Genomic DNA, 56,293 nt, shown 5'->3' on the forward strand with positions numbered 1-56,293 from the left:
CAGGATGATCGTGCGCGCCACGGCTGTCGATTCTATCGGGATTGCAGATCGGACGTCGGCCCGGCTACCCTTGACGACAACGTTGATCATGATGCGATCAGCGTGCCTTACCACGCAGCGTGCTTTACCACGATCCGCCGCCTCCACCGCCGAACCCGCTGTCACTGGAACTCGATGAGAATCCAGAGCTGGAGCTGGAAGTACTGCTGGGTGACGCCGACATGGAATTGCTCATCTCGTTGATGGTGGAGGCGAGGTCGTGAGTGAAACCGCCCGCCATGAGGGGAATCCACGTTGGCCCGGGATCCCAGTTGCCGGCTGTCTCGAGGCGTGCAGATGTCGAGGTCCACTTCTCAGTAATTCCGAATGCTGCAGCCCAGGGTAGATAGGCCGAAAAGATGTCGAAACCCTCTTCGATCCTGAGCTGGTCGACCTCAATAGTCGAGGCATTGACGGGAACGTCCAGATTGTCGAAAATACGCCAGTTGATCTCGTCAAGGTGGGATGTGGCATTGTTGCGTGTGATAAGCCCGTGGGCCGTATAGGTGATCCGGTACTTCTGCTCTCCGGTAAAGGTGTGTTCGTCCGATCCAATTCGAAGGCTGGCCACCCCGCCGCCGGCAAAGTTCATAGTGGGGTCAGCCCCTGACGGGCTTGACACATGAAAGTCCGTGTAATCGACGTGACGAATATGATCGGGATCGTCAGTGAGTCTTTGCGCAGACACAAAGGTCAGATATGGACCGTGTTTGGGCTGGGTGCCGAAGTCGTATGTGAGGTCGAGAACGACTCCAGCCTTGCCGTCAACCCGTTGTGCGGCCAATCCGAAAAGGTTGACGGTGAGTGGTACCGCAGGCTCAGATTCCGAGGACCTGTGACATCTCCTGACGAAGCGTCGTCATCTGCGCATCGAGGCGTGCTTTGGTGGCTGCCAGGTCAGTCTGGGACTCCTCCGGCGTAGCTCGTGCCTCGAGGTAGCACTTGAGCTTGGGCTCGGTGCCGGAGGGACGGGTTACGACGTGGACGCGAGGCCCATTCAGCTCTATGGCATTCTGCTGGGGAAGCCCGGAACCATTCCTGGGGTCGTTGAGGTCGCACACCTCAACGGCATCGCCGAGCAGGGTGGCTGGCGGCTGGCTGCGAAGACGGTCCATGGCGTCGGAAATGATCGACATGTCCGTGACGCGCACGGCCAGCTGGCTGGTGCGGTGCAGTCCGTGGGCGGCCCAGATCTCGTCGAGTCGCTCGGAGATCGTGGTGCCAGAGGCCTTGAGCTCACCCGCCAGACGCATGATCGTTGCGAGGGCGGTGATGCCGTCCTTGTCCGGCACATGGGAGGGGTCGCAGCAGTAGCCGATGGCCTCCTCGTAGCCGAAGACGAGGCCGGGTACGCGGCCAATCCACTTGAAACCAGTCAGGGTCATGCGGTGCTCGCGTCCTGCTGCCGTGGCCATCCGTCCCAGACAGGTCGACGAGACCACCGAATTGGCGTAGACCCCGTCCAGACCACGTCGCAAGGCGTCGTCACCCAGCAGGGTTCCGAGCTCGTCACCGGTGAGCATCCGCCAGTCACCGTCGATGACGGCGGCAACGGCGCAACGGTCGGCGTCAGGGTCGGAGGCGATGACGACGTCAGCGTCATGCGTGCGAGCTTGGGCGATGGCCAGGTCGATGGCGCCTGGCTCCTCGGGGTTCGGGAAGGCCACCGTGGGGAAGTCCGGGTCTGGGTCGAGCTGCTCGGCGACTCCGATGAACTCCGGCAGGCCGGCCTTCTCCACGAGGCGACGCACGACACGGGTCCCGACACCGTGCATGGCGGTGTAGACCCAGGTGACGTCCGGATTGGCCTTGGTCAGCTCGGCAGCACGGGCGACGTAGGCGTTGATGAGCTCGTCGCCGATGAGTTCGATGTCGTCACCACGTGGGATCGCCGCGACGGGATCGGTCGATACGACCTTGATCTCGTGGGCGATCTCGGTGTCGATGGGAGGCACGATCTGGGAGCCGTCACCCAGGTAGACCTTGTAGCCGTTGTCGGCCGGCGGGTTGTGGGAGGCAGTTACCATGACGCCGGCGACCGCGCCGTAATGCTTGATGGCGAAGGCGGTCACCGGGGTCGGGATGGGGGAGTCGGCCAGCAGAGCGTGGAATCCGGCCCCCGCCATGATCTCGGCGGTGTCGCGGGCGAAGACGTCGGAGTTGTGCCGGGCATCGAAACCGATGACCACCGACCCCTCCTTCTCGCCGTGGGCACGCAGCCAGGCCGCGAATCCAGCAGCGGCCCGCTGGACGACGACGCGATTCATCCGGGATGGGCCGGGGCCGAGAGCGGCACGCAGGCCAGCGGTACCGAAGGTCAACGGGCCGGAGAAGGCCGACTCAAGGGCCTTGACGGCTTCGCAATCACCGGACTGGGCGCGGGTGAGCAGGTCGGACAGTTCGGCGCGGGTGACCTCGTCAGGGTCCTGGTCGAGCCAGGACTGGACCTCGGCGACGAGTTCGGGGGACAGGCCCTCGGGTTGTGTGGTGATCATGGTTCCTCGACAGTGTGGGGTGGATCAGATGGCAGCCGTGATGTCAGCGAGCAGGTTTGCCAGACGGGGAGCGGCCTCCTTGCCGGCGGCAATGACCTCGGCGTGGTCGAGAGGAGCGTCGGTGACACCAGCGGCGTGGTTGGTGACCAGGGACAGACCCAGCAGGTCGATTCCTGCTTCCCGGGCGGCAATGGCCTCCAGGGCGGTCGACATGCCGACGAGGTCGGCACCGATGGTGCGAGCCATGTGGACCTCGGCGGGGGTCTCGTACTGGGGGCCGCGGAACTGCGCGTAAACGCCGGTTGGGGTGCCCGGAGCCACCTTTTCGACGACCTCGAGCAGGGTCGGGGTCCATGCCGTCGACATGTCGATGAAGGTGGCGCCACGCAGCGGGGTGGCACCGGTGAGGTTGATGTGGTCACGAATGGCGACGACGGTTCCAGGACCCCAGGCCGGGTCAAGGCCTCCGCAGCCATTGGTGAGGATCATCGTGCTGGCGCCCAGGGCCGCGACAGTGCGCACTCCATGGACAACCGGCTCGACTCCACGTCCCTCGTAGAAGTGGGTGCGTCCGGTCAGAACGACGGCGGTCTTTCCGGTGGGCAGTGTGACAGCAACGAGGTCGCCGCCGTGTCCGGCAACGACCGGTGCCGAGAATCCAGGCAGCTCGCCGAGAGGGATCCGTCCACGGGTCTCGCCGAGGTGATCAACTCCGGCAGACCAGCCCGAGCCGAGCACCAGGCCCATGTCGACGCTGGTGAGCGAGAGGCGGGAACAGATGGCATCGGCAGCATCGCGGGCGATGGCCTGGGGGTCGGTGAAATCCGGTGTCGTCATGGGGTCAACCCTAGAGGTTTTCACCGACTCGGGCGCGAATCCCCGGCCCATTGTCAGCTGGTGTCCGAGTCCGGAGGGGTGGCGTCGATACGTGTGCTGAATCAGTCGCGTGGTCGAGGTGAGCAGTTTCTCTCATGTCAGCAGAAAGTCCGCCACGGCTGAATGAATGCGGCCATGACCTCCATGATGGCCACATGGAAAGGGCCTGGGGATCAACCGCAGGATCAGAAGTCGTCGAAGAGGGCGGAGAACAGTCCCAGACCCACCAGGCCGAGACCACCGACGGCCAACCCGCTGATGACCGGGTCGGACTCGTAACGGCGGTAGTAGCCCTGGACCCACGGCGCATAATCCGGGCCAGCCTGCCAGTAGGGCAGCTGGGCGCCGTTGACGTCGACGGTACGGATCCACGGGGAGCGTCCCTGTTGGATGCGCTGGGCGTCGGCTGCGCAGGCCGGAACCTTGCGCGCAACTCCGCCGTCAGGGGAGTACATGACGTCAGTGGTCGACGGGCCGTGAGCCGGGTCGAAGAAGCACGGTGGACGCACCTCGGGAATTGGCTCTCCATTGGCGCGGGCCTGCACGCAGGCGATGGCGTGACGACCCTCCTCGAGGGTCTCGGTGACGAGCGGGATCGAGCGGGTGCCCTTGTCCTGGGCCATGAGCGTCTTGGCGCGGTCGTAGCAGTCCAAGGCCATGCTCCAGTCCTTGCGGCCCTCGACCGACACCTCCTTGCCGATCATCTCCATGTCAAGATCGCGCAGGGCCTCACCGAAGGTGGTGACGTCCTCCTCGGTCTCCTGACGCATCTGCGAGACCTTGGCCTCGATGGCCTTGGCACGCCGGGCCTCCACCTCGCGGGACTGACGCTGGGCGCGCATCAGGGACGCCATCGTTGCCACAAATCCCACGAAGAACAGCAGGAAGAGCAGGAGGTCACCGGACATGGTCACCAGAATGCCCTGTGAAACGGACACTCACAAGAAGAATCACGCTGCACATTTCACTCATCGACGATCTCACAGATGACCTCGCCCGAGGCGACCGTCGAGCCAACCGCGGCGTTGAGGTTACGGATGACGCCAGAGCGATGGGCAGCCAGGGGCTGTTCCATCTTCATGGCCTCCATGACGACGATCTGGTCGCCCTCGTTGACCTGCTCTCCCTCGACGACATTGACCTTGACGATGGTTCCCTGCATCGGGGAGGCCACCGAGTTGCCGGTTGCCGAGGTGTGGCGTCCGGCGCGGTTGCGACGGGTGGGGCGACGAGACTTCGTACTCGGTGCCTGACGGGCGCCGTGCAGGGAGGCCGGGATGCGTACCTCGACGCGCTTTCCGTTGACCTCCACGACGACCTCGCGAGGGGGCTCGGTGTCCGCGGACTCTCCCAAGGACCCGGTGTAGGGCTCGATCGTGTTGTCGAACTCGGTCTCGATCCAGTCGGTGAAGACGCCGAAGTGGCCGTCGACCGCGGTGAAGGCAGGATCCTTGACGACCGCGCGGTGGAAGGGGATGACCGTCGGCATGCCGTCGATGACGATCTCGTCGAGGGCTCGGGCAGCGCGGGCCAGGGCCTGCCCGCGGGAGTCTCCCGTGACGATGAGTTTTCCGATGAGGGAGTCGAAGGCTCCCGGAACAGTCATGCCGGAGTGGTAGCCCTCGTCAACCCGGACACCGGGGCCATACGGTGCCTGCCACGACGTCAGGGTGCCAGGCGCAGGCATGAACCCCATGCCGGGATCCTCGGCGTTGATGCGGAACTCGAAGGAGTGGCCGCGCAGTGTCGGATTCTCGGGCTCGAGGTGGCCACCCTGGGCCACGTGGAACATCATCTGCACCAGGTCGACCCCGGCGACTTCCTCAGAGACAGGATGCTCCACCTGTAGACGGGTGTTGACCTCGAGGAAGCTGATGGTCCCGTCCAGACCGACGAGGAACTCGCAGGTTCCGGCTCCGACGTACCCGGCCTCCTTGAGAATGGCTCGGGAGGACTCGTAGAGACGGCTCAGCTGCTCGTCACTGAGGAATGGCGCCGGGGCCTCCTCGACGAGCTTTTGGTGACGACGTTGCAGGGAGCAGTCACGGGTCGAGATGATCTGCACGGTGCCGTACTGGTCGGCGATGCACTGAGTCTCGACGTGACGCGGCTTGTCGAGGTAGCGCTCCACGAAGCACTCGCCGCGTCCGAAAGCAGTGACGGCCTCGCGTACGGCCGACTCGTAGAGGTAGGTGACCTCATCCATGGAACGGGCGACCTTGAGGCCGCGGCCACCACCACCGAAGGCGGCCTTGATGGCGATCGGCAGGCCGTGTTCCTTGGCGAACTCGACAACCTCCTCCGGGCCGTCGACCGGGTCGGCGGTGCCGGGAACGAGGGGAGCACCGACCTTCTGGGCGATGTGACGGGCCTGAACCTTGTCGCCGAGGACCCGAATGGCCTCCGGGGGAGGGCCGATCCAGATGAACCCGGCGTCGATGACGGCTTGGGCGAAGTCGGCGTTCTCGGAGAGGAATCCGTACCCGGGGTGGATCGCGTCGACCTCGGCGCGACGAGCGACGTCAAGGATCTTGTCGACGTCGAGGTAGGTCTGGGCAGGGGTCACGCCGTTGAGGGCGAAGGCCTCGTCGGCAAGCTTGACGAACAATCCCTCGGAGTCAGAGTCCGCATAGACAGCCACGCTCGTGATACCGGCGTCCTTGGCGGCACGGACGACGCGCACCGCGATCTCGCCACGGTTTGCGACGAGTACCCGCTTGATGGTCCTGTCCACGGTTCCTCCGATCGGCTCTCGGGGCGGGGTGCCCTCACGGCGAGTCTAAAGGGTCAGAGTTCGTCCTCTCGTCACTGTCCATGTGTTCTCGCCCTTGACAATGCTGCGTCGACCTCGCGTGGTACATCCGGAAGATCCGATGGCACCAACCCGATCTGGTGGCAACTCCTGCCCGCAGAACCGGGATCGCCATCACAAATGCGGCGCGAGCTCGTCGTGGATCCGTGAGGATGGCGCACCTGACCGCTACCCTGACAATCATGGCGACACCGCAGTTCATCGTGGACCTCAGACGGCACATCGGACATGACCCGTTGTGGCTGTCAGGCAGTAGCGCGGTGGTCGTGCGCCAAGGACCGCGCGGACCCCAGGTGCTGCTCGTCAAACGTGCTGACACCGGGGCATGGACCCCGGTCTGCGGAATCATCGAACCGGGGGAGAGGCCTGATGAGGCCATCCTTCGCGAGGTTCGGGAGGAGACCGGCGTGGAGGCGGAAGTCGTCCGGCTGGTACGGGTCAATGTCGCCTCCCCGATTACCTACCCCAATGGCGACCGCTGCCAGTTCCTCGATCATGACTTCCTGTGCCGGTGGGTCAGTGGCGAACCTCGAGTGGGTGACGACGAATCCAGCTGTACGGGTTTCTTCGGCGTCAATGACCTGCCCGAGATGTCCCCGCATCATCGTCGACGTATCGAGGCCGCACTACACCCCTCTGACGACGTGGTCTTCAGCTCGGATGCAGACATCGACGGCGCCGACCGTGACGAGACCCCATGAGCCTGCCCCAACTCTCCTCCCGCGTGTGGCGGCACGGGAAGGTCGTTGCCGAATCGGTGCCCCTGGACACTCTGAGTGACGAGCTCGCCAGTGACCAGACGCTGATCTGGTACGACCTCACCGCTCCCGATCGCGAGGACATCGACATCCTTGCCGACGAACTCGATCTGGAGTTCCACACCGTCGAGGATGCCGAGGCTCCCGGCGAGCGTCCGAAGGTCACCCGCTATCCCGATCATCTCTTCCTGACGACTTACGCCGCGACCATCGGCGAGACGAATGACCCCAACAGTCGCATCATCATCTCCCGGGTATCTGTGTGGGTGTTCGAACATGGCGTCGTCAGTGTCCATCGCGACGACCTGCCCGAGATCGAGGAGGTGCTCAATCGCCTTGACGCCAACCGCGATCTGGTCTCGAACGGGCCGATGGGTATCGTCCATGCCATTCTTGACGTCCTCGTCGACGGTCATTTCGACACCGTCCAGCACCTGGACGACGTCGTCGAACTCGTTGAGGATCAACTCTTCGACGACTCGATCGACACCCAGCGGGTGCAGTTGCGGGTCTACCGGCTGCGCAAGGAGCTGGTGCAGTTTCGTCGAGTCGTGCTCCCGATGCGCGAGATCGTCTCGACGATCAGCCGTCCGAGCAGGGAAGCCGTGGCTGTTCCCCGGGTCCTCGAACCGTACTTCAACGATCTGTACGACCACTCCATGCGCGTCTCGGAATGGTCCGATTCCCTGCGGGACCTCGTCGCGACGATCTTCGAGACGAATCTGTCCATCCAGGACGCCAAACTCAACACCGTCATGAAGAAGTTGGCCGGGTGGGCTGCCATCATCGCCGTCCCGACCCTCATCACGGGGTGGTTCGGACAGAACGTTCCCTTCCTGGGCGACGGCCGACCACTGGGGTTGTGGATCTCGGTCGGGCTCATCACCGTGTCGAGCCTCGTGCTGTACCTGGTTTTCCGTAAGGAAGACTGGATCTGAGGAGACCAATAGGCGTCTGACAGTGCAGAACTCTTGTCCTCAGATTGCATCAATTGGGTAAGGCCGCTTATCGTATCGGCACATGTGAGACGCCCCGCGGCCGGACAGATCGTGCTGGCCGCCGACGACAAGCTCGCGGCCTACGCGCAGAGTGCGGTGAACGACATCCTCGACGGCTTGATTCCCAGTCGGCTCGGTTCTGCCGCCCATGCCTGGCCAGCGGCCAGCGGGGGCTGCATGTGCCCTCCTGCAGGGTTTTCGACTTTGCCCGGTCGACACGTCGGCGTGGTCGACCGGGGCCCTCGCGCACCCGTGGTTGGCCGGGTCTCGGAGAATGAAGGGCTAATAGTGAGTATTCCCTCACCCGGTGTGCACTCAAAAGGGAGCCTGACCCGGTTCTCCGGACACTGATTCTGAGGTGATGGTGGCCTCAGGGAAGGAGCTCGTGATGCCTGTTGCGAAGTCGCCGGAGTTCCGGCGTCGTGCCTCGGAACTGGCCGACCAGGGCGAGCCGGTGCGAAGAACCTGGCCGGATCGGGTCCTGTAAGAAATTCTCTAACTAGCCGAGAAGCGCGCTTTCGCTGGGGCTGGTCTCAGGCGGCGATATGGATCGTAGCTCCTGCCACGCGGAAGGCTTCTAGGGCCGCGTCAGGTGCGTCTGGGGTGGTGACGAGATCGTCGATGTCGTCGATCTGCCCGAATCGGAAACTGGAAGTTCTGGACAGTTTGTCGCCTGTGACGGCCAGGATAGTGCGGCTCGTGGAATGAAGGATGGCTCGTTTCACTTGGGCGTCCTGGTGGGTGGTGACGGTGAGGCCATTGCCGGGTGCCGCGGAGCACGCGCCCACGACGGCGATGTCGGCGCGGAATCCGTCCAGGGCCTGCAGGCATGAGGCGGCTTCGTAACGGAGGCTCTCCGCCATGACTGTGCCACCTGGTGTGGCGACCGTAGCTGTCCCGGCAGCGGCGAGGGGCAGGGCTGCACGCAACGAGAGACACAGTGCCGTCACGGGTTGGCCTCGTAGGGCCTCGGCCACGGCCGCCATGGTCGAACCGTTGTCGATCACCACCGCCATATCGTCATCAACCAGATCTGCGACGGCACGGGCGATGGAAGCCTTGCCCCCGGCGTTCTCGGCAGCCCGCAGCGAGTACGGCATCGGTGCGCCCCGCAATGCCACCGCCACGGCCCCACCGTGGACCTTGCGGAGCTGCCCGTGGCCTTCCAGGTCGGTGAGGTCGCGCCGGATCGTCGCCGGGGACGCCCCTGTGAGCTCGACGAGTGAGTCCACGGAGATTGGGGACGGGCCCAGCGCCCTGATGATCATTCTCTGACGAAATACTCGTTGCACATGATTATTTCATCACAGATGCTGGAGTCATGACACATCTGTGGAACCGAATCTGGGCCGTACTCACCACACGTGGGATGACTGTCACGGCGAGCGTGTGCCGCCAGTTGAACGGCCAGGCAGGGGATGACCATGGCGCGTGACGCGCTGCTCATCGGGATCCGGGCGGTTCTACTCGTCATGGACGGAACGTTGGTGGATTCCACCGAAGCCGTGGAGTCCATCTGGACCGCATGGGCACGTCGCAACGGCATCGTTCCCGCTGATGTGTTGGCCTACTGCCATGGCAGGGACGTGGCCTCAACGGTCGCGCACTTCCTGCCCCAGCTGTGCCAGGAAGAGGTCCGGGCGATGGCCGCCGACCAGCTCGATGCCGAATGCACACAGCTGGGCACCGTGAGACCCGTCACCGGAGGCCACGAGCTTGTCGGTTGGCTCGAAGGCCGCTCGATGACATGGGGCGTCGTCCCCAACGCTCCCTGTCGGCTCGCCCTCGCCCGGTTCGGCGCAGCGGGCTTTGCTCCGTCCCTGTTGGTCACGTTCGAAGACGTCGAGCACGGTAAACCGGCCCCCGTCGGGTACATCCAGGGCAGCCAGCGTTGTGGGGGCCGTTCTTGCCCATACTCTGGCCGTCGAGGACTCCGAGCCGGGCCTTGCAGCAGCACGCGCTGCCGGGATGGTCGTCGCGGCCGTGGGAGGACGCACCGACGCCGACCTGGTGTGCCACGACCTCCACGACCTGCGCAACCGATTCGTTGGAGCCATCCAGTGACAGCACTGAGATTCCCCCGGCCGTGAACGTCCGCGTCTTGCAAGCTCTCGGCGAGGAGGCAGTGCTGAACAGGCACCACACCAGCGAGCCTTCGCCGCGGCAAGGGGCAGAACGATGGCCGCTGAGCATCGTGCTGATGCCACCACCTGAAGCCACTCAGGCACTGGACTCCCTGACCCAGACAGCGGTGGATCTAGCCGGCCCCACACACCTCCGCAGCGGCGCCCAAGGTTGCGCACACATCACAATCAGAGCCTTGGAAAACCGACGACCCGTACCACCTGGAGATCCCCTCGCTATGAGGTGCGCACGCGCGTTGGACCGAGCCTGTGCCCAGCACCCTCCCCTCACCATGAGACTCGAACAACTCGTGCTGACACCCGGTGGCGTCCTCGCCGTCCTTGATCCGACCGGCGGGGATGCAGACCAGTTCCGAACGCATACCCTCGGCCGCGAACTCGGCCCCGACGCCCACAGAGAAGGACCCATCAGTCAGCGAGACCTCTGGTACGCGTCACTGCTCCATTTCCGCGGACCAATTCTCCAACCCCACGAGCTGGTCACCTGGGTCCGATCGCATCCAACTTCCACCGCATGGACCTTCCCAAAGGCGACCCTGTGCACCTACCGAACTACCACAACCGCCATGCTCCCCAACACCATCCACACGGCAGCCTTCCGACAAGTTTTATGACCGCGCTGGTCGAGTTGGCGGCACAGCCGCCTTGGTGCGGTTATCAAGTGCCCCAACCCGTAGGTTTCAGAGTGTCCTACAAACGGTGTAAGTGGCTCCGGGCCTTGACCTCGGGTTGTGGGAATGTGGAATCCAGCATGGGCTGGAGGAAACGAGATGATCAGGACCATGGCCAGGAAGAATTACTCGATGAAGTTTTCGTCAGCCGGCCGTTGACTTGTAAGAGACCACCCCGGACGCGACGTTGAAGCAGGTCGCCGCTGACCTGCGTCGTCCGGGGAACGCTCGCGTTGTGGGTCGAGGACGTGGGCAACAGGGTGCGGACGAACAACGCGACGGCGCAGCCCCCGAGGCTAGGGTGGACCACAAGCGCGTCGCGCAGGTGATGCGTGCCCAGGGGATCCGGCGTCGCCGGGTTCGCACCACGGTCCCCCTCGCCCGAGAGGTGCCACTTCCTGACGAGAGTGAGGATGATGTCTTGACACGGTGGATGGTCGCCGAAGTCATAGAAGCCAGGGGGCGTCTCGAATTCATGGTGCTGGCTATGCGCGAACCGGAAGTAGCCTAACTTGTGAAGGTCTGGCAAGACCGATACGTAGCGCACTTCGAGGCGAGGGGGTACCGGCACTCCGGGGCGCAGGCCGCTATGCGACTCCTCACGGGGGCATCCCTTGAGGACCTTATGACACGTGTAGCCCCCAAGTAACTCAAAGGACCGTGGACGAACCGGAAGGGACCTACTGACGAGGTCATGTCGACGGTCAGGTCACTGTCGATCGAGCATCTGGCCGCTCCCCGCGACATGCGCATCCCGGTCAGCCAGATCGGACACGCTGATTGCCGCATACTACTTCATCCCACCTGAGGTGACGGGTCAATGACGAGTCCTGACGCCGCCATGGGCGGTTCCGTCAATTTCAAACGGTGTCGTGGTCACTCCCCGGCGGGCCTGGACGGGTAAAATAACCTCGGGGGCTTCGCCAACCTAACGGACGACTTGGAGTCCAAAATCTTCGCGGCCTTCCCCACTGTTACCGTAGTCTGGCCCAGCCACGGTGGCGCCACTACACGCGGGGCCGAGCGGCCCCGCCATGCCGAGTGGTCGGGCACGCAGCTGGTAACCATATCGTTACCCTCCAGCACCACCTCTGCGTAGAGTGGCGACTATGAGCGATTGGATAACCATCCTTGGGGGCGCAGTTGCGGGCGGGGCCACGTCCCTGGGCGTAGCGAGCTGGCAGCGGTTCTCCGGGCGACGCGACAGGCTCGCCGATCTGCGGCTCGATTTGGTGCGGCGACTCGCTCGCGACAAGGGAGGTCCGGAGCTGGCGTCCGCCCTGAATGAGGTACCCGTTGTCTTTGGCCACGACGAGCGTGCTCTACGACTCTATCGAGCTTCCGTGCCTGGCAAGGATGGACGAGCAGACACAGATCGGGTGGAGGATCTGATTGTCTACTTGGCCCAGGCCGTGGGGCTGGGCAAGGTCGATGCCGCTGACCTTCGCAGCGGGTTTGCCTCGCCCCGTAGGCCCGTTTGACAACCTGTCTGAGCGTCTGGATTTACTCTGGGCATGCAGCCCCGCTGAGCTTGCGTGGCAGCGGGAGCCAGTTGCTGTTGTGGTGCCTGCCGGGAGCTGGCCGGTCGGCCTAGGTGTCTTCACCCCGAAAGTTCGGCGTTGACTGGCCGATCGCGCCGGGCGGAACAGGTGTTCCGCGTTGATGCAATGAACAACGCGACCAGCCAGCAGGCGATCCGGTTGCGATCAGGTCCGACCAAGTCCCAGCAGGTGGATCAGGCGGTGAGCGTGACTTACTGACCTTGCTCGGGCGGGTGATGCCGTTGTCTTGATATTCCGCCACCACTTCCTACCCGTTGTGCTCGGCGTCCTTGAGCCCGACCTTCAACTGTTGCTGGACGTTCAGCGCTTGGCCGCTTAGGTATTGGGAGATACGAGTGTAAAGGGCAGCTCGGACAGCCATGCGCCCAATGTACTCTTTAAGCTCTTCCGATGTTCCCAACATGACCGGGCAAGACTCCTAGACTGGCCGACGTGACGAAGATTGCACTAGCCATTGCCGGGTCCGAGGCCTCCGGTGGCGCCGGAGCCCAGACCGACCTCAAGACCTTCCACCAGCTCGGGGTGTTCGGATGCACGTCCCTGACCTGCATCGTCTCCTTCGATCCCGACAACGACTGGGGACACCGATTCGTGCCGGTCGATCCGCAGGTCATTCATGATCAGATCGAGGCCGCCGTCGCCGTCCACGGCCAGATCGACGCCGTCAAGATCGGCATGCTCGGTACCCCGACGACCATCGGCGTCGTCGCCGAGGCCTTGGAGGCCTACAAGTTCCCCAAGGTTATCCTCGACCCCGTCCTCATCTGCAAGGGCCAGGAGACGGGTGCCGCCCTCGACACCGACAACGCCCTGCGCGAGCAGATCCTGCCGCATGCCGACGTCATCACGCCGAACCTCTTCGAGACGCAGACCCTCGCCGACGTGGACGAGATCACCTCGGTCGAGGCCCTCAAGGACGCTGCCAAGAAGATCGGTGACCAGGGAGTTCCGGTCGTCATCGCCAAGGCCGGCACCCTGTTGAACACCGGCACCGCCCTGGACGTCTACTACGACGGCCACGACTGCGAGGTCCTCGAGGTTCCCGCCGTCGGTCAGGAGCGTGTCTCCGGTGCTGGCTGCACGCTGGCTGCCGCGATCACCGCGGAGATCGCCAAGGGAGCCAGTCCGCTGGACGCCGCTCGCACCGCCAAGCAGGTCGTCGTCTCGGCCATCGAGAATCGGATGCACGGCAACGCCCCGTTCGACTGCGTCTACCAAGGTAATTACCGAGCCTGATCATTCATGACTTGACCCCGGCGGATATCCGCCGGGGTCAAGTCATGTCTCGATCCGTCATGATCACAGAAGTTGGGGGTCAGCGTCGGAAGACCGGACGCACTGACAGCTCCTCGATCATGGCCTCGGGGCTGGCCTCCAGGGCCGCGCGGACGGTGACGGCGACGGACTGTGGCCGCAGGTGCTCGGCGGCGTCGTAGGGACGTCCGGCTTGGGCCTGCAGTTCCACCTGCATGTCGGTGTCGACACGACCGGGGTGGATTGACGTCACCCGTACGACACCACGCTCCTCCTCACGCAGGGCATGTGTGAGGGCACGCAAGGCGTACTTCGAGGCCGCGTAGACGCCGCCGCCAGCCGGGGTCCGCAAGAAACCAGATCCTGAATTGATCATGACGATGTCGCCATGGCTGGCCCTCAGCAGGGGCAGCACGAGGTGAGTGAGGTCGGCGACGGCGACGACATTGATCTCCAGCACTCGACGCCACTCCTCACGGCTCTGAGCTGCGATCTCACCGGGAGACGCGGCACTCACCCCGGCGCTGTTGACGAGAACATCGAGACTGTCCAGCTGAGACACGGCCGCCGCAGTGGCCTCCTCGTCAGCCAGATCGACGACGAAGGGGGAGGCGTCAGGCAGTTCAGAGACCACCTTCTCGACGGCCTCGCGGTGGCGTCCTCCCACGATGATGTGGTGGTCTCGCCCTAGTTCCTCGGCGATCGCCCGTCCGATCCCGCGCGTCGCCCCGGTCACGAGGACTTTCTTGGTGTGCTGGTCGTTGTGTGAAGTTTCCGACGTCGTGGGGGGTTCCATGACGCAACCGTACTCGTCTTGCCAGCGAGCAATCCCGGGTTGTGGTTGGCTACCGTCATGGCAGAAGGCACGTGCGATGTCAGATCCGAAGTCGGGCGGTTGCGGACCGTCATCCTGCATCGCCCCGGCGACGAATTGCGCAGACTGACGCCGCGCAACAACGACAAGCTCCTGTTCGATGCGATGCCCTGGGTCGATCAGGCCCAGCGTGACCACGACGTTTTTGCGTCGATCCTCACAGACCGCGGCGTTGAGGTTCTCCTGCTCGGAGATCTGCTGCGCGAAACCCTCGACGACGACGTTGCCCGTCACCAGGCTGTTGACGATCTACTCGCTGATCTGCGGTACGGCGACGGGTTGCGAAGCTACCTGTGTCAACGCCTGTCGGAGCTGTCCAGTGACATGTTGGCGAAGGTGCTCATGGCCGGCCTGTCCAATGGTGAACTGGCCACCGTCGAATCCGTCGCGCCCCGCAGCCTGGTGACGAGCCTGCTGGCTCCCGAGGACTTCATCATCGACCCGCTCCCGAACCTGCTCTTCACCCGCGATTCCAGTGTCTGGGTGGGTAACCATCCGGCCGTGACATCCCTGACGATGCCGGCACGGCGCCGCGAAACCCAGCTGACCGACCTCATCTACCGTCACCATCCAAGATTCCTGGGACACAGCGACTGCTATGGCTGGCGGCTGGAGAACCTGGAAGGTGGGGATGTCATGCATCTGGGGGAGCAGGTCATGGCGATTGGTGTGGGGGAGCGAACCACCCCGTCGGGGGCTGAGCGTCTTGCCCGCACCGCCTTCGAGCTGGGAGTGGCTCACACCGTCCTGGCCGTGCCGATTCATCAGCAGCGCGCCACCATGCACCTGGACACGGTGTGCACCATGGTTGACGTCGACGCCGTCGTCATGTACCCCCAGATTGCTGACAGCTTGACGGCTGTTCCGCTCACTCCTGACGGAGACGACATTCGTATCGGCGAGCCTGCCCCGTTCCTGACGGCTGCTGCCGAGGCCATGGGGATCGACCGGATGCGTGTCATCGACACCGGCCTCGACCCCGTGACTGCCGAGCGCGAGCAGTGGGATGACGGTAACAACACCCTGGCGTTGGCACCGCGCGTGGTGGTGGCCTACGAACGTAACACGAACACCAACGCCCGTCTGGAGGCCGCCGGCATCGAGGTGCTGACGATTCCGAGTTCAGAGTTGGGATCGGGCCGCGGTGGTCCGCGCTGCATGTCGTGCCCAGTGCTGCGCGACAAGCTGTGAGGCGGGATCGCGATAGCATCACCGAAATGAGATCCGCAGCAGCGCTTGCAGTGACGGCACTGCTCGTCGTGACAGGGTGCGCTCCCTCACACGAGGGAGCCGTACCAAGCCCAGTTTCTGCATCCGCCACCCCGGTTCCTGCCGATGCGGACACCCTCGCGGACCTGGGGTGTGACCATGGTCCCCGAAACTTCCGGCTGCCCAAGGGCCTGGCTGTCACCTTGCGAGTTGATCACGTCAACAACGTCACCCTGCTCACGAAGCCAGATACGTCGGGCAGAGTCCACGACTTTCTGGCCGACAACCTGTCGGCGTCAGGGTTCACGGTGACGGGAAATGCCAACGGGTCCCTCACCTTCGTCTCAAATCGCGCTGATACGAAGGGATGGAGTGGAGCGTTCACCAGCTCCGACGAGGCCGCCGGGTTGACCCTGCGACACGGCTGAGCGTCACTCCCGCGCGCCAGTGACGCTCAGGTCGGCACGAGCTCAGGCCAGGTGGCCACCCTCCGGACCATTCCACAGCGACGACCATTCGACGTCGAGGTCCATGAGCATCTGGCGCAGCAAGGGTAGGGAGAGTCCGGTGACATTGTGCGGGTCACCGTTGATCCGGGTGATGAAGGCACCGCCCAAACCGTCGATCGTGAACGCCCCGGCCACCTTGGCGGGTTCGCCACTATCCACGTAGGCGTCGATCTCGGCGTCAGTGAGATCTGCGAAGGTGACGACGGTTTGGCCGACGCGGGTCTGATCGCGGATCTGACCGTTCTCGATGACGGTGACATGGTGTCCGCTGACGAGGACGCCCTGGTGACCTCTCATCCGGCGCCACCACTGCCGGGCGCGCTCGGCAGTGTGTGGTTTGCCGAGAATGCGGCCGTCAAGGTTGAGAACGGAATCGCAGGCCACCACGATCATTCGGTCCGCGGAGTACTCCTCAAGGATTCCGGACTCGATGACGGAGTGGGCCTTGAGGCGGCACAGCCTCGCCGTCATCGTGACGGCGTCCTCCCCGCGAAGACGGCTCTCATCAGCCCCCGACGCAATGACGACGGGTTCGATACCCGCGGAACGCAGTATCTGCAGCCGGGCTGGGGATTTCGACGCAAGAACGAAACACGTGGCCATGTCAGTAGCGTCGCAGGGACCCTCGCCAGGCCGCTTGCCCGGGCATGAATGGCTCGCGGATGGTGCGCCAATAGGACTTCCAACCGAAAGCGATCGGTCGGTCGTCGGGCACATAGGCGTTCGGGCCCGGACGGGTGAGCTCGGTCAGCACTGCGACGAGGGCGCCGAGCTCCTCGTCGGTGAGATGCCCTTTCGTGACTTTGATCGGATCATCGTCCATGGCGTGCCCACTCACAGCGGGATGTTCCCGTGCTTCTTGGGAGGTAGCGCCTCGCGCTTCGTGCGCAGCAGACGCAGGGTGCGGATGACCGAGGCGCGGGTCTCGTGCGGGTGGATGACCTGGTCGATCCAGCCTCGCTCAGCCGCCTGGTACGGGTTCGACAGGGTCGTCTCGTACTCGTCGACGAGCTCCTTGCGCTTGGCCTCCGGATCGGGATCGGTGGCCAGGGTGCGGCGGTGCAGGATGCTGACGGCTCCCTCGGCACCCATGACAGCGATCTGGGCCGTGGGCCAGGCGAGGTTGACGTCGGCACCGAGGGTCTTTGACCCCATGACGATGTAGGCGCCGCCGTAGGCCTTGCGGGTGACGACGGTCAACAGCGGCACCGTGGCCTCAGCGTAGGCGTAGATGAGTTTCGCGCCGCGTCGAATAATGCCGTCATGCTCTTGCTCCACGCCGGGCAGGAATCCGGGGGTGTCGACGAAGGTGAGCACCGGGATGTTGAAGGAGTCGCAGGTCCGGACGAACCGGGCAGCCTTCTCGGAGGCGTCGATGTCGAGAGTGCCGGCGTTGACCATGGGCTGGTTGGCGACGATGCCGATGACGCGGCCCTCGATGCGTCCGAATCCACAGATGACGTTCGGGGCGAAGAGCTCGTGGATCTCCAGGAAGGTGTCCTCGTCGAGCACGGTCGTGATGATCTCGTGCATGTCGTAGGGATGGTTCGCGGAATCCGGGATGAGGACGTCCAGCTTGCGGTCATGATCGGTGATCGTCAGGTCAGCCTCGCCGTCATCGTAGAACGGCGGATCCTCCAGGTTGTTCTGCGGCAAGTAGCTGACGAGGTCGCGGACGAACTCGAGGGCGTCGTCCTCGTCATTGGCCAGATAATGGGAGTTGCCCGACTTCGTGGAATGGGTACGGGCCCCTCCCAATTCCTCGAGGGAGACGTCCTCGCCGGTGACCTGCTTGACGACAGCTGGGCCGGTGATGAACATCTGGGAGGTCTGATCGACCATGACGATGAAGTCGGTCAGGGCGGGGGAGTAGACGTGACCGCCAGCTGCGGCGCCCATGATGATGGAGATCTGGGGAATGACGCCCGAGGCCCTGGTGTTGCGACGGAAGATGTCGCCGAACCGGGCCAGCGAGGCCACGCCCTCCTGAATACGAGCACCGCCGCCCTCATTGATGCCGATGAGGGGACAGCCCGTCTTGACGGCGAAATCAATGATCTTGCAGATCTTCTCGCCGTAGACCTCGCCCAAGGATCCACCGAAGATCGTGACGTCCTGGCTGAACACACAGACCGGACGACCATGGATCGTACCGACACCGGTGATGACACCGTCGGTGTAGGGACGTTTGCGTTCCATGCCGAAGTTCGTCGAGCGGTGACGAGAGAACTCGTCGAGCTCGGTGAAGGAATCCTCGTCCAGCAGCCGCAGAATGCGCTCCCGGGCGGTCATCTTTCCGGCGGCGTGCTGCTTCTCGATGGCCGAGGGGGATGCGGCATTGACGGCCTCGTCGATCCTCCGACCAAGGTCGGCGATCTTTCCTGCCGTGGTGTGGATGTCGATCTCCATGGGCCGAGACTATCCATCACAGGCGACAAGCGTGGTGTCGGGCCGCTTCCCGGGACGGAGGGTGGATAGTCTGTGCGGGTGCCTTCCACACCTGCTGCCATTGCTGATCGCGTCGTCGAACTTGCCGGGAACACCATGTTCACCGGGCCGCGCGGGGGAGGGGTTGCGTGCGTCGACTCCACCGGCTCGACCAACGCTGACATGGCCGCCTTCGTCCGCGCCGGAGGGACCTCGTTTCGCCTCCTCGTTGCTGATCACCAGGATGGTGGCCGAGGACGTTTCTCACGCAGTTGGCACGATGTCCCGGGAACGAGTCTGGCGATCTCTGCCCTGGTGCCCAATGATCGTCCCGCCCAGGACTGGGGCTGGCTCTCGATGGTGGCCGGACTCGCCGTTGTTGAGGCCATCGAGGAGGTCGGCGGGGCCGATCGCTCCCGGGTGACGTTGAAGTGGCCCAATGACGTCCTGGTGGATCTTGGCGCCGATCATGGTGGCAAGGTGTGCGGGATCCTGTCGGAGTGTGTCGATGGACCGGCGGGTCCACACGCCGTCATCGGGATCGGGATCAACGTGTCGATGGGGATCGACGAGCTGCCCGTCCCGACGGCGACCTCCCTGGCGTTGTGCGGGTTGAACCACGACAAGAACGAGTTGTTGGCCAGCTTGCTGGTCCACCTCGACGAGTTGCTGACGGTGTGGCTGGGGACCGGAACCGTGCGGGATCAGTACGTGGCGCGATGCGACACCATCGGTGCCCCGGTGCGACTGACCTTTGACCCGGAGATCATCGGTGGAGGTGACGAGGCTGTCGACGGTGTCGGCGTCGACGTTGATGTCAACGGTGCCATCGTGGTGGAGACCTCGCAAGGACGTCGCAGCTTCAACGCGGGAGATGTCACCCATCTGCGCACCAGGTGAGTTCCACCACGGCCCCCTGAATGTCCCGACCACCTAGACTGCTGACCATGACGACCCACATCCTGGCTCTTGGTGGCGGCGGTTTCTCGATGTCGAACCGTGGTGAGCCCACCGCTCTCGACCGTCACATCCTTGACCTGTCCGGAAAGTCCTCGCCCCTGGTGTGTTTTGCCCCCACCGCGGCAGCCGATGACCCGGTCTACGTCAATCGTTTTCTGGCCGCTTACTCGGTGCTGGGTGTGCGGACCATGGTGCTGACCCTGTGGCAGGGGGCGGCGGAGTCGGTGGAACGCCTTTCCCGGGCCGACGTCATCGTGTCAGGCGCTGGTTCGGCTGCCAACCTCATGGCGCTGTGGCGGATGCACGGTGTCGACCACGTCATCCGCCGCATGACCTCGTCACAGGATGACGTCGTGCTCGCCGGGGTGGCCGCCGGTGCGGCGTGCTGGTTCTCCGGCTGTCTGACTGACGCCTTCGGTGACCTGCGTGCCTGGCGAGGTGGCATGGGTTTGCTCGACGGGTCGTTCTGTCCCCACTTCGACGGCGAGTCGGAACGTGCCCCGATCTATGCCCAGTCGGTTGCCAACGGAGTTCTTCCCGCCGGTTACGCGGTTGATGATGGAGCGGCGATCCACTTCGCCGACGGTGAGTTCTCCGGCGCGGTTGCCGAGCGTGAGGAGGCCACGGTCTCGAGGTTCTCCGCATCCGAGGAGCCGACGTCGTCGGGAGTTCTGCGCGAGGAGCTCGACGTCACCGTGCTATTATGACCTCCCACGGCTGCTGCTGGAAGCTGTCACCGTATTCGTCGCCGTCATAGCGCCCGTCGGTCAGGTCAGCGAGGAGGTCCGCCACCCGGCGGGCACCCGGGACGTCATTGAGGACCATCTGGTCCGACGGGGTGGTGAGGACGAGTTTCCCGCAACCCATGATCCGATCGAACACGCCCGCCTGCCAGGACACGTCAACAAGGCTGTCGATCATCACGTCGTGACCTCGCCTGACCACGACGCCATGACGCAGCATCACGCGTCGATCGGTGACCGTCATCGTCGTGGTGAACCACTTCAACCACGGGACGACGGTGCCGACGAGGATGAGTGCGGCTGCGATGGCCGCGACGATCGGCCAGTACTGGGCTCGCATCTCGACCGTCATGAGTCCGAGCAGGGCAGCAGCCCCGACGACTGCCACGAACCCGACGACGACGGGCCAGGACAGCGCCTTGGCGTGACGACGAGAGTGCACCAGCACCGTCTCGCCATGATTGCGCCGCAGCGGCTGTCCGACTCGCACCATGGTTCCAGTATGGACGACCTCGCACTGTGAACGAGTCACGTGCGGGCGGTCTGTGTCCCGGAAGTCCTGCTGGATGTCCACATCAACGTCGAGAGTGTCCACTTCCCCTCGCCGCACTGGCCTTCTCGCCTGCCGCGGCCCCGCTGGGAACGGACGTGTGTCTGCCGACCTTCGTCCAGATGACCCACGATCTGGACACCACCTCGGCGACGGTCCAGCTCACCTTGACGTCGTTCATGATCGGCATGGCTGTCGGTCAGCTCTTCGTCAGGTACACCCTGGTTTTCTCGATCGGGGTCGGAGCCCTCTTCGCCCACGTCTCGACATCCCCATACGTGTTGCAGCAGCTCGGGTTGTCGTCCAAGCTCCATGCCGTGGCGTTTGTGATCAATTCGATGATGATTGCCGTGTCGTCGTTGGTGGATGTGCGGTTGGTACGTCGTTTCCACGTCCGCAACATCCTGCATAGGGCCTGCGGCACCATCTGCGTCACGACGATTGTCCTGCTCCTCAGCGGTGTCTTGACCCTGGCCTGTCTGGCCCTGACACGTCGGTCCTGAAGGCCTTGCCCGGTCAGCTTCGGCCACCTGCCCCGCAACGCTCGTGGAGAATCCGGGAAAACAGGTGCACTCCGCCTGCTGGGGTGGCAGCAGCCTTGTATCCTTTCGGCTTGGCCACGGGCGATCGTTGTCAACGCCAGGTCGGCCTTCGACGTGACCCCGATACGTGAGCGATCCGGCGGGCACATCCACGGGTGGAAGATCCGGGAGGACAGCTCTCCCGCGGTTCTGTGTCCGGTGGCCGTTACGATGAGGGTCGTGACCTCCTACACCATTGGAATTATTGGCGGCGGGCAGCTTGCCCGCATGATGCACCAGGCTGCGATCGGGTTGGGGGTGCGCACCCGCCTGCTGGCCTCCGACCCTGACGAGTCCGCGGCCCAGGTGATGTCTGACGTCGCCGTCGGCTCCCATCTCGACCACGACGCCGTGATGGACTTCGCGGCGGGGTGTGACGTCGTCACCTTTGACCACGAACACGTGCCGACCGTCCTCGTCGAGGAGATGGAACAGGCCGGGTACGCCGTGCGCCCAGGGGCGGCTGCCATGGTCCACGCTCAGGACAAGGTCGTCATGCGTGAGTTCATGGAGAAGGAGGGATTCCCGAACCCGGCCTGGAAGGTCTGTGACGCCCCCGACGATCTCGTCGCCTTCGGTGAGAAGCACGGCTGGCCCGTCATCGCCAAGACGTCTCGCGGCGGTTACGACGGCAAGGGAGTATTCAAGATCGACGGTCCCGGCGATGCCGGGGAACCCTTTGAGGCTGCCGGCGGACTGGCCGACGGCAAGCAGCCAATTCGTATCCTCGCCGAGGAGTTCGTCGACTTCCGTCGTGAACTGTCTGCCGTCGTCGTTCGCTCCCCATCGGGCCAGGGAGCCGCCTACCCGGTCACACAGACCATCCAGCGTCACGGGGTTTGCGCCGAGACGATCAGCCCGGCACCGGACATGTCCTCGGACCGCCAGGTGGAGCTGCAGACCATGGCTCTGGACATTGCTGGGCGCCTCGATGTCGTCGGAGTCCTCGCCGTCGAGCTCATGGAGCGCGAGGATGGTTCCGTCGTCGTCAACGAGCTGGCCACCCGACCCCATAACACCGCCCATTGGACCATTGATGGCGCGCAGACGAGCCAGTTCGAGAACCACATGCGAGCCGTGCTCAACCTTCCTCTCGGTTCACCGGCCCTGACCACTCCCGTGGTTGTCATGGCCAATGTCCTCGGCGGGTCCGAGGAGGACCTGACCGGGGCTCTGCAACACTGTTTCGCTCGTGACCCGGAACTGCGCGTCGAGTTGTACGGGAAGTCCGTGCGACCCGGCCGCAAGGTCGGTCACGTCACCTGCCTCGGTGACGACGTCGAGACGACTCGTCGCCGAGCGCACCATGCTGCCGCCTACCTCATGGGAGAACACGATGCCTGAGACCACCGTCAACAGCCGCAAGCCGCGTTGCGACACCAAGGTTGGGACAGCGGCCGGGACCGCACACCGGATGGCGGGTGACACCATGGGCCCGCAGGTGTCGATCATCATGGGTTCGGACTCCGACTGGCCGACGATGGAGCCCGCCGCCCAGGTGCTCACCGACTTCACCGTGGGATTCGAGGCGGACGTCGTCTCGGCCCACCGCATGCCCGAGGACATGGTCGAGTTCGGCCGTGGCGCCCACGAGCGCGGTATCAAGGTCATCATCGCCGGTGCCGGTGGTGCTGCCCATCTGCCCGGTATGGTTGCCGCGCTGACCCCGCTGCCGGTCATCGGAGTGCCGGTTCCGCTGGCCCATCTCGACGGCATGGACTCCCTGCTGTCCATCGTCCAGATGCCTGGTGGTGTACCGGTGGCGACGGTCGGTGTCGGTAATGCCAAGAACGCCGGTCTGCTGGCCGTGAGGATTCTTGCCGCATCGAATCCCGAGCTGTGCGACGCCATGGTCAAGTACCAGACCGAGCTGCACGACATGGCGGCCGCCAAGGGGGAGAAGGTGCGCACCCACTCGCGCCCCTGAGCGAGTCATCGATACGCGGATGGCCCCGAACTGTTGCGGTCCGGGGCCAGTTCGCTGCTTCTAGACCCTTGGTCAGATCAGGGACAGGGTCAGCGACATATCAACCGGGCGGGCGTACAACCGGTGGGACATGATCGGCATCGGGCCGCAGGAGGTCGATCCCAGCGGGGCCGAGAGGGCGTCGAGGGTCAGCCAGGTGTGGCCGTCGGGCTCCAGATCCCACGTGTGGGCGGCGTTGAACAGGGCCTTCGATGTCCAGGGACGAACCGCGAAGGCTGGCCAGCTGCCATCAGCAGCGATACGCAGACCACCGCCGGGGCCGGTGATCGTCAGGTCGTGGGCTCCCTGGCGAAGACCGTTCTCCTGAGGCATGACGTAAGGCGTCTGAAGACCTGCCACCTCGGAATCCCAACGCCCCCAGGTGGCGGCACGCCGAGAGTCCGGGTAATTCTCGGTCGGACCAAGTCCGAACCAGGACACGGTGGTCCATTCCTCAGGCAGGCCCATCGTCACGCCGATGCGACCCAGCATTGTCGGCCAGTGCCCGTGAGGCTCGACGTGGAGATCGAGATGGATCCCTTCGGATCCCTCGTCGGCCTGGACGGCTCGCCAATTCCACGTCGTCGTCATGGAATCTCGAGCAGCTGCCGCGGCACTACGAGTGACGACGACCAGGTCATCTCCCTCCTCGCGCACCGAGACCGTGGTGTGGACGAGCCGGTCGAGACCGGCAGCCAGCGCGGAGCCACCAATGTTGTTACGAGCCAGGCTGCTGGCCCGGTCGTTGCCGATCAGGGCGCGGAAGAGATCGAGAACCGGTGCGACGATGCCGTTCCCGCCCAACTCCACGAGACGACCACGACGGTCGAAGCGAGCAGGTCCGAGAACCCAGCCGCTACCGTCGCGACGCGGGTGGGACGATGCCGGAGGACACGGACGGGGGAGAGGCTCAGGGATCAGCAGGCCCGACGCCCGTGCCACCACGTGGCCCGCCTGAGCCCAGACGGTATCCTTGACCAACCTGGCCTCGACGACGACGACCATCCGGTCGGAGATCTCGTCGGGAACCGGCACGGATCCGGTCCAGGACTGATGAGCGGGCAGTGCTCCGATGTCCAGAACACCTTCGTCGGTGACCTTGCCGTCGTCGACGAGTTGCCAGACGAATTCGAGATCGGACAGATCGGCGAAGTCGAGGCGGTTGATGACGGTGATGCCGTCGCCGGCGCGCAAACGTGACCCGTCGACCTCGATACGTACCGCACCCATCGTCGCCGTGAACTCCAGCAGGCCGGGTGAGGGGATGCGGTCGGGCATGATGAGTCCGTCGCAGACGAAGTTCGAGTCATGCAGCACCTCGCCGAAGTCGCCGCCATAGGCATGTCCGCGTTCGGTGTCGATGCCGTGGTCGATCCACTCCCAGATGAATCCGCCGTGCATACGGTCGCGGTGGAAATGCGGGTCGAAACAGCGTTCCTCGTAGTCAGCAAGCTCTCCCGGACCATTTCCCATGGCGTGGGCGAACTCGCACATGAAGAAGGGAAGCTCGAGCTCGCGGCCGGTCTGCGGGGCAGGCTCGGCACCCGGCATGACGGTGCGATCGCGGATGGCCTCGACCCACTCCATCCTCGGGTACATGATGGTCCACACGTCGGAGATGGCGTGGGCGTGGTCACCCTCGTAATGGGTGAACCGAGACGGGTCGCGATGCTTGACCCAGTCGTTCATGAGACGAATGCCCTCACCGCAGTGGGACTCGTTGCCCATTGACCATCCGATGATCGAGGGATGGTTCTTGTCCCGTTCCACGGTGCGTTGGATGCGGTTGAGCAGGCAGTCGTACCAGCGATCGTCGCCAGTGGGGTTGCCGTCCCAGCCACCCCACTCGAAACCGTGGGTCTCCAGGTCGCACTCCAGGAGTACCCAGACCCCGTACTCGTCGCACAGGTCGAGGAAGCGGGCATTCGGCGGGTAGTGCGAGGTGCGGACGGCATTGACGCCGTGGCGCTTCATGAGCTCGAGGTCAGCGCGCATGGTCGCCTCGTCGAGGGTGCGTCCGGTGTGCGGATCCCACTCGTGCCGGTTGACGCCTCGGAAGACGACCTTGTTCCCGTTGACGGTGATGACGTCCCCGTCGATGGCGACGGTGCGGAACCCGATCCGCAGGGAGACGGTCTCGGAGCCGGTCGATACGGTGGCGTCGTAAAGCTTCGGGGTTTCAGCAGTCCAAGGTCGCGCGTCGGGGATGGTCACCTCGGTGTTGCAGGTGGTGGTGACGTCGAGTTCCGGAATGGTGACGGTGGCGCCGCCGGGTCCGTCAATGGTGAGCTTGCCGGTCCCGTCGCGCCAGGATGCGTGGACGAAGAGGTCGTTGATGCCGCCGTGCGGGCGTGCCAGCAACGTGACCTCGCGGAAGATCCCCGACATCCGCCACATGTCCTGGTCCTCCAGGAAGGTGCCGTCGGACCACTGGCTGACGGCTGCCGCCAGCACATTGCGGCCGGGGCGCAGCTGCGCAGTGACGTCGAACTCACTGGTGAGACGCGAACCCTTGGTCCAACCCAGCTCGACTCCGTTGAGCCAGACGCGACAGAAGGAGTCGACTCCCTCGAAACGCAGCAACACCCGTTCAGCGTTGGTGAAGTTCTCACCGACTTCGAAGGTGTGGCGGTAGCACCCGGTCGGATTCTCATCGGGAACGACGATGTCCTCGTCGGGCGCCGGGACGGGGATCGGGTAGTTGACGTTGAGATATGTGGGGCGGCCGAAGGGTGCCTCGCCCGCCGGGTCGGTCATCTGCCACATCGAAGGAACGACGAGGTCGACGAAGTTGGTGTCGTTGAACTCTGGGTCGAAGAAACCCTCCGGTGCCTCAAGGGGGGAGCCAACGAGCTGGAAACGCCAGGTTCCCGACAGGTCGAGGGTGGGGGCGTCGGTGCGAAGGTGGGCTCGTGGGGCCACGGGTCCCTGCCACGGGACGAGGTTCGTCAGGGCGGCGTCGATCCCTGGGGCGGTGTCGGCATTGGCAACCATGAGCACCACCGTAGAGCTCGCCGGTGAAAACGTGTACATCTCGGTTTCAACGGATGAGCGCCACGAGTTTCCACGTGGGGTGTGACCGGTCAGCAGGCACGCCCGTGGTGATCCCGGAAGATGCGTGTCTCACGAGCAGGAGGGGTGGCAGTACCGGCATGGTTTCCCGGAGTTACCACGGTCTGCCCACACCATCACGGCTGTCACGGGTGTTTCAGACCGTGGTACGACTGGAAAAATCGACGCTGCCAGCCGATGGTCGATCGCGGCGTCGTGGTGTCAGGTCAGGACAGTTCGGTCACCCTCGAGGTGTCACCGTTCCTCAGTTCGCCCCACAGCTGGGCCGCCTTCTTGTCATTCCACAGCACCGAGGAGCCTGCCGAGGTGTAGGCCGAGACCGTCGACACCGGGACTGTCATCCTGATGCCGTCGTTGCCGGAAACCTTCATGAGTCCGCGAGCAGCCTTGAGGGTGGTCACGGTCGAGGTGTCGGTGCCGAGCTTCACCGCGTCCGAGGCCGCCATGTTGAGGTTCCAGTAACGCACCGGGTTGATGAAGGTCCACGGGCTGATGGCCTTCTGCGCGACCTGGGAAGCCACCTTCTGCTGTCTCTTGACGCGCCCCAGGTCACCCTCAGGATCGGCCTTGCGCATGCGGACGTATCCCAGGGCCTGAACCCCGTCGAGGGTCTGGGTACCGGCAGGAAGGTTGGTGTGGGAATCCTTGTCGACCATCGGCTTGTCGAGGGTCACCTCGACCCCCCCGACTGCGTCCACCACTTCCACGAAGCCGCTGAACCCGATCTCGACGTAGCCGTTGATACGCAGGTCAGTGGCCTTTTCAATGGTCTGGACCAGTAGCTTGGCACCACCGATCGAGTAGGCGGCGTTGAGCTTGTTGCGATTGTGCCCGGGGATGGGCAGGTACGAGTCGCGTGGCAGGGAGATGAGGACGTTCTTTCCCTGCGGCGGCATGTAGAGCAGCAGCATGGTGTCGGTGCGAACGCCGCCCTCGGTGCCGGTACCCAATTCCTTCTGTTGCTTCGTCGTGAGGTTCTGCCTCTCGTCGGTGCCGACGAGGAGCACGAGGGTGCCGGGATGACTCGCACCCCGCGGACCGTCCGGGGTGGCGTCGACGGTTCCGGTCCGGCTCAACGCATAGGACGGTACGGCGACAAGCCACACGAGCCACGCCAACAGCAGCACCATGATGGTCTTGAAGGGGTGCCGACGCTTGCGGGGGTGCGGTGCGGGACGACTCGCAGGCTGGCGCGGACGAGGAGGTGGAGGGGCTTGGCGCGGGGGCCGCCGGGCCGATTGGCCGCCAGATCGGTACGGGTCGGGGGCAGGACGCCGGGAGGTTCGCGGTTGTGGGGCTGGACGGGTGGATCGGTCGGTACCCTGCCGGGAGTGCGGGCGTTGACCACCCTGCGAGCGGCCCGCCCCACTGCGGGGTCGGCCCGATTCGCTGCGTGGTGCAGGTGTCGGATCGATACGGGTGGCGTCGTTGGCGTCGACTCCGTACAGCCAGTCCAGGTCGGACTGACGAGATCGCTTGTCGCGAGGACCGCGCCCGGTGTCTCGGTTAGGCATGAATTCCACGGTAGCCGCAGGTCAACGCAGATTCGTGAGCCTTGTCGGGCGAGTCCCGTGTGCCGCAGGATCCACAGTTTCTTCCGAACTGGCACAATGTCGTTCATGTCGTCATACCTCGCGCCCCCGGTCAGTGTTGTCATACCGGTGAGAAACGAGGAACGGTATCTCGAGGAATCGGTGGCTGGTGTCCTCAACCAGGGCTACCCGGGGCAGATGGAGATCATTCTCGCCATCGCTCCCAGCACTGATCGCACCGCTGAGATTGCCCGGCAGTTGGCTGCACGTGACGATCGCATTCGGGTCATCGACAATCCCGACGGAACGACCCCCAAGGCCCTCAATCTCGGTGTGGCCGCTTCCCAGCACGACATCATCGTGCGCGTCGATGCTCACGGTGAGCTCGGCCCGGAGTACATCGCGACGGCGGTCGAGCTGTTGGAGCGAACCGGGGCGGCCAATGTCGGTGGAATCATGGATGCCAAGGGCCGTACCCCCTTCGAGCAGGCCGTCGCTGTCGCCTACACCTCGAGGCTTGGCCTGGGCAGCAGCTCATTCCACCAGGGAAATGCCCCGGAAGGGCCAGCGGAGACGGTCTTCCTCGGGGTGTTCCGCAAGGCGGATCTGGAGGCTGTCGGCGGCTTCTGCCCCGAATTTGATCGCGCTCAGGACTGGGAGCTCAACTACCGCCTGCGTCAGTCGGGACGAGAAGTCTGGTTCAGCCCCAATCTCCGGGTGACCTACCGACCCCGCTCCACCGTCAAGGCGTTGGCCAAGCAGTTCTTCCGCACCGGCCAGTGGCGTCGCGAGGTCATGCGTCGCCATCACGACTCGGTGAGCTTGCGTTACCTGGCCGCTCCCATCGCCGTCACCGGGGTCGTGACGGGAACGGCCCTCGGAGTCGTCGGAATCGTCGAGGCGGCCAAGGGCAAGCCTTGGCTGAAGCGCTGGCCCCTCATTGGATGGGCGGCTCCGCTGGGCTACGGAAGCATCATCGGGGTTGGATCGGCCGCGATGAAACGCGACATGGAGCCGAGCGTCCGGGCCCGCCTGCCCATGGTGCTGGCGATCATGCACATGAGTTGGGGAGTCGGATTCCTCGTCGGTCTCGGTGAGCGTTCCGAGGACTGACCTCACACCTCGACGGCACCTTCCTGGGCGGAGATGGCCCCGAGATCGTCGCTCGATTCGACCAGGACGAGTGATCCGCCGCCGAGCAGGCAGCTGACAAGGATCGTGGCGACGAGTTCGCCACCACCGACGTGAATCCGTTCCGGGGAGAGCAGCACCGGTCGGTCCAGTGGCGCGACGCCACACAACTGTTCCCCGGTCCATTCCTGACATCCCTTGAGCCACACCGACCCGGCAGCGGCGGGTCGTGCAGCGACGAGGTCGTCAGGGCCAGCCAGCACGTCCGCGTTGTCAATGGCGCCCGGGATGGGGTTCTGGCACGGGGTTGCCAATGGCGTGAGGCTGCACTGGACGAGGACCTCGGGGGAGCCGACAGGGTCGGTGGCCAGGCCGGTCACTTCCACCGCGGCTTCGTCCTGCCCGGTGAGGTCGACCCGTAGACCGGCCCACCAGGAGGCCAACAGCCACACACAACTGGTCCAGTGGCCAGGGCGTTGCCCCAGGACCGACAACCTCGCGACGTCTCCTGCCGCGATCCCCTCGGAGTCGAGGAGGTGAACGGACTTGGTCACCCAGGTGAGCAGGGTGCGGGCGGACAATTCACCGCGATCTGTGCCGTCATACCAGGTCAGGATCGGCAGCGCACCCGCCTCCTCGCTGCGACGCCACAGGGCGGTGAGCGGGTCGGAGCTGCGGGAGGCGGTCGGTCGGGCCAGGGAAACCATGGCCACCATTGTGAAGGATGAAACGCCGCGGTGCGTCCAACACGGTTGCGTCGGTGTGGTCAGATACTCTGTCGACATGCAACACGTCCTCATCCTGGCAGGCGGGTCCGGTACGCGCCTGTGGCCACTGTCTCATCAGGGAGAGCCCAAACAGCTGCTGGAGCTCATTGACGGGATGAGCCTGCTGCGGATGGCCTACGAGCGGGTGGCCGGTCTCGTTCCGGACGCCAACATCTTGGTGTGCACCGGCGCCTCGTATGCCGATACCGTGGCCAAGCTGTTGCCGGAGCTCCCGGCTGAGAACATCCTCGGTGAACCGGTCGGACGGGACTCCCTCAATGCCGTGGCATGGCCGGCTGGCATCATCGCTGACCGCGATCCTGACGGCGTCATGGCTGTCGTCACGGCTGACCACATCATCCGTCCTGCTGACGACTTTCGCGCCGCCTTGCAACACGGATTCGATCTCGCCACGGACGACCCTGCCGCCTTGGTGACCTTCGGCGTCGTCCCCACCGAGCCAAACACCGGTTTCGGTTACCTTCACCGGGGTGGCCCGCTGGATTCGGATCCTCGTGGTTACAAGGTTCTCGAGTTCGTTGAGAAGCCCAGCCCGGAGCTTGCCCGCGAATACCTCGATTCAGGCGAGTATTGGTGGAACTCCGGCATGTTCGTCTGGCGGGCATCGACCCTGTTGAACTGTGTGTCCCAACTCAAGCCCCGGACCCGCCACCAGGTTGACGAGCTTGTCGCCGATCCGTCCCGGATCGCCGAGGTGTACCCGCTCATGGAGAAGGTCTCCGTCGACATCGCGGTGATGGAACCGGCCTCCCACGGCGGATGCGGAGTACATGTCGCTGCGATTCCGCTGGAGATCCAGTGGTACGACGTCGGCTCCTATGAGGCCTTGGCCCCTCACCTGCCTGAGGACGGTGGGGGTAACAACGTGACGGGTATGACCGTCACCGTCGACTCAGCCGGGAATCTGCTCATCAACGACCGTCCTGATACCGTGCTTGCCGTGGCAGGTTTGCACGGCATGGCCGTGGTGAGCACCGACCGTGCCACCCTGGTGGTGCCGCTCTCCCACTCCCAGCAGGTCAAGGCTCTGGTGGCTGAGGTGGCTGCCCAGGCGGGAGGACGATTCGCGTGAAGAACGCCCGGGAAATCCGCGAGCCCATTGCATGGACCGTCATCGTCGTCAGTATCGGATTTCTCGTGGCCTTCCTGGTGCGGGCCGTCACGATGATGATCCACGAGCACAGCGGCCTTTTCGGAATGGCTCGTAGCTTGTCGGGAAGTTCGCTGGGCATCGGCATGATCCTGTTGCTGCTGGCCGCGGTCCTGGTGTGCCGGTTCATTCGTCCGGCGACTCCTCATGCCGAATTGCTCGGCAAGGTGTCTGCTCTCATCGTGGCGAGTGCTGCCGGATTCGACCTCATCCTTGCTCTGCTCGCTCCCGTTCATGGTCCTGGGGGAGTTCTGGGGGCGTCCCTGGGGCTCTTCGGTGACCTTCTGGCCATTGCCATCAAGGTCCTGGCTGCGTGGGTACTGCTGGTGCTGACGCGGCCGGAGGCAGCCACTTCTGACGAAGCCGAGGGTTCCGACGTGGAATCTGAGGCGGAGGGTGTGAAGCTGGAACCTGCAGGTCAACTCGCGGTCACCCAGGAGGCTGACATCCCCGCTCAGGAGGAGTTCAGCTGGCCTGAGGGTGTCGGTGCGGTCTGGACGAGGGCCGGTGATGCGGCGAGTGGCGAAGGCGCATCCGCATGGGACCCTGGTCAGACCAGAAACGCTCAGAAGTGGTCGAGCGATTCGACATCTCAACAGGTCGGAGGCGACGCAGAGGGCCACCAGTGGTCGAACGACCGCGAATGGCGGTGAGAATCAACCACACCTCTGCCATGATCCCCGATGCGACACGCCGGTAGTTGCGGGGTTTTCCCGAGATGGAGTCGCGCGCTGAATCTCACACGTGTAGTTTGTGCATCGGCGCGGAACCCGCCGCGTCTGATCTCGAGGAGCTTCCCCCATGGACGAGATTCTGACTTTGGTTGCCGGAGGCGGTGACGACGAGCCGGAGTGGCATGACAAGGCCTTGTGTGCCCAGACCGATCCGGAGGCGTTCTTCCCTGAGAAGGGCGGATCCACCCGTGAGGCCAAGCGTATCTGTGAGTCCTGTGAGGTGCGTCGGGAGTGCCTGGAGTACGCCCTCGAAAACGACGAGAGGTTCGGAATCTGGGGCGGGTTGTCCGAGATGGAGAGGCGTCGACTGCGCAAGCGGGCGTGACCATTCTCGCGTCAGACTACGGTGATGAGAGCCCGGTAGTATTCCCTGTCTGCCCGGAGTTACCGTCGGCGCGATTGATGTGTGTGATGATCAATCGTGTACATGTGACGTGCACGCCGAGCTCCAAGACGTCAACGAACAGGTGGCCTACCAGGTGAGTGACGAGAAGTACTCTGCGCGGACCGAGCCCGACGAGGGCCGTCGGGCTGACCGCGGCGATGCTCCACGCACTGTGGAGGGGCTCACGGACTGGACGATTCCCGTCATCCCATCGGTGCGGGCCGATCCGGAGGACTGGGCATGGGCGCACGAGCGCCGCACGCCTGCCGTCCCTGACATCACCGCTGACGAGGTCGCCGTCATCCTGCTCGTCCACCAAGCGGCTGACTGGTTGCCGCGAACTCTCAACGCCCTGCGTCGCAGCGACGAGAGGGCCGCCGTCCAGATCGCGGTTGACCTGGGTTCCACCGACGGGTCCACGAAGATGCTCGAAGAGGCTGTCGGGGAGGGGCTGCTGGAGGAGTTCGTGACGGCCAGCGCTGACACCACGCCTGGCCAAGGCATCAACCTGGCCCTTGATCGTCTTCCTGACGACGTCACCCACATGTGGATCTTGCATGACGACGTCGAGGTACGTCGGGACTCGTTGAGTTCGCTGCTTCATGAGGCTTCACGCAAGCCTCACCCTGACGTCCTGTACCCGACCTTGCTCAAGCCGGCTCGTCACAACTACCCCGAGTTCATTGACGAGCAGGGCCAGAGCGTCAGTACTGGAGGTACTCGGGTTCTTCCCGTCGTTGACCGCGGTGACATCGACCAGAAGCAGGCCGATCCCAGCCCGATCCTGGGAGGATCGACGGCTGGCATGTTCGTTCGGCTCGGGGCGTGGCGCCGTCTGGGCGGGTGTGATCCCGCCCTTCCCCTCTTCCGTGACGGCGTCGACTTCGGGTGGCGTGCCAACGAGGCAGGCATGGTGGTGCGCACCGCCCCGACCTGTACCATCCATCACCGTCAGGCCGGTCGAGGGTGGCAACGCGAGTCGAACCTGGCCCCTCGTCCGGACGCCACCGACCGCCTCGCTGGCATGCGCATGGTCGCGGCCCGCACCGGTCATCCGACTCGCACCAGTGCCGCCCTGTTGCTGGCGAGCCTCTGGCGATTCATCGTCCTGCTGGTCGGCAAGGCTCCTTCCCGTGCTGTCGACGAGTGGCGAGCCGGCTGGCAGCTGTGGAAGACCCGTTCACTCACTCGCGAGATGTCGCAGCGGTTGGAGGAGTTCCACGCTCGGTGCGACCCCGACGATCTGGAGAACACCAATCGGCTGCTGCCCAGCCGGCGCAGTGTGTGGGCCCGCGCCGTCGACCGCTACGCCGGGGACCTCTCTGACCGGATGCATCCGTGGCGCAACGATGACACAACGACGATCGACGATCTCACCGGTGACGACTTCACCGCCCGTGACCATCACTTCGTCGTCAACCCGTACACCGTCATGGTCGGGCTCATGGTGCTGTGCGGGCTCATTGCCTGCCGTGGCCTGTATGGGCCGGGTAGTGTGACCTCGACATGGCTGGCTCCGGCCCCGCGCGATCTGTCCGACGCCTGGCACCGCTGGCTCACCGCTGTTCCGGGCGTGACGGGGGCGAATGCCCCGTGGCTTGCCTGGCCGGCCTTCGGGTCGGTCCTGACGATTGGCAAGCCAGAAGTCCTCGTCCGCATCCTGCTCGTCCTGACGCCGCTGTTCACCGCGATGTCCGCGCACCGCCTCTGCCGTCGCGTCATCGGCGTCGGCGTGACGGCGGTGCTTCTGTCCAGCTTCTGGGGACTGCTACCGATCCTCACCGGAGGCCTGGCGCGCGGTTCGGTGACGGCCCTGGTACTGGGAGTCATCCTTCCCCACATGGCATTGCACACCTGGCGCCTGGTGAACCCCGAAACGGTTGACGTCGCCGGACTGCGCGGTGCTGGCGTGGGTAACCGTCGTGTCGGGGGCGTCTCGTCGGCAGGTGGCCTGGCCCTGTGGTCGGCTCTGGCGATCAGCCTGGTCCCTGCGCTGTGGCTCTACCCGCTGGCGGTTGCTGTTGGCATCCTCATGACTCGGCCGCGTCGTCCGCTGCTGTCAGCCATCGTTGCGGTGGGACCGCTCGTGGTCATCTCGCCGTGGATTCCACGGTTGTTCAGTGAGCCCGGACGGATGGTGACTGGGGCCGAGCCGCTGTTGAGCCCTGTCGTCGAGACCCGGGCCGGGTTGTGGTTGTTGGTCGGACGATCCATCGTTCCGGGCGTTGCTCCGACCGCGTTCACCCTGATTGCGATGATCCCGGTGTGGATCGCCGCGTTGTGGGCAGTGTGGCGTCTGGTCATCGACCGGTCTGCCTCCGTCGGATCCCGCACCGGGCATCCGAGGGGCCGGGTGCTGGCCCTCATCCTCGTCTACCTGGTGTGCCTCGTCCTTGCCGGTGTTGGGTCACGCATCCTGGTTGACGTCTGGGGTGTGCAGGTTCATCCGGCCATTGAGCCGTGGCAGCTCATGGGTGTCGGCGTTCTGCTGGTGCTCATCGCAGCAGCATGTCAGTCGGACTCACTCACGCGGGCTGAGGTCGATCATGATCCCGCTGATGAGTCCCCCACCTTGGCAGAGCTTCTCGGCGGTCTCGGTAATCGTTTTCTGCCCTGGGTGATGGCGGTCTCCGTCGCCGCAGGTGGCGCCTGGTGGTTGGTAGGTGGCGCTCGGGGCCCGATGACCATCACTGACGAGATGCGTCCTGCCTATGTCGCTGCGGTGGAAGGCTCGCCGCGCCAGACTCGTACCCTCATGGTGAATGTGCATGGCAGCGATGCCCGCTGGAACCTCGTCGACGCCCAGAACCCGAGCTGGGGAAGTGGCGAGCGTCCCGTCATGTCCTCGGACAGCCGGATTGCCAATCCAGCTGCTGACCTTGCTCTGGCTGTGGCGACCGGTGCTGTCCCCGATGACCTTGCGAGTCGGCTCTCCTCGCTGGGAATTGGCCATCTGTGGCTGCGCGGGGCAGGAGCCGACGTCGTAGCCCAGGTTGGCAACGCGGCTGGTCTGACGGCTGCCAACACGGATCCGACGACGACCGTCTGGACGGTGTATGGGCAGCCGTCCAGGGCTGTCATCAGTGCAGTGGACGCAGACCAGGAGCCAGTCGCCGGAAAGGTCACCACGTCAGGAACCCTCACGATCCTCGAACCCCGTGACGACCGCTGGAAGGTCGAGGTGGGTGGTAGCCAGCTCGAACCGGCGCCCCAACACGGGATCGGGGAGTCTTACCAGGTCGGCTCGGCTCGTGGCGACCTGACCTGGTCGATGCCGACCCAGGGATGGGCCTGCGCAATCGAGTTGGTGGCTCTCGTTGTGTTGATGCTCGCCGCCGGCCCCCAGGCCCCCCAGCGCAGCCGTGCCGTCGCCCCGCGCCGTTCCGTCCGTGCTGGTGGCCGTAAGGCGCGCCGTCACCGTCGCCAGGAGGAGTCATGAGCGACCGTCCGCGCCGCGCCCTTGCCGATGACGAGGAGCCCGAGGACATCTTCGAGGCCGAACCAGTCGAGGCTGGTCGTGCCCGACGAGCTGTGGATGCTGAGGATGTCGGTGACCAGCCGGCGGTTCGCCGCCCTGCCCGAGCCATGGATCCTGACGATGTCGCCACTGCCGATGAGGATGACCTTGACAGGCACGACGACCCGTCGACAGCATCAGCAGCTGACAGGCCGACCACAGACGACAAGATGGGGCAGCACTGGAGGGGGCCGGTCTGGGCAGTGACCCTGGCCGTGGTGGCCGTGGCGCTCTCATTGTTGTCGACAGCGATTCCGCAGTCCCAACGCACGGCGCCGACGGCTCAGCTCGTCTCGTCCGGGCGCACCCTCGTGTGCCCGCCCTCCCAGGGGAAGGCCAGCCTCGCCGCTGGCTCCATGGGCGGCAGTCTGCAGGTCGGTACGTCCGCGGACAAGTTGTCCGAGAGCTCGGTTCCTGCTGTGACGAAGATCGACAACTCGGCTGGATTCGTTCGTTCCACGGCAGGGCAGCGTGCTCCGACGGGATCGGCCCTGGCCACCGAGAATGGCATGACGGCCTGGGTTCCTTGCGTGGGAGCGGCCACTGGTGGCGCGGTGAGCCTCACCAATCCGTCTGCCTCGGACCTCGTGGTCGTCAACGCGGACACGCGGACGGCGACTGTCGACGTCACCTTGTTGGGTCCCAAGGGAGAAATCGACACCGCCGGCATGCGTGGCATCCGGGTGTCGCCCGGGCAGACCAAGGTGCTGCCGCTGTCGGTGTGGGACAACGACACCGCCCCTGTCACCGCGCTGATCGACTCGAGGGAAGGACGAGTCGTCGTCGGAGCCCGTACCTGGGCTGCCAAGGGTCGCGAGACGATCGTGATGGCGCCCGCAGCCAAGACCGTCTACGTGCCAGCGGTCCCGGCGAAGGTACCCACGGCAACCCTCGTCGTCTCCAACCCCGGCACGACCCGGCTGAGCGTGTCCGTGACGGCACTGGCGGGACACGGATCGTTCATCCCTGACGGTGCTGACGAGATTGACATCGATCCGCGCTCGACGATTCAGGTCGATCTGTCGAAGGCGTTGGCAGGAGAGGCCGTCGGCCTCACGCTGTCGGCCCACGATCCACTGGTGGCCAGGTTGTTCGTGCAGGGAAAGCACGGTACCACCGACTTCGCCCTCGTCGGACCCGGCTCGCCCAGCGAGGTGCTCGAACAGACCCTCGGCGCCGGCGGCACCCTCCAGCTGTCGAATCCCAGTCAGGAAGCCGTGACGTTCACAGGAACCCTGACAACTGACGGCGGGAAGAAGACCACTGTCAACGGGACGGTTCCGGCCGGTTCCACGTGGTCAGGGAAGGTTCCAGCCGCAGGCCACCTGCACATCGCCGGGTCGGCCCCACTCGTCGGTGGTGTGGTGTCTGACAGCGGTCTGGCCGTCGTGCCCTTGGATGCCGTCGCCACCTCAACGAACGGACGCCGCGTCGACGTCGATCCACAGTTGCGCTGACAACCGATGGCCTCAGTTGTCGATACTGGGGTCGATCTTCTCCACCGGAAGGCCGGTCAGGGCTGACAACTGCTCGACCAAGGTGCGATGCACGAGGATGGCCAGGCCACTGCGGCTGGCGGTTCTCAGCTCGAGGGGTCGCCGATAGATGACGACCCGAGCAGAGGAGTCATCGCTGCCTTCGACTGCCGACGACAGTGGAACCCGTCCCTCGGTCCAGTCCGGCATGGTGGGAACGTCCTCCGCCCCTACGACGACGTTGTCGAGGATCCCAGGGCACGACCACTGCACCTGGTGGATGGCTTCGGCCAGGCATGCCGTGAAGAATTCAGCGTTGGTGGGGTCAATGCGGTCGATACGCCCACCATGGGCGCGCGGCAGGACGACTGGCCCGCGCTGGCCACGGCCATGACGGTTTCGACGCTTGGACATGGGACCACTGTATTGCGGATGCGCCGGTACCCGCGTGGCATCACGGGGAAAACAGGGCCGTGGCGTACCGTGCCCTGAGTGAGAGAGTGCATTCGACCCGGATGTTCCCGACCAGCAGTTGCGACGCTGACCTACGTGTATGCCGAGCGCACCGCGGTCCTCGGCCCCTTGGGACCCGGCCGTGAACCCGGCGCCTACGACATGTGTGCTGGGCACGCCGAAGTCCTCTCAGCCCCAGTGGGGTGGGAAGTCATCAGGCTCCCGGGCATCGACGATTCCGCCCCGACGCCTGCGGTGGACGACCTCATGGCCCTAGCTGCGGCGGTGCGCGAGGTGGGAATGCTGGAAGACGAGGTCCTCCCCGAGCCAGATCCGGCCTCGGTTCATGTTCTGGGCCGTCGTGGCCACCTGTCGGTGATCACGGACGCCAGCCACGACGTCTCAAGCCATTAGGATGACGGTTATGCCTGATCTACCGCTGGCCACTGAGGCACTCGACCTCTCACCGGCTTTCCTGGAGGTGGCGGCCTGCCCGGCATGCCACTCCCGGTTCGCGCTTGACTTCGACAGTGGGGAGCTCGTCTGTTCCTCACCGTCCTGTGGGCTGGCCTTCCTGGTGCGCGACGGTGTTCCCGATCTTCGCCTGGACGCCGCCCGCCAGCGCGGGGTGACGAGGACCGCTGACGCTCAGGACACCGAGGCCTTCGAACCTACTCGCCGTCATGAGATGAGACCTCAGTGACCTTCGACGACTCACGTCTCGACGCGCCGCTCGACCCTCTGACGGAGGGGGTTCTGCGACACCTGGCGAGCTCCGGTGCACGTATCCGTCGCGACGCGGCCGACCTCGACGAGGTGCGTCGAACCGTCGGTGAATGGGGACAACCCAGGGGAGTCCTCGTCGTCGGTCCGGAAGCCCGTCTGGTGCGCTCAGTTCTGGAACCGGTGTGTCCGGTGCCCCTCGTTGCATGGCCTTTCCGACGTCTACCGGCATGGGTGGGCCCGCTGGACCTCGTGGTCGTCCTCGATGCTGACCGACGATGCGCGGCCCAGGTGGCGGAGGCGCGGCGTCGCGGTAGCGCCATCATCCTCGCCTCCACCGAGAACACCGAGTCCTGGCATGTCGCCGGTAACCATGACACCGCCCGCATAAGGATGGCATCCGAGGACTCCATGTCAGCCGCAGTTGCTGCGCTGGCAGTGCTGGGTGATCTGGGGCTCGGCCCTGCCGTCGATCCGGGCCAGGTTGCTCGCGTGGCGGACATGGTGGCCGAATTGGCCTCACCGCATCGCGACCTGGCGGTCAACCAGGCCAAGGACCTGGCCTGTGCCCTCGCTGACGCCGACCCCCTGACCTGGGGCGGATCGGTACTGGCTGCCCGAGCTTCTCGTCGCCTGGCCGAGTTGATGCGTCGGGCAACGGGCCGAATCGCGCTGTCGGCTGACGCCGCCGCCCTGCGCCCCATCATTGAATCCGCTCCCAGACGAGATCCGTTTGCCGATCCCGATGTCGATGGCGAATCGCGTCGACCGGTCCTTGTCGTCATGGATGACGCCGAGGCCGAGCACGAGGCCGTTCGTCGAGAGTTGGAGCAGCTTTGTGGCGTCCACGACGTGACGGTGCGCAGCGTCACTCTGCCGCTGGGTATTGATGAGAGGTCCTCCTCGATGGACCGCTACGTTGCCCTCTTGCTGCAGGGAAGTTTCGCTGCCGTCTACCTGTCCCTTGGACTGAACCGTCTGGAAAAGATTCATGAGTCAGTCTTGCGTGGTTGACATGTCGGACGAGGCAGAGAAGCCGAGGAAGGAGGGCGAGGGTCGCAAGGCGATCGTCGCCGCTGCCTCTGCCAACCTCGCGATTGCGGCGACGAAGGCCCTGGCATGGGCGCTGTCGGGCGCGTCCTCGATGCTTGCGGAGGCCATTCACTCGGTGGCCGACACCACCAACCAGGTCGTCCTCATGGTCGGAGGCAAGGCCTCGCACAAGAAGGCCGACGAGGACCATCCCTTCGGCTACGAGCGGGCCCGTTACCTGTCCGGCTTCATCGTTGCCGTGGTCATCTTCAGCGTCGGTGGACTGTTCGCCCTGGGCTCGTCGTACCAGAAGATCCGCGACACCCTCGCCGGCAAGCCTGACGAGCTGCTCGACTCCCAGTGGTGGTGGGTACCGCTGGTCGTGACGGTCATCTCGGCATGTGCCGAGGGAGCCAGCCTGCACACCGCTCTCAAGGAGAGCAAGCCATATCGCGAAGGCATGACGATCCTGCAATACATCCGCAAGACCAAGGCCCCGGAGTTGCCAGTGGTCATGATGGAGGACTCGGCTGCCGTTCTCGGTCTGCTTTTCGCCTTCCTCGGTGTCGGTCTCACCGTCCTGACGCACAATCCGATCTTCGACGGCATCGGATCGGCCTGTATTGGCGTCCTGCTGGTTGCCGTCGCAGCCATTCTCTCCCGAGAGATGAAGTCCTTGTTGGAGGGGGAGTCAGCGACTCCGGAGTCGCGCAAGGCCATCCACGACGCGCTCGTGAGCACTGACGGCGTCGACTCGGTCATCTACATGAAGACGGTTCATCTGGGTCCCGACACCATCCTGCTGGCTGCCAAGATCGCCGTCGACCCGGGCGACTCCGCAATCGAGGTGGCACGCATCATCGACAATGCGGAAGTGGCCGTCCGTGTTGCGGAACCGCTTGTCGGCCCGCTCTTCCTCGAACCTGACATCCGGTATGGTGATCGTCGCATCAAGGAAGACGAGAAGCGTCCGGAGGATCAGGTATGAGCAAGCCAGTCCTGGTGCTCAACGGCCCGAACTTGGGACGACTGGGCCGTCGCGAACCACAGATCTATGGGATGACGACCCACGATGACCTGACGGCTCGGCTGATCGAGTACGGTCGCGAGTTCGGGCTCGACGTCGAGGTGCGTCAGACCGACTCCGAGGAGCGGATGATCGGGTGGATACATCAAGCTGCTGACGATCGGATCCCGGTCGTCATCAATCCGGCTGCCTGGAGCCACTACAACATCGCGATTGCTGATGCCTTGGCCCAGGTGGAGGCACCCTGCATCGAGGTGCACATCTCCAACATCGCCACCCGGGAGGAGTTTCGTCACCACAGTGTGGTCTCGGCGCACGTCACCGGGACGATTGCCGGCCTCGGCTTGAAGGGTTACGAGTTGGCCCTCGCCTGGTTGGCGGCGTCCTGACGCCGACGCGCGCTGCTCCGAAGTGACGGAAACGGCGGGACGCCGGGTCGGGTGACTCAGCGCGTCATCGACTCGAAGATGTCCTTGCACTCCGGGCAGACGGGGAACTTGTCCGGATTGCGGGAGGGAATCCACACCTTGCCGCACAGGGCGACGACAGGGGTGCCGTTGACCATGGCGTCGGTGAGCTTGGCCTTCGGAACGTAGTGGGAGAAGCGTTCGGCGTCACCGTCATCGAAGGATGGGCGAGCCTTCTCCTCGACCGCCGTGCTGGAACCTGGTGCCACCTGTGTGCTCATGGTGGACCAGTGTACGTGGCCGGCAACATACCTGACCACGGATGACGGCGAGTCCAGCTGCCAGCGGACGTGATTAGCATCATGGGCCCATCGTGGGAGAATGGACCGGTGACGAATGCGACTCCTCCCCCCATGGGCTGGTATCCCGACCCTGCCGGAAGTGAGCAGGAGCGGTATTGGGACGGCGAACGCTGGACCCGCAATCTGCGAAACCCGCCCGAACCCGAACCGCGTCATGCCACCGGTCATGTGCCTGAGACACTGGCCCCGGTCTCGCGGGTGCCGTCGTCCCCGCGCCAGATGACGACTGCGCCGCGCAACGCAGACGTGGCGGCGCCGCGCAACAAGTGGGGCACCACCGCTGACGGTGTGCCCTTGGCCGGGTGGTGGTGGCGGGCTTTGTCGACCGTCATCGATTTCGTCCTGGTGTGGACCGTTGTCGGCATCACCATGCACGAGAAGATCGCCAGCATCATGGCGAGTTACCAGGCGTTCCTCAACGAATCGATGCGCAAGATCAGCGCAGGGGCGAGCCCATCGGATGTCATCACCACCCAGTCGCTGAGCGATGCAGGGTTCGTCAATGACATGACGAGTCTTGTGGGTGCCGTCATCATTGCCCAGGCGATCTACCAGTTCATCATGCTGGCGACCTGCGCTGGGTCGGTTGGTCAGCTCGTCTGCGGGCTGCGCGTGGTGATCATCAACCAGGGTAAGGACCATCGCCGACTGGTGTGGTGGCGTGCCCTTGTCCGTGCCACGGCCTGGGCCTTCGTGGAGGTTGGTAACCAGGTCCTCGTGTTGTTGACCCCGTTCAGTTATCTCATGCCGCTGTGGCAGCGATCCCGCCAGACCATCCACGACGCCATTGCAGGTACCCAGGTGGTTCGTCCGGTCCGCCAGCTCGACGCCGAGTAGATGCCGAGTAGATTTCGTCCAGACGGGGCGACGACGTCGTCCCCACAACCCGTCCGCATCGATCCCGCCCCGACGTTGGAGGGCACCGAAAGGCCGTCATGTCCTTGACAGATCCCCACCTGACGACCCTGGCCGACCATTTCGGCATCGCTCGTGACTATCACGACTGGAAGGGTCAGTACACCGAGGTTGAGGAGGCGACCGTCATCGCCGTCCTTGCCGGGCTCGGGATCGATGCGTCGACCCCGGAACTGGCCGAGCAGGCGTGCCGAGAGGTCGCCAACCACACCTGGCGTCGTGTCCTGCCCGGAATCGTCATGCTGCGCGAGGGCCAGGAGGGACGTGTTGATGTCCACGTCAATGCCGGGGAGTGGGTCGAGGTCCACATCATCTGTGAGGACGGTCACCGTCGCGAGTGCTGGCAGGTCGACAACTGGAACTCAGATCGCCAGGTCGAGGAACGCTGGATCGGCGAAGCCACCTTCGGCATCCCGGCTGACCTTCCGCTGGGTTACCACACCATCGTCGCGACGTCGGCTGATCATCGCACCACGTCGACCCTGGTGGTGTCCCCGAACTGGCTCGGCCTGCCGAGATCGATGGGCTCGTCCCGGGTCTGGGGACACGCGGTGCAGCTGTACTCGACACGGTCCCATGGCTCATGGGGAATGGGTGATCTCTCCGACCTGGCCGACCTGTCGACCTGGGCGGCGACCCAGGGCGCGGATTACGTGCTCGTTAATCCATTGCATGCCAGCCAGGTCGTCTCGCCGATCGAGCCCTCACCGTACCTACCCTGCAGCCGACTCTTCCTCAATCCGCTGTATGTGCGCCCTGAGACCATTCCTGAGTTCGCAGATCTCGACTCCTCCGAGCGTTCCAAGGCTCGGTTCGCCCAGGCTCGCGCAGCTGCGGTCACTGAGACGATCGACCGTGACTCCTCCTGGATGGCCAAGATGCCGGTTCTCGAGGCCATCCACGCCCTTGGTCTGGCAGGGTCGCGAAAGCTGTCCTACCAGGCCTTCCGCAGGTTGCGCGGCACCCGTCTGGTCGATCTGGCCACCTGGTGTGCGCTGACTGAGGTGTACGGCAATGACTGGCATGACTGGCCGGAGGAGTTCCAGCGCCCCAGCAATCGCGCCGTCTCGGAGTTCGTGCGCGCACATGAGGACCGCGTCGACTTCTTCATGTGGCTGCAGTGGATCGCTGATCAGCAACTTTCGGCCGCCCAGTCGGCCGGGCGCGATGCCGGGATGTCCCTGGGCCTCATCTGTGACATGGCCGTCGGCGTGTCCGGAACCGGTGCTGATGCGTGGATGCTCGGGGACCTCTTTGCTGACGGTGTCTGCGTCGGTTCCCCGCCTGACGCCTTCAACCAGGCCGGCCAGGAATGGGGTCAGCCGCCGATGCGCCCGGACATGCTGGCCGACATGGCCTACCAGCCGTTCCGGGACATGGTGAGGGCTGCCCTGCGTCACGCCGGAGGTATTCGTATCGACCACATCCTCGGCCTGTTCCGGCTGTGGTGGGTTCCCGCCGGTCTCGGCCCGCGCATGGGTACCTACATCCGGTACGACCACGAGGCCATGGTCGGCATCCTGGCTTTGGAGGCCTGTCGTGCCGGCGCGCTCGTCGTGGGTGAGGACTTGGGCACCGTCGAGCCGTGGGTGCGTACGTACCTGCGTGAGCGCGGGATCATGGGCACCTCGGTGCTGTGGTTCGAAAACGGCGAGGACGGTCACCCGCTGGCACCTGAGCAGTGGCGTGAGTACGCCATGGGTTCCGTGACGACCCATGACCTGCCTCCGACGACCGGCTATCTGGCTGGTGACCACGTCGAGGTGCGCAATGAACTCGGACTGCTCACCGAATCCTTGGAGCATGAGCGGGCCGAGGCAGCCCGTCAGACGCACACCTGGATCGGTATCCTGCAGGCGCGAGGCGTGCTGGAGGGCGGCGATCCGTCCGAGGAGGCGGTCGTGCTGGCCATGCACCGCATGCTCACCCAGACACCGTCGAAGGTCCTCAACGTCACCCTCACCGACGCCGTGGGGGACCGACGGACCCAGAACCTGCCCGGTACGACCAACGAGTACCCGAACTGGCGAGTGCCGCTCAGCCATCCGGACGGCTCACCGATGTGGCTCGAGGAGATCTTCACTGATGAGAGGGCCGCGCGACTGTCTGCGGTCATGAACGAGAAGTGATCGGCCGACGTTGGCCGTAGAACATACCAAACCGGGGTCCGACGCCTGATGGCATCGGACCCCGAATGTGTGGTCACGGGTCAACGACCCGTGTCAGTCGCTCAGTCGGCAACGGCCTTCTTGAGGGTGCTGGAGGCCGAGATCTTGACGGCCTTGTGAGCGGGGATGGTCATGGACTCGCCGGTGCGGGGGTTGCGGCCATTGCGGGCGGGGCGCTCAACGGCCTCGGCAGTGAACAGACCGGGAAGCTGCACCTTCTCTCCCCTGGCCAGGGCGCTGGTGATGACGTCGGTGAGAGCCTTGACGGCCTCGTTGGTCTGGGTCTCGGTGAGCGAGGCCTGCTTGGCAACGGCCTTGATGAGCTCGGACTTGGTCATGGGGTCTCCTCAGATGGACTGTGTTCGGTTATCGGCTTCATGCCGTTTCCCTCACCAAGGACATTAGCGGGTGTGGGGTCTCAGTCAAGCCCGAACGTGCGTCAACAGTGCGTTTGGTGCTCGTTTGTGACCATTGTTGACCGATTTGTCACATGCCGAGTGGTCAGGACGGCAGGTCGTGTCGCACTGTGGATCGGTCACGAGAGCGAAGCGCCGAGGACGGTGTCGGCGCCGTCGTCGCCCTGTCTCACCATGATGGTCGGAATGGCCTGGTCACCGCGGGATATACGTCGTCCGGAGATCGGCAGCTCGGCAATCGCGGCCTGGTGGCGCTTGCGTGCCGACTCGAGGGGCTCACGGCCCACGACCTCACCGTCGACGATGAGGGGAACGATGAGGTTACGGTCGTCAGCGTCGGCCGTGGGCTGTCGGCCCACCCCGACGACCTCGGCGGTGGCTGTTCCACCTGAACCGATGCGTCGCACCGCGTATTTGCGTCCGCCCACGGTGTTTTTGTGGGAGGACTTCTTGGCCACCGGCAACAGCTCGGCGTCCGGGTCGTTCGAGGTTGCGCGGGCGACCAGCTTGTAGACGAAGGAGCAGGTCGGCGCTCCCGAGCCTGTCACGAGGGAGGTTCCGACTCCGAAGCCATCGACGGGAGCGCCACGCAAGGCGGCAATTTGCCACTCGTCGAGGTCGCTGGTGACGATGACGCGGGTGTTCGTGGCACCGAGGTCATCGAGCAGGTCGCGGACTTGCCGGGCGACGATGGACAGGTCGCCGGAGTCGATACGGACTGCGCCGAGGCGTCCCTGGGTGAGGCGGATGGCCGTCCGCACGGCGTTGTCGATGTCATAGGTGTCCACCAGCAGGGTGGTCTTCTCCCCATAGGCGGCGAGCTGGGCACGGAAGGCATCCTCCTCGGTGTCGTGGAGGAGGGTGAAGGCGTGGGCAGCGGTGCCGGAGGTGGGGACGCCGTAGCGGATGCCGGCAGCGAGGTTCGATGTCGGACCGAACCCGGCGATCCAGGCAGCGCGAGCAGCGGCGACAGCGGATTCCTCATGGGTACGACGAGAGCCCATCTCGATGATGGAGCGGCCCTCGGCCATCATGACCATGCGGGAGGCTGCTGAAGCGATTGCGGAATCATGATTGTAGGTGCTCAGCAACAAGGTCTCGAGGACGCACGCCTCGGCAAAGGTGCCCTCGACAGTGAGGAGGGGTGATCCCGGGAAGTAAAGATCGCCCTCAGCGTAACCATGGATGGATCCGGTGAAACGGTAGTTCGACAGCCACTCAGCCATGTGCGGGCCGACGACCCCGGTCTTCTCCAGGAAGGAGACCTCCTCGTCGGTGAAATGAAAGCCCTCCACCGCATCGAGGACACGTCCAGTGCCGGCGACAACGCCGTAACGGCGGCCTTCGGGGAGACGACGTGGGAACAACTCGAAGACGCAGCGGCGGTCGGCGGTTCCTGACGCCATGGCAGCCTCGATCATGGTCAGCTCGTAATGGTCGGTGAACAGTGCGGTCGACATGGGCCACAGTTTAGGGGGATGGGGCGTCCCCGTTGGCGGGGTTCAGGTGCCCCCGGTGGTGACAGAATGGGCACATGTCTGCAACCACCGTGGAACCCATGGCACGGACCGACCGTCTCACCGATGAGGAATCGACGTGGACGACCGTCGTCTGGGACGACCCGGTGAATCTCATGGACTACGTGACGATGGTGTTCATGAGGTATTTCGGCTACCCGCGCGAGAAAGCCGTGCAGCTCATGATCCAGGTCCACAACCAGGGCCGGGCGACGGTGGCCGAGGGGTCCAAGGAGGAGATGGAGATCGCGGCGCACGCCATGCATGGCTACGGATTGCAGGCCTCGGTCGAAAAGGGCGGGCAGGAATGAGGATTGAGGGTACCCGGAATCAGTGGGTCTGGTACCTGGAGCGCCGCGAGACCATCGGCATCGAGATCGCCCTGGGGCACTACGTCGAGGCCTTGTCGCGGTTGCGCACCACCACCGCTCGTGACAGTTCGGGGGCAGACCCGTTCGCCTTCTGGGAGAGCCAGTTTTGCGGCCCTCAGGAGGACGACGAGGTGCGTCGCGCCATCCTGCCGAGCGCCTACCGCGACGACGACGCTGCCGACGCTCAGTTCCATGCCAGTCATGACGCCGAGGAGGTCGCCGCGCGCTGTGAGGATGCCGAGGCCTTGCGAACTGATCTGGAGGCATTGCACCGAACTGGCCGTGTCCCCATGAATCCGGTGACGACTCAGCGGTGGCTTCGTACCGTCAATGCGCTGCGGGGAATGATGGCGGCCAGGTTGGGTGTCACTGACCAGATCACCGCTGACGAGGTCGCCCGGGTCGCCCAGGAGGAGCTGGAGGCCGAGGAGGAGTGTGTCTACGAGTGGCTCGGTTTTGTCGTCGAGGTGCTCGTCGAGGTGGAGTTGTCGGAGTAGGGCTCAGATCTCGTGGACAGTCACCGGCTCGCGCAGCCTCAGGCTGAGCTGGTGTTCCAGCCGCTGGTGCAAGGTGATGAGAGCTGCCGGACACCCCCGGCAGGCACCTTTCATGGCCACGGCGACGGTGCGTTGCCCGTTGTCGACCGTGACGTCGACCAGTTCGATCGACCCACCATGCATGGCAGCCACGGCACCGACAGGGCCAGCGATGAGTTCGTCGGCGCACCATCTCAGGGTCTCGGCTTCGTCGAGGATCTGGGCATCGGGTCCACCGCTCCAGTCGTCGGTCCTTTCGAGAGCCATCGTCAGAGCGGTCCGGAAGTCGCCACCGATACGCTCCCAGCTGTCCTCGAGGACGGTGGCGATGACGGCACCAACCGTCACCTCGACGTGCACCCGTCCCAGGAACTCGTCGAGACCAGGCGCGCTCACCAATTCACCGGCGAAGGGTAGGCTCACCCCCGACACCACCCAACGCAGGGTCGCGGGGTCAGCCGTCGCCTCCGGGTGAATGGCCGTGGAAGGACGCGAGGCAAGCTTCATCAGATCACCAGATTCGTCACGAGACGACCGATGAGGGCCATGATCCACGCCAGCGCGAACATGTAGCCGAAGGCGACCGCCGGCCACTTCCACCCGCCGGTCTCTCGTTTCATGATGGCAATGGTGGACATGCACTGCAGGGCATAGGCGAAGAAGAGGATGAGGGCAACGATGGTTGCCGGGGTGAAGATCTTCTCGCCCTCGTGGTCGCCGTGCGTCCACGTCCAACGGTCCAGCTGTTGGGCCACCTCGGCATCGTCCTCTGGGTCGGTGGCTGAAGCCATCTGGCCCAGGGTGGAGACGGCCACCTCTCGAGCAGCCAGTGATCCGATGAGGGAGACGTCAATGCGCCAGTCGAATCCCAGCGGTTCGAAGACCGGCTCGACGGCCTTGCCGACACCAGCAGCGATGGAGTGATCCATGGTGTAGGCCGCCACGGCGACGTCATCGCGCGGATCGACACCCGCTTTTGACAGCTCGGAGTCAGACTGCATCGGGAAGGTCGTCAGGGCCCAAATGACGATGGTCGTCAGCATGATGATGGTGCCAGCCTTGTGCAGGAAGGCCTTGGTGGGCTCCCACATCGCGATGCCCACCGAGCGCAGTGTGGGAATCCGATATGGCGGCATTTCCATGTAGAAGGGCAGGAGTATGCCGGAGCGATCGGTGATCTTCTTGACGACCCAGGCCGCCGTCATCGCCGACACCGCGCCGAGCAGGTAGAGCAGGAACATCGCCACACCTCGCCCGGAGAACGGGCCGATGCGGGTGGCGTCGGGGATGAGCATGCCGACCAGCAGCACGTAAACGGGCAGTCGGGCCGAGCAGGTAGCCAGCGGGACGCCGAGCATCGTCGCGATGCGGTCCTTGGCCGAGGGGATGGTTCTCGTGGCCATGACCCCGGGGATGGCGCAGGCGAAGGAGGACAGCATGGCCACGAATGCTCGTCCCTCCAGCCCGGCACGGCTCATCACCTTGTCCATGAGGAATGCTGCCCGTGACATGTAGCCCACGGCGTCCAGCAGGGCCAGCAGTAGGTACATCAGCAGGATCTGTGGGACGAAGACGAGTACGGCTCCGACGCCGCCGATGATGCCATCGCCCAGCAGACCGGCGAGGATCGGGTTGGAGACGTGGTCGTCAACCCAGCCGCCGAGCCAACCGAAGAAGCCATCGATGGCGTCCTGGAAGGGCGCTGCCCACGTGAACAGTGCCTGGAAGAATAGGAACATCACGAGGAAGAAGACGATCGTTCCCCACACCGGGTGCAACAGGACCTTGTCAATGCGCTCGGTGCGAGAGTCGGGCTGGGGATCCTGGTACCCCGCGCTGGCAAGGGTCGAGTCGACCCATCCGGTCAGCTCCTCTGCTGCGGTGGGCGGCGGAATGGGGGGACGGCTCCAGGTCTGCCACTCGCTGATGAGGTGACGTAGTTCCCCGATGCCGATGCCACGGTTGGCGACCACGGAGACCACTGGTACGCCCAGTGCCTGGGACAAGGCTGCGGTGTCGAGGCTGCCGCCGCGTCGTCCCAACTCGTCAGCCATGGTGACGACGACCGCTGTGGGGAGGTCTCGCTCCAGGGTTTCTGCGAGTAGCAGCAGGGATCGGCGCAGGGCCGTCGCATCGGCGACCACCAGAACGGCGTCAGGTGCCTGGACGCCCTTGATCGTCCCATCCAGAGCCTCGGCGACAATGGCCTCGTCGGGGGAGATGGGGGTCAGTGAATACGTCCCGGGAAGATCCTCGATGCCGTACTCGTCACCGCCGATGTGGCACACACCGGTGCTGCGGGAGACGGTGACGCCGGGGTAGTTGCCGGTCTTGGCGTGCAGACCCGTGAGGTGGTTGAAGATCGACGTCTTGCCACCGTTGGGAGAGCCGACCAGAGTCAGTTTGGGTGATCCCGTCGACAGCTCGACGGTGGGATCGGTGTGGCACGTGACGGTTGCGGGCATGGGCAGTCCTCGAATGGGCGCGTGTCATCGCGCAGGAAGGGTTGGGAAGGAAAGTGGACTGTCAGGCGGCTGCGACGGACAGCTGAGCCTCGACAACAGGGCGCGATGCGGTCTGTGGAACAGGGCGGACCATGATCATGTCAGCTTGGGCTCGACGCAGACACATCTGGACGTCGCAGACGTGGAAGACCATCGGGCCACCGAAGGGTGCCTGGCGAATCTTGGTGATGTCGCGGCCCTGTCCGAACCCGAGCATGTGGAGCCGGTGACAAATGTGGTCAACACACTCGGGTGCAATGGACTCGATGGTCGCGCTCTGGCCAGCGGCCAGGCGGCTGAGCGGCACGATGGTCTCCTCATCTGCGGTGCCGCGGTGTATCTGCTTCCTCATCTCGTCTCCTTCGTGATTCCATGACGGCGTCGGAACTCCCGGTGCAGCCCAAAGGATAGTCAAGCCTTACCTCATTGTCATTACCGGGGGTGTTTTTCGGCATGTGGACGTCGTGAAAACCCTGTGGATGGCCGGTTGGCGGCGAGGGCGGGGTAGTCTTGCCAGCCGTGACCGAACCTGATTTCGACGTTGTCGACTCACCGATCGGCATCTTCGACTCTGGATTCGGAGGGCTGACGGTGGCCCGATCCGTCGTCGACCTCATGCCCAACGAGGACATCATCTATCTGGGTGACACGGGTCGGGCGCCCTATGGTGAGAAGACGATTGCCGAGGTGCGCCGCTACGCCCTGCAATGCCTCGATCGACTCGTCGCTCACGGCGTGAAAGCCCTGCTCATCGCCTGCAACACGGCGTCATCGGCAGTGCTGCGGGATGCTCGGGAGCGTTATGACGTCCCGGTCATCGACGTCATCATGCCGGCTGCTCGGCGAGCCAGTTTGGCCACCCGGAACGGTCACATCGGCGTTATCTGCACCGAGGCCACGGCTCGCTCCTTGTCCTACCAGGACGCACTGGCAGCGGTGCCTGGAATCACCCTGACGACCCAGGCCTGCCCGCACTTCGTCCCCTACGTCGAGGAGGGAATCACCAGCGGCCCGGGGTTGGAAGCTATTGCTCGGGACTACCTGAAACCGATCCAGGAGGCCGGCTGCGACACTCTCATCCTGGGCTGTACCCACTACCCGCTGCTCGCCGGGCTCATCTCCTACGTCCTCGACGACGACGTCACGATCATCTCTTCCTCCCACCAGTGCGCGCGGGCCTCGTACTCCTTGATGGCTGAGTCGGGACTACTGCACTCCGAACCTCGTGAATCCAGCCGCTACTTCCTGACGACTGGTAACGCCGAACGTTTCGAGAGGCTGGGGCGACGACTCATGGAGGGTTTCGTCCACGACGTGCAGTCGGTGCACGCCGACCGCCATCCCTTCGGGGATCGTGCGGTCGTGCGCGACTGAGTGACGCAGGTGAGTGACACGGTGGCGGTGCCGCGTCATCGTCATGATTCGTGTCAGTCCCTCCGGCTACCCTTGGCGGCGTGAGTGAGACTTCTCGAATTGATGGACGGTCACTTGACCAGTTGCGTGAGGTCACCATCAAGCGCAACTGGCTCTGTCAGGCCGAGGGATCGGTGCTGGTGAGTTTCGGTCGCACCACCGTGCTGTGCAATGCCTCGGTCACCGAGGGGGTGCCGCGCTGGCGCAAGGGATCGGGCCTGGGCTGGGTGACGGCGGAGTACGAGATGCTGCCGCGCGCCACCAACGAGCGCTCCGCTCGGGAGTCCCGCAAGGGCAAGGTCGGCGGGCGCACCCACGAGATCTCCCGGCTGGTCGGACGATCCCTGCGCGCCGTCGTCGACGACAAGGCGCTGGGTGAGAACACCATCATCCTCGACTGCGACGTGTTGCAGGCCGATGGCGGCACCCGCACCGCCTCGATCACCGGCGCCTACGTCGCCCTGGTCGATGCCGTGAACTGGCTGCGGGAGCGCGGCAGTCTGGCCGGGGAACCCATCACCGGATCGGTGCAGGCCATCTCGGTGGGAGTCGTCGGTGGCACCCCGATGCTCGATCTCGCCTACGAGGAGGACTCCCGAGCCGACACCGACATGAATGTCGTCATGAGCGGTACCGGCGACTTCGTCGAGATCCAGGGCACCGCCGAGGGAGCTCCGTTCAACCGTGATCTGCTCAACCAACTGCTCGACCTCGCCGCTGGTGGTTGTGCCACCCTCAAACAGGTCCAGTCCGAGGCCCTGGGGGTGAGCCTGTGAGCCGCATCGTGTTGGCCTCCAACAACCCCAGGAAGCTGGTCGAGCTGCGTCGCACCTTCGAGTCGACCGGCACCCCGGTCGAGGTCGTCGGTCTGTCGGAGGTGAGCGACGTCCCGGCTCCCGCCGAGACCGGCACCACCTTCGTCGAGAACGCCCTCATCAAGGCGCGCGCCGCCGCCCGTGACACCGGTCTGCCGGCCCTGGCCGACGACTCCGGCCTCGAGGTCGACGCCCTCAACCGGATGCCGGGCATCCGTTCGGCACGCTGGTCGGGGCCGCAGGCCACCGACGAGCGCAACCTTCGACTGCTGCTCGAGCAGACCTTCGACCTTGCCCCCGAGCGCCGTCGTGGCCGTTTCGTGTGTGCGATGGCCTTCGTCGACCCCGACGGCACGCAGATCACCAAGGTCGCCACCATGGAGGGTCGGGTCATCCCCGAGGCCAGAGGAGCCAACGGGTTCGGCTACGACCCGATGTTCGTTCCCGACGCGCAGCCCGGCAACCTCACCAGTGCCGAGATGACCGCCGAGGACAAGGACGCCATCAGTCATCGCGGCCAGGCGGTGCGAGCCATCGTCCCGGCCGTCGTCGCCCACCTGGAAGGCCACTGAGATGCAGGTGTACCTCGACCTCCTGCAGCGCATCCTCACCGAGGGGGTGCGTCGCCCCGACCGTACCGGCACCGGTACCCTCAGCGTCTTCGGCCACCAGATGACCTTCGACCTGCGCGAGGGTTTCCCGTTGGTGACGACGAAGAAGATCTACACCCGCAGCGTCTTCGGGGAACTGCTGTGGTTCCTGCGCGGGGACACCAACATCGGCTGGCTGCACGAGAACAACATCCACATCTGGGACGAGTGGGCCGACGAGGATGGTGACCTCGGCCCGGTCTACGGCCACCAGTGGCGTTCCTGGCCCGACACCGATGGCGAGGCGATCGACCAGATCGCCCGGGTCATCGAGCAGATCCGCACCAACCCGTGGTCGCGTCGGCACATCGTCTCGGCGTGGAACGTGGCCGAGGTCGACCAGATGGCCCTGCCACCGTGTCACACCCTGTTCCAGTTCTACGTCACCCCAGACGAGCAGGGGGAGCCCACCTGGCTGAGCTGCCAGCTCTACCAGCGCTCCGGCGACACCTTCCTGGGGGTGCCCTTCAACATCGCCTCCTATGCCCTGCTCACCCACCTGGTCGCCTCGGTGACCGGTCTCAAGCCGCTGCGGTTCGTCCACACCCTGGGCGACGCCCACCTCTACCTCAACCACCTCGACCAGGTTCACGAGCAGTTGCAGCACCAGCCTCGCAGTTCACCGCAGCTCACCGTCAACCCACAGGTGCGTGAGATCGACGGGTTCGAGCTCTCCGACATCAAGCTCACGGGGTACGACCCCTACCCGGCCATTCCCGCACCGATCGCCGTCTGACCGGCTCGTCAGGAGGATTCCATGAAGGTCGTCGCCATCGCTGCCGTCGCCGACAACGGCGTCATCGGCTCCGGACAGGACATGCTCTGGCACATCAGCGCGGACTTCCGCCGTTTCAAGAAGGTGACGATGGGCCACACCCTGGTGTTCGGCAGGCGCACCTTCGAGCAGGTCGGGAGGCTGCCGGGGCGTCGCCACATCATCTGCACCCACGACCGGCAGTGGTCGGCCGACGGGGTGGACGCCGCCGCCAGCCCGCGTGAGGCCGTCGAGATGGCCCGGGACGCCGGTGAGACGATCTGCTACATCGCCGGTGGCGGCCAGATCTACGCCGATGCCCTCGACCTGTGCGACGAGCTCGACATCACCGAGGTGCATCGCAGCCCTGAGGGGTCGGCGCGGTTCCCGACCATCGATCCCGCGGTGTGGGCCGAGATCCGGCGTGAACCCCGTGACGGATTCGACTTCGTCGGTTACCGCCGCGTGACGTCGTGAGGCCGACGGCGTCGATCCTCCATCTGGACATGGACGCCTTCTTCGCCTCGGTGGAGCAGCGCGACAAGCCCTCACTGCGCGGCAAACCGGTCATCGTCGGCGGGGTCGGCGGCCGGGGAGTGGTGGCGACGGCCTCCTACGAGGCCCGGGTGTTTGGGGTCCACTCCGCGATGGCGGGGGCACAGGCCCGCCGGCTGGCACCGCATGCCGCGTTCCTGTCCGGGCGCTTCGAGGCCTACCGGGAGTCGAGCAGGGTCGTCATGGCAACCCTGCGGGAGCTCTCCCCGCTGGTCGAGCCTCTCAGCCTGGACGAGGCCTTCGTCGATCTGGAAGCAAGGGCAGTGCCCGTTGACGACCTCGACGCCCTGCGCCAGATGGCTACCGAGCTGCGGGCCAGGGTGGCCGAGCGCACCGAGGGGCTGAGCTGCTCGGTGGGGATCGGATCGAGCAAGTTCATGGCCAAGGTGGCCTCCGAGATGGCCAAACCGTCGCGAGGCCATGCCGATCAGGTCGTCCTGGTCGCTCCCGGAACCGAGGCCGAGACCATCGCACCCCTACCGGCACGGGCCATTCCCGGCGTCGGACCGGTGACCGCAGAACGTTTGGAGACACTCGGGTTTCGCACCATCGGTGACGTCCGGGCCGCCCGTCGGGCGGAGCTGGTGCACGAGTTGGGGCAGGCCGCCGGGGCGAGCCTGTTCGCCCTGGCACGGGCTCAGGACGATCGCCCGGTGAGCGTCAGCCGGATCGCCAAATCCATCTCGGTGGAGGACACCTTCGAACACGACCTCACCGATCGCCGGGAGTGCCGGGAAATCGTCGAGCGGCACGCCGGGCTGGTGTGTGGCCGGTTGAAGCGATCCGGCCATTTCGCCCGCACCGTGACGCTCAAGGCGAAGATGGCCGACTTCACGGTGTGGTCGCGGTCGGTGACGTTGAGCGGGTCCACCGACTCACCGGAGCGGATCGCCCGCCTGGCGGTGCGCATGCTCGACTCCCTCGACCTGCGCGAGGGAGTGCGACTGCTGGGCGTCGGGGTGTCGAACTTCACCACCTCGGCCCAGGAGGAGCTGTTCGACCTGGACGGTGAGGGCCAGCTGCGTGACGACCCCGTGGTCAGCGAGGGCGTCCCACTGATCCAGCCAGGGCCGTTCGGGCGGCGGCGATCCTTCGACGGCAGGCGTTGGCCGCCGGGCGCCGACGTGGTTCACGACGAGTACGGCCGGGGCTGGGTGTGGGGATCGGGACACGGCGTCGTCACGTGCCGGTTCGAGCACCGCGGCAGCCCGATCGGCAGGGTGCGGTCGATTCCCGAGGACGACGCGGCCCTGCACCCGGCGCACCCCCTGGGCCTGGCATGGCAGCCGCCGGAGGAGGGGGAGAGGACTTCATCGGGGGACGAGCCCTCCCACTGATCTCGCGAGGCGGATGCTCACAAGCCCGACTCCCGTGGTGGATGCCTGTGTCGATGAGCGTTTGGTGAGCGTTTTTGGGGGGGTGGGTATGGCATCTGTCGGGACGGGTGTATCTTTTTCTCTGTCAGCCCAATGGGTGGGTTGATACCCGGGTGATGTGGGGAAGTCGGTGGGAATCCGGCGCTGTCCCGCAACCGTGACCACATCTTGTGTGGAAGTCGGAGTACCAGATCACCGCGGGGATTGGTTTCCTGTTCCGTCGAGGGTTACGGATCGACACCGACGCATGCCACGCCTGTGCTGTCATGGACCCCTCTCGGAACGTGCTTCCGAGGAGGAGCGACATGGCAGTAGAAGCAACGACGACGTGCAAGCGTGTGGTGGGCCCGGTGATGGCTGCCGCACTGATGATAGGCGCAGTGGGGGTGACGGCGGCCCCTGCCCAGGCAGCTCAGGCGTCTGGGCCTGCCGATTATGCCTCCCAGGCCGGCAGGGCGGCTGGTTACATCGATAAGCACAGTGCCGATCTGACCAAGGACAAGTTGGGGCCGCAGTTGGATGGGGCTTTGGCGTTGGTGGCTGCTGGCAGGAAGGATTCGCCTACCGTCGCCAAGGTCAAGGACAACATCAAGACCCAGGGGCAGAGTTACTGCACTGAGACGAATGTGGGTGGATGTGCGAAGGTGACGATCACCCTGCTGGCTCTTGGTGAGTCGACCACCTATGACGGGTTCGACTACTCCCAACGAGTGACGTCACTGCCGGCCTCGGCACTCAAGGAGTATGCGACGAATCAGGCGTTGGACATGATTGCCCTGGAGCGGTTGGGCAAACCGATCCCGCAGAACCTGCTCAAGTCGGTCACCGAGTATGCGTCCACGACTCCCAAGTGGGATGACCCGGACACTGACGGTCTCATGCTTACGGCTTTGTCGCATGTGACGGCCCCGGACAAGCAGAAGGCTGTCACGAGTCTTGTCAAGCGTCTTGACGCCGACAAGCAGGATGGTGCCTGGGGTTCCAAGGGCAAGGGCCCGAATGTGAACACCACTGCGTGGGTGGCACCAGGACTGTACCGTGCTGGCGATGCTGACCACAAGGCGCAGGCTGTGGCCGGTCAGAAGTG

56 protein-coding genes and 1 pseudogene (2 of these 57 running past the window's edge) are annotated in these 56,293 nt (G+C 64.8%); 35 read left to right on the forward strand and 22 right to left on the reverse strand.

Going from position 1 to position 56,293, the window contains the following annotated elements; genetic code table 11:
• The 6 genes from ACUCCZ_RS02370 to ACUCCZ_RS02395 form a co-directional block, all read right to left on the reverse strand.
• A protein-coding gene (locus tag ACUCCZ_RS02370) for a uridine kinase family protein (protein ID WP_435917787.1) crosses the window boundary here: on the reverse strand, positions 1–90 show its 5' end (the start). The gene continues 561 nt to the left of window position 1, outside the view; the window shows 90 of its 651 coding nt (coding positions 1–90); it begins with the start codon at positions 88–90; the stop codon falls past the left edge of the window.
• A 34-nt stretch (positions 91–124) separates the two neighbouring features.
• Positions 125–823: a DUF2207 domain-containing protein gene (locus ACUCCZ_RS02375; protein ID WP_435917785.1), complete on the reverse strand. Its 699-nt coding sequence runs from the start codon at positions 821–823 to the stop codon at positions 125–127.
• Positions 824–857: 34 nt separating this feature from the next.
• On the reverse strand, positions 858–2,534 hold the full coding sequence (locus tag ACUCCZ_RS02380) for a phospho-sugar mutase (protein WP_435917783.1): 1,677 nt from the start codon (positions 2,532–2,534) through the stop codon (positions 858–860).
• A gap of 24 nt (positions 2,535–2,558) precedes the next feature.
• Positions 2,559–3,371 (reverse strand): purine-nucleoside phosphorylase, encoded by an 813-nt coding sequence (locus ACUCCZ_RS02385; protein WP_435917782.1) that lies wholly within the window; start codon positions 3,369–3,371, stop codon positions 2,559–2,561.
• Between the two features lie 224 nt (positions 3,372–3,595).
• Positions 3,596–4,318, reverse strand: a complete 723-nt coding sequence (locus ACUCCZ_RS02390) for a hypothetical protein (RefSeq protein WP_435917781.1) — start codon at positions 4,316–4,318, stop codon at positions 3,596–3,598.
• 56 nt (positions 4,319–4,374) lie between these two features.
• Positions 4,375–6,144, reverse strand: a complete 1,770-nt coding sequence (locus tag ACUCCZ_RS02395) for an acetyl/propionyl/methylcrotonyl-CoA carboxylase subunit alpha (protein WP_435917780.1) — start codon at positions 6,142–6,144, stop codon at positions 4,375–4,377.
• 260 nt (positions 6,145–6,404) lie between these two features.
• Between ACUCCZ_RS02395 and ACUCCZ_RS02400 the strand changes: the two genes are divergently transcribed.
• Both ACUCCZ_RS02400 and ACUCCZ_RS02405 read left to right on the forward strand, forming a co-directional pair.
• Positions 6,405–6,923: an NUDIX hydrolase gene (locus ACUCCZ_RS02400; RefSeq protein ID WP_435917778.1), complete on the forward strand. Its 519-nt coding sequence runs from the start codon at positions 6,405–6,407 to the stop codon at positions 6,921–6,923.
• On the forward strand, positions 6,920–7,918 hold the full coding sequence (locus ACUCCZ_RS02405) for a magnesium transporter CorA family protein (RefSeq protein WP_435917777.1): 999 nt from the start codon (positions 6,920–6,922) through the stop codon (positions 7,916–7,918). Before ACUCCZ_RS02400 ends, ACUCCZ_RS02405 begins: the two co-directional genes overlap by 4 nt.
• Positions 7,919–8,511: 593 nt before the next feature.
• Here the strand turns inward: ACUCCZ_RS02405 and ACUCCZ_RS02410 are convergent.
• Positions 8,512–9,246 (reverse strand): DeoR/GlpR family DNA-binding transcription regulator, encoded by a 735-nt coding sequence (locus ACUCCZ_RS02410; RefSeq protein WP_435917776.1) that lies wholly within the window; start codon positions 9,244–9,246, stop codon positions 8,512–8,514.
• 204 nt (positions 9,247–9,450) lie between these two features.
• Here ACUCCZ_RS02410 and ACUCCZ_RS02415 point away from each other — a divergent pair.
• From ACUCCZ_RS02415 to ACUCCZ_RS02430, 4 genes and pseudogenes are all read left to right on the forward strand, one after another.
• Positions 9,451–10,042: pseudogene (locus ACUCCZ_RS02415) on the forward strand (HAD-IA family hydrolase).
• Positions 10,043–10,394: 352 nt separating this feature from the next.
• Positions 10,395–10,736 carry a hypothetical protein gene (locus ACUCCZ_RS02420; protein WP_435917775.1) on the forward strand — a complete coding sequence of 114 codons (342 nt, stop codon included), beginning with the start codon at positions 10,395–10,397 and terminating at the stop codon, positions 10,734–10,736.
• Positions 10,737–11,902: 1,166 nt separating this feature from the next.
• Positions 11,903–12,274 (forward strand): hypothetical protein, encoded by a 372-nt coding sequence (locus ACUCCZ_RS02425; protein WP_435917774.1) that lies wholly within the window; start codon positions 11,903–11,905, stop codon positions 12,272–12,274.
• A gap of 513 nt (positions 12,275–12,787) precedes the next feature.
• Positions 12,788–13,591, forward strand: a complete 804-nt coding sequence (locus ACUCCZ_RS02430) for a hydroxymethylpyrimidine/phosphomethylpyrimidine kinase (RefSeq protein WP_435917773.1) — start codon at positions 12,788–12,790, stop codon at positions 13,589–13,591.
• 79 nt (positions 13,592–13,670) lie between these two features.
• Here the strand turns inward: ACUCCZ_RS02430 and ACUCCZ_RS02435 are convergent, their stop codons facing one another.
• Complete coding sequence (locus ACUCCZ_RS02435; protein WP_435917772.1) at positions 13,671–14,405, reverse strand: SDR family oxidoreductase; 735 nt, start codon at positions 14,403–14,405, stop codon at positions 13,671–13,673.
• 57 nt (positions 14,406–14,462) lie between these two features.
• Here ACUCCZ_RS02435 and ACUCCZ_RS02440 point away from each other — a divergent pair, with 57 nt between their 5' ends.
• A complete protein-coding gene (locus ACUCCZ_RS02440) occupies positions 14,463–15,674 on the forward strand; it encodes an arginine deiminase (RefSeq protein ID WP_435917771.1) in 1,212 nt (403 codons plus the stop codon).
• Positions 15,675–15,700: 26 nt separating this feature from the next.
• On the forward strand, positions 15,701–16,120 hold the full coding sequence (locus ACUCCZ_RS02445; RefSeq protein ID WP_435917770.1) for a hypothetical protein: 420 nt from the start codon (positions 15,701–15,703) through the stop codon (positions 16,118–16,120).
• Between the two features lie 42 nt (positions 16,121–16,162).
• Here the strand turns inward: ACUCCZ_RS02445 and ACUCCZ_RS02450 are convergent, their stop codons facing one another.
• Genes ACUCCZ_RS02450 through ACUCCZ_RS02460 form a run of 3 tightly spaced genes read right to left on the reverse strand, consistent with a single transcriptional unit; the run spans position 16,163 to position 18,610 of the window.
• Positions 16,163–16,756 (reverse strand): Maf family protein, encoded by a 594-nt coding sequence (locus ACUCCZ_RS02450; RefSeq protein WP_435933368.1) that lies wholly within the window; start codon positions 16,754–16,756, stop codon positions 16,163–16,165.
• A gap of 49 nt (positions 16,757–16,805) precedes the next feature.
• Positions 16,806–17,039 carry an acyl-CoA carboxylase subunit epsilon gene (locus ACUCCZ_RS02455; RefSeq protein WP_435917768.1) on the reverse strand — a complete coding sequence of 78 codons (234 nt, stop codon included), beginning with the start codon at positions 17,037–17,039 and terminating at the stop codon, positions 16,806–16,808.
• A complete protein-coding gene (locus ACUCCZ_RS02460; protein WP_435917767.1) occupies positions 17,036–18,610 on the reverse strand; it encodes an acyl-CoA carboxylase subunit beta in 1,575 nt (524 codons plus the stop codon). Before ACUCCZ_RS02460 ends, ACUCCZ_RS02455 begins: the two co-directional genes overlap by 4 nt.
• Positions 18,611–18,811: 201 nt before the next feature.
• On the opposite strand from ACUCCZ_RS02460, the gene ACUCCZ_RS02465 reads away from it, so the two are divergent.
• Together ACUCCZ_RS02465 and ACUCCZ_RS02470 are read left to right on the forward strand one after the other, a co-directional pair.
• Complete coding sequence (locus ACUCCZ_RS02465) at positions 18,812–19,528, forward strand: biotin--[acetyl-CoA-carboxylase] ligase (RefSeq protein WP_462981554.1); 717 nt, start codon at positions 18,812–18,814, stop codon at positions 19,526–19,528.
• Between the two features lie 47 nt (positions 19,529–19,575).
• Positions 19,576–20,295 carry a Type 1 glutamine amidotransferase-like domain-containing protein gene (locus ACUCCZ_RS02470; protein WP_435917765.1) on the forward strand — a complete coding sequence of 240 codons (720 nt, stop codon included), beginning with the start codon at positions 19,576–19,578 and terminating at the stop codon, positions 20,293–20,295.
• On the opposite strand, the gene ACUCCZ_RS02475 is transcribed toward ACUCCZ_RS02470, so the two are convergent.
• A complete protein-coding gene (locus ACUCCZ_RS02475) occupies positions 20,279–20,824 on the reverse strand; it encodes a PH domain-containing protein (RefSeq protein ID WP_435917764.1) in 546 nt (181 codons plus the stop codon). The two genes, ACUCCZ_RS02470 and ACUCCZ_RS02475, sit on opposite strands and share 17 nt — an antisense overlap.
• A 179-nt stretch (positions 20,825–21,003) precedes the next feature.
• Here ACUCCZ_RS02475 and ACUCCZ_RS02480 point away from each other — a divergent pair, with 179 nt between their 5' ends.
• From ACUCCZ_RS02480 to purE, 3 genes are all read left to right on the forward strand, one after another.
• Entirely contained in the window at positions 21,004–21,384 is a 381-nt protein-coding gene (locus ACUCCZ_RS02480) for an MFS transporter (protein WP_435917763.1), read from the forward strand.
• Positions 21,385–21,633: 249 nt separating this feature from the next.
• Positions 21,634–22,806, forward strand: a complete 1,173-nt coding sequence (locus tag ACUCCZ_RS02485) for a 5-(carboxyamino)imidazole ribonucleotide synthase (protein WP_435917762.1) — start codon at positions 21,634–21,636, stop codon at positions 22,804–22,806.
• Complete coding sequence (purE, locus tag ACUCCZ_RS02490; RefSeq protein ID WP_435917761.1) at positions 22,799–23,389, forward strand: 5-(carboxyamino)imidazole ribonucleotide mutase; 591 nt, start codon at positions 22,799–22,801, stop codon at positions 23,387–23,389. Before ACUCCZ_RS02485 ends, purE begins: the two co-directional genes overlap by 8 nt.
• 72 nt (positions 23,390–23,461) lie before the next feature.
• Here the strand turns inward: purE and ACUCCZ_RS02495 are convergent, their stop codons facing one another.
• Together ACUCCZ_RS02495 and ACUCCZ_RS02500 are read right to left on the reverse strand one after the other, a co-directional pair.
• Positions 23,462–26,422, reverse strand: coding sequence for a glycoside hydrolase family 2 TIM barrel-domain containing protein (locus ACUCCZ_RS02495; protein ID WP_435917760.1), 2,961 nt, complete (start codon positions 26,420–26,422; stop codon positions 23,462–23,464).
• 284 nt (positions 26,423–26,706) lie between these two features.
• Positions 26,707–28,014, reverse strand: a complete 1,308-nt coding sequence (locus ACUCCZ_RS02500) for an LCP family protein (protein WP_435917759.1) — start codon at positions 28,012–28,014, stop codon at positions 26,707–26,709.
• Between the two features lie 105 nt (positions 28,015–28,119).
• Between ACUCCZ_RS02500 and ACUCCZ_RS02505 the strand changes: the two genes are divergently transcribed.
• A complete protein-coding gene (locus ACUCCZ_RS02505; protein WP_435917758.1) occupies positions 28,120–29,145 on the forward strand; it encodes a glycosyltransferase family 2 protein in 1,026 nt (341 codons plus the stop codon).
• 2 nt (positions 29,146–29,147) lie between these two features.
• Here the strand turns inward: ACUCCZ_RS02505 and ACUCCZ_RS02510 are convergent, their stop codons facing one another.
• Positions 29,148–29,879, reverse strand: coding sequence for a TIGR03089 family protein (locus ACUCCZ_RS02510; RefSeq protein WP_435917757.1), 732 nt, complete (start codon positions 29,877–29,879; stop codon positions 29,148–29,150).
• 67 nt (positions 29,880–29,946) lie between these two features.
• On the opposite strand from ACUCCZ_RS02510, the gene ACUCCZ_RS02515 reads away from it, so the two are divergent.
• The 5 genes from ACUCCZ_RS02515 to ACUCCZ_RS02535 all read left to right on the forward strand — a co-directional run bounded on the left by ACUCCZ_RS02515 (position 29,947) and on the right by ACUCCZ_RS02535 (position 37,194).
• A complete protein-coding gene (locus ACUCCZ_RS02515) occupies positions 29,947–31,023 on the forward strand; it encodes a mannose-1-phosphate guanylyltransferase (protein WP_435917756.1) in 1,077 nt (358 codons plus the stop codon).
• The gene (locus ACUCCZ_RS02520) at positions 31,020–31,754 is read left to right on the forward strand and encodes a hypothetical protein (protein WP_435917755.1); all 735 of its coding nucleotides are present in this window, start codon (positions 31,020–31,022) and stop codon (positions 31,752–31,754) included. The genes ACUCCZ_RS02515 and ACUCCZ_RS02520 overlap by 4 nt, the downstream gene beginning before the upstream one ends.
• 148 nt (positions 31,755–31,902) lie before the next feature.
• A complete protein-coding gene (locus ACUCCZ_RS02525; protein ID WP_435917754.1) occupies positions 31,903–32,160 on the forward strand; it encodes a WhiB family transcriptional regulator in 258 nt (85 codons plus the stop codon).
• Positions 32,161–32,314: 154 nt separating this feature from the next.
• Positions 32,315–35,659, forward strand: coding sequence for a glycosyltransferase (locus tag ACUCCZ_RS02530; RefSeq protein WP_435917968.1), 3,345 nt, complete (start codon positions 32,315–32,317; stop codon positions 35,657–35,659).
• The gene (locus ACUCCZ_RS02535; protein WP_435917753.1) at positions 35,656–37,194 is read left to right on the forward strand and encodes a DUF5719 family protein; all 1,539 of its coding nucleotides are present in this window, start codon (positions 35,656–35,658) and stop codon (positions 37,192–37,194) included. The genes ACUCCZ_RS02530 and ACUCCZ_RS02535 overlap by 4 nt, the downstream gene beginning before the upstream one ends.
• Before the next feature lie 12 nt (positions 37,195–37,206).
• On the opposite strand, the gene ACUCCZ_RS02540 is transcribed toward ACUCCZ_RS02535, so the two are convergent.
• Positions 37,207–37,626, reverse strand: coding sequence for a metallopeptidase family protein (locus ACUCCZ_RS02540; RefSeq protein WP_435917752.1), 420 nt, complete (start codon positions 37,624–37,626; stop codon positions 37,207–37,209).
• A gap of 78 nt (positions 37,627–37,704) precedes the next feature.
• On the opposite strand from ACUCCZ_RS02540, the gene ACUCCZ_RS02545 reads away from it, so the two are divergent.
• The 5 genes from ACUCCZ_RS02545 to aroQ are packed head-to-tail and all read left to right on the forward strand — an operon-like array spanning position 37,705 to position 40,836.
• Positions 37,705–38,079 carry a DUF3499 domain-containing protein gene (locus tag ACUCCZ_RS02545; RefSeq protein ID WP_435917751.1) on the forward strand — a complete coding sequence of 125 codons (375 nt, stop codon included), beginning with the start codon at positions 37,705–37,707 and terminating at the stop codon, positions 38,077–38,079.
• 10 nt (positions 38,080–38,089) lie between these two features.
• Entirely contained in the window at positions 38,090–38,368 is a 279-nt protein-coding gene (locus ACUCCZ_RS02550) for a Trm112 family protein (RefSeq protein WP_435917750.1), read from the forward strand.
• A complete protein-coding gene (locus ACUCCZ_RS02555; protein ID WP_435917749.1) occupies positions 38,365–39,402 on the forward strand; it encodes a phosphoheptose isomerase in 1,038 nt (345 codons plus the stop codon). Before ACUCCZ_RS02550 ends, ACUCCZ_RS02555 begins: the two co-directional genes overlap by 4 nt.
• A gap of 1 nt (position 39,403) precedes the next feature.
• The gene (locus tag ACUCCZ_RS02560; RefSeq protein WP_435917748.1) at positions 39,404–40,408 is read left to right on the forward strand and encodes a cation diffusion facilitator family transporter; all 1,005 of its coding nucleotides are present in this window, start codon (positions 39,404–39,406) and stop codon (positions 40,406–40,408) included.
• A complete protein-coding gene (aroQ, locus tag ACUCCZ_RS02565) occupies positions 40,405–40,836 on the forward strand; it encodes a type II 3-dehydroquinate dehydratase (RefSeq protein WP_435917747.1) in 432 nt (143 codons plus the stop codon). Before ACUCCZ_RS02560 ends, aroQ begins: the two co-directional genes overlap by 4 nt.
• 56 nt (positions 40,837–40,892) lie before the next feature.
• Here aroQ and ACUCCZ_RS02570 read toward each other — a convergent pair whose 3' ends face one another.
• Entirely contained in the window at positions 40,893–41,135 is a 243-nt protein-coding gene (locus tag ACUCCZ_RS02570) for a DUF3039 domain-containing protein (RefSeq protein ID WP_435917746.1), read from the reverse strand.
• A 108-nt stretch (positions 41,136–41,243) separates the two neighbouring features.
• Here ACUCCZ_RS02570 and ACUCCZ_RS02575 point away from each other — a divergent pair, with 108 nt between their 5' ends.
• On the forward strand, positions 41,244–42,053 hold the full coding sequence (locus ACUCCZ_RS02575) for an RDD family protein (RefSeq protein WP_435917745.1): 810 nt from the start codon (positions 41,244–41,246) through the stop codon (positions 42,051–42,053).
• Between the two features lie 98 nt (positions 42,054–42,151).
• Positions 42,152–44,260 carry a 4-alpha-glucanotransferase gene (gene malQ, locus ACUCCZ_RS02580; RefSeq protein WP_435917744.1) on the forward strand — a complete coding sequence of 703 codons (2,109 nt, stop codon included), beginning with the start codon at positions 42,152–42,154 and terminating at the stop codon, positions 44,258–44,260.
• A 101-nt stretch (positions 44,261–44,361) separates the two neighbouring features.
• On the opposite strand, the gene ACUCCZ_RS02585 is transcribed toward malQ, so the two are convergent.
• Both ACUCCZ_RS02585 and ACUCCZ_RS02590 read right to left on the reverse strand, forming a co-directional pair.
• Positions 44,362–44,637 carry an HU family DNA-binding protein gene (locus ACUCCZ_RS02585; RefSeq protein WP_435917743.1) on the reverse strand — a complete coding sequence of 92 codons (276 nt, stop codon included), beginning with the start codon at positions 44,635–44,637 and terminating at the stop codon, positions 44,362–44,364.
• Positions 44,638–44,834: 197 nt separating this feature from the next.
• Complete coding sequence (locus ACUCCZ_RS02590) at positions 44,835–46,175, reverse strand: nicotinate phosphoribosyltransferase (RefSeq protein ID WP_435917742.1); 1,341 nt, start codon at positions 46,173–46,175, stop codon at positions 44,835–44,837.
• Between the two features lie 74 nt (positions 46,176–46,249).
• On the opposite strand from ACUCCZ_RS02590, the gene clpS reads away from it, so the two are divergent.
• Complete coding sequence (gene clpS / locus ACUCCZ_RS02595; RefSeq protein ID WP_036975426.1) at positions 46,250–46,543, forward strand: ATP-dependent Clp protease adapter ClpS; 294 nt, start codon at positions 46,250–46,252, stop codon at positions 46,541–46,543.
• Positions 46,540–47,100 (forward strand): DUF2017 family protein, encoded by a 561-nt coding sequence (locus tag ACUCCZ_RS02600; protein ID WP_016665926.1) that lies wholly within the window; start codon positions 46,540–46,542, stop codon positions 47,098–47,100. Before clpS ends, ACUCCZ_RS02600 begins: the two co-directional genes overlap by 4 nt.
• A 3-nt stretch (positions 47,101–47,103) precedes the next feature.
• Here ACUCCZ_RS02600 and ACUCCZ_RS02605 read toward each other — a convergent pair whose 3' ends face one another.
• The 3 genes from ACUCCZ_RS02605 to ACUCCZ_RS02615 all read right to left on the reverse strand — a co-directional run bounded on the left by ACUCCZ_RS02605 (position 47,104) and on the right by ACUCCZ_RS02615 (position 49,983).
• Positions 47,104–47,646 carry a NifU family protein gene (locus ACUCCZ_RS02605; RefSeq protein ID WP_016665925.1) on the reverse strand — a complete coding sequence of 181 codons (543 nt, stop codon included), beginning with the start codon at positions 47,644–47,646 and terminating at the stop codon, positions 47,104–47,106.
• Positions 47,646–49,604 (reverse strand): ferrous iron transporter B, encoded by a 1,959-nt coding sequence (gene feoB, locus ACUCCZ_RS02610; protein ID WP_435917740.1) that lies wholly within the window; start codon positions 49,602–49,604, stop codon positions 47,646–47,648. Before feoB ends, ACUCCZ_RS02605 begins: the two co-directional genes overlap by 1 nt.
• Before the next feature lie 61 nt (positions 49,605–49,665).
• A complete protein-coding gene (locus tag ACUCCZ_RS02615) occupies positions 49,666–49,983 on the reverse strand; it encodes a FeoA family protein (RefSeq protein WP_196768540.1) in 318 nt (105 codons plus the stop codon).
• A 179-nt stretch (positions 49,984–50,162) separates the two neighbouring features.
• Here ACUCCZ_RS02615 and murI point away from each other — a divergent pair, with 179 nt between their 5' ends.
• From murI to ACUCCZ_RS02650, 7 genes are all read left to right on the forward strand, one after another.
• Positions 50,163–51,017 (forward strand): glutamate racemase, encoded by an 855-nt coding sequence (gene murI, locus ACUCCZ_RS02620; RefSeq protein ID WP_435917739.1) that lies wholly within the window; start codon positions 50,163–50,165, stop codon positions 51,015–51,017.
• A gap of 50 nt (positions 51,018–51,067) precedes the next feature.
• Positions 51,068–51,832 (forward strand): ribonuclease PH, encoded by a 765-nt coding sequence (rph, locus tag ACUCCZ_RS02625; RefSeq protein WP_435917738.1) that lies wholly within the window; start codon positions 51,068–51,070, stop codon positions 51,830–51,832.
• Positions 51,829–52,443 (forward strand): RdgB/HAM1 family non-canonical purine NTP pyrophosphatase, encoded by a 615-nt coding sequence (gene rdgB / locus ACUCCZ_RS02630; protein WP_435917737.1) that lies wholly within the window; start codon positions 51,829–51,831, stop codon positions 52,441–52,443. The genes rph and rdgB overlap by 4 nt, the downstream gene beginning before the upstream one ends.
• Before the next feature lies 1 nt (position 52,444).
• Complete coding sequence (locus ACUCCZ_RS02635; RefSeq protein ID WP_021104418.1) at positions 52,445–53,257, forward strand: thymidylate synthase; 813 nt, start codon at positions 52,445–52,447, stop codon at positions 53,255–53,257.
• Between the two features lie 21 nt (positions 53,258–53,278).
• Positions 53,279–53,752 carry a dihydrofolate reductase gene (locus ACUCCZ_RS02640; RefSeq protein WP_435917736.1) on the forward strand — a complete coding sequence of 158 codons (474 nt, stop codon included), beginning with the start codon at positions 53,279–53,281 and terminating at the stop codon, positions 53,750–53,752.
• Entirely contained in the window at positions 53,749–55,167 is a 1,419-nt protein-coding gene (locus tag ACUCCZ_RS02645) for a DNA polymerase IV (RefSeq protein ID WP_435917735.1), read from the forward strand. Before ACUCCZ_RS02640 ends, ACUCCZ_RS02645 begins: the two co-directional genes overlap by 4 nt.
• A gap of 392 nt (positions 55,168–55,559) precedes the next feature.
• A protein-coding gene (locus ACUCCZ_RS02650; RefSeq protein ID WP_435917967.1) for a prenyltransferase/squalene oxidase repeat-containing protein crosses the window boundary here: on the forward strand, positions 55,560–56,293 show its 5' portion. The gene runs 151 nt beyond the window's last position; 734 of the gene's 885 nt are visible here — the first part of the coding sequence; its start codon is at positions 55,560–55,562; its stop codon lies off the right edge, out of view.

This window comes from Cutibacterium nasicola (assembly GCF_052654715.2).

Bases quoted from the DNA above. Each gene is read 5' to 3' on its own strand.
- malQ (WP_435917744.1), top strand. From the start codon at position 42,152: ATGTCCTTGACAGATCCCCACCTGACGACCCTGGCCGACCATTTCGGC.
- ACUCCZ_RS02380 (WP_435917783.1), bottom strand. From the start codon at position 2,534: ATGATCACCACACAACCCGAGGGCCTGTCCCCCGAACTCGTCGCCGAG.
- ACUCCZ_RS02465 (WP_462981554.1), top strand. From the start codon at position 18,812: ATGGCCGCCTTCGTCCGCGCCGGAGGGACCTCGTTTCGCCTCCTCGTT.
- ACUCCZ_RS02515 (WP_435917756.1), top strand. From the start codon at position 29,947: ATGCAACACGTCCTCATCCTGGCAGGCGGGTCCGGTACGCGCCTGTGG.
- purE (WP_435917761.1), top strand. From the start codon at position 22,799: ATGCCTGAGACCACCGTCAACAGCCGCAAGCCGCGTTGCGACACCAAG.
- ACUCCZ_RS02445 (WP_435917770.1), top strand. From the start codon at position 15,701: ATGAGATCCGCAGCAGCGCTTGCAGTGACGGCACTGCTCGTCGTGACA.
- ACUCCZ_RS02535 (WP_435917753.1), top strand. From the start codon at position 35,656: ATGAGCGACCGTCCGCGCCGCGCCCTTGCCGATGACGAGGAGCCCGAG.
- ACUCCZ_RS02470 (WP_435917765.1), top strand. From the start codon at position 19,576: ATGACGACCCACATCCTGGCTCTTGGTGGCGGCGGTTTCTCGATGTCG.
- ACUCCZ_RS02425 (WP_435917774.1), top strand. From the start codon at position 11,903: ATGAGCGATTGGATAACCATCCTTGGGGGCGCAGTTGCGGGCGGGGCC.
- ACUCCZ_RS02385 (WP_435917782.1), bottom strand. From the start codon at position 3,371: ATGACGACACCGGATTTCACCGACCCCCAGGCCATCGCCCGCGATGCT.
- ACUCCZ_RS02480 (WP_435917763.1), top strand. From the start codon at position 21,004: ATGACCCACGATCTGGACACCACCTCGGCGACGGTCCAGCTCACCTTG.
- feoB (WP_435917740.1), bottom strand. From the start codon at position 49,604: ATGCCCGCAACCGTCACGTGCCACACCGATCCCACCGTCGAGCTGTCG.
- ACUCCZ_RS02405 (WP_435917777.1), top strand. From the start codon at position 6,920: ATGAGCCTGCCCCAACTCTCCTCCCGCGTGTGGCGGCACGGGAAGGTC.
- clpS (WP_036975426.1), top strand. From the start codon at position 46,250: ATGTCTGCAACCACCGTGGAACCCATGGCACGGACCGACCGTCTCACC.
- ACUCCZ_RS02400 (WP_435917778.1), top strand. From the start codon at position 6,405: ATGGCGACACCGCAGTTCATCGTGGACCTCAGACGGCACATCGGACAT.
- ACUCCZ_RS02605 (WP_016665925.1), bottom strand. From the start codon at position 47,646: ATGAAGCTTGCCTCGCGTCCTTCCACGGCCATTCACCCGGAGGCGACG.
- ACUCCZ_RS02495 (WP_435917760.1), bottom strand. From the start codon at position 26,422: ATGGTTGCCAATGCCGACACCGCCCCAGGGATCGACGCCGCCCTGACG.
- ACUCCZ_RS02435 (WP_435917772.1), bottom strand. From the start codon at position 14,405: ATGGAACCCCCCACGACGTCGGAAACTTCACACAACGACCAGCACACC.
- aroQ (WP_435917747.1), top strand. From the start codon at position 40,405: ATGAGCAAGCCAGTCCTGGTGCTCAACGGCCCGAACTTGGGACGACTG.
- ACUCCZ_RS02640 (WP_435917736.1), top strand. From the start codon at position 53,279: ATGAAGGTCGTCGCCATCGCTGCCGTCGCCGACAACGGCGTCATCGGC.
- ACUCCZ_RS02585 (WP_435917743.1), bottom strand. From the start codon at position 44,637: ATGACCAAGTCCGAGCTCATCAAGGCCGTTGCCAAGCAGGCCTCGCTC.
- ACUCCZ_RS02420 (WP_435917775.1), top strand. From the start codon at position 10,395: ATGAGACTCGAACAACTCGTGCTGACACCCGGTGGCGTCCTCGCCGTC.
- ACUCCZ_RS02570 (WP_435917746.1), bottom strand. From the start codon at position 41,135: ATGAGCACACAGGTGGCACCAGGTTCCAGCACGGCGGTCGAGGAGAAG.
- ACUCCZ_RS02475 (WP_435917764.1), bottom strand. From the start codon at position 20,824: ATGGTGCGAGTCGGACAGCCGCTGCGGCGCAATCATGGCGAGACGGTG.
- ACUCCZ_RS02410 (WP_435917776.1), bottom strand. From the start codon at position 9,246: ATGATCATCAGGGCGCTGGGCCCGTCCCCAATCTCCGTGGACTCACTC.
- ACUCCZ_RS02485 (WP_435917762.1), top strand. From the start codon at position 21,634: ATGAGGGTCGTGACCTCCTACACCATTGGAATTATTGGCGGCGGGCAG.
- ACUCCZ_RS02505 (WP_435917758.1), top strand. From the start codon at position 28,120: ATGTCGTCATACCTCGCGCCCCCGGTCAGTGTTGTCATACCGGTGAGA.
- ACUCCZ_RS02560 (WP_435917748.1), top strand. From the start codon at position 39,404: ATGTCGGACGAGGCAGAGAAGCCGAGGAAGGAGGGCGAGGGTCGCAAG.
- ACUCCZ_RS02635 (WP_021104418.1), top strand. From the start codon at position 52,445: ATGCAGGTGTACCTCGACCTCCTGCAGCGCATCCTCACCGAGGGGGTG.
- ACUCCZ_RS02525 (WP_435917754.1), top strand. From the start codon at position 31,903: ATGGACGAGATTCTGACTTTGGTTGCCGGAGGCGGTGACGACGAGCCG.
- ACUCCZ_RS02460 (WP_435917767.1), bottom strand. From the start codon at position 18,610: ATGGAGATCGACATCCACACCACGGCAGGAAAGATCGCCGACCTTGGT.
- ACUCCZ_RS02540 (WP_435917752.1), bottom strand. From the start codon at position 37,626: ATGTCCAAGCGTCGAAACCGTCATGGCCGTGGCCAGCGCGGGCCAGTC.
- ACUCCZ_RS02590 (WP_435917742.1), bottom strand. From the start codon at position 46,175: ATGTCGACCGCACTGTTCACCGACCATTACGAGCTGACCATGATCGAG.
- ACUCCZ_RS02500 (WP_435917759.1), bottom strand. From the start codon at position 28,014: ATGCCTAACCGAGACACCGGGCGCGGTCCTCGCGACAAGCGATCTCGT.
- ACUCCZ_RS02390 (WP_435917781.1), bottom strand. From the start codon at position 4,318: ATGTCCGGTGACCTCCTGCTCTTCCTGCTGTTCTTCGTGGGATTTGTG.
- ACUCCZ_RS02440 (WP_435917771.1), top strand. From the start codon at position 14,463: ATGGCAGAAGGCACGTGCGATGTCAGATCCGAAGTCGGGCGGTTGCGG.
- ACUCCZ_RS02600 (WP_016665926.1), top strand. From the start codon at position 46,540: ATGAGGATTGAGGGTACCCGGAATCAGTGGGTCTGGTACCTGGAGCGC.
- ACUCCZ_RS02550 (WP_435917750.1), top strand. From the start codon at position 38,090: ATGCCTGATCTACCGCTGGCCACTGAGGCACTCGACCTCTCACCGGCT.
- ACUCCZ_RS02510 (WP_435917757.1), bottom strand. From the start codon at position 29,879: ATGGTGGCCATGGTTTCCCTGGCCCGACCGACCGCCTCCCGCAGCTCC.